Origin of the sequence: Paraburkholderia denitrificans, assembly GCF_042655705.1 — a bacterium.
GTDB classification, from domain to species: Bacteria; Pseudomonadota; Gammaproteobacteria; order Burkholderiales; family Burkholderiaceae; genus Paraburkholderia; species Paraburkholderia denitrificans.
The window spans coordinates 225,281-282,951 of the sequence record NZ_JBHSMP010000016.1; the positions used below are offsets into that span (position 1 = coordinate 225,281).

The 57,671-nt window shown below is 65.7% G+C and carries 41 protein-coding genes (2 of these 41 running past the window's edge); 23 read left to right on the forward strand and 18 right to left on the reverse strand.

Going from position 1 to position 57,671, the window contains the following annotated elements; all coding sequences use genetic code 11:
• On the reverse strand, window positions 1–994 hold the 5' portion of the coding sequence (gene senA, locus ACFPTO_RS13960) for a selenoneine synthase SenA (RefSeq protein WP_377711925.1). 248 nt of this gene lie to the left of the window's left edge; 994 of the gene's 1,242 nt are visible here — the first part of the coding sequence; it begins with the start codon at window positions 992–994; its stop codon lies beyond the left edge, outside the window.
• On the opposite strand from senA, the gene senB reads away from it, so the two are divergent.
• The 3 genes from senB (at window position 993) to ACFPTO_RS13975 (ending at window position 5,681) form a co-directional block, all read left to right on the forward strand.
• Window positions 993–2,015, forward strand: a complete 1,023-nt coding sequence (gene senB, locus ACFPTO_RS13965; protein WP_377711926.1) for a selenoneine biosynthesis selenosugar synthase SenB — start codon at window positions 993–995, stop codon at window positions 2,013–2,015. The two genes, senA and senB, sit on opposite strands and share 2 nt — an antisense overlap.
• Before the next feature lie 297 nt (window positions 2,016–2,312).
• Window positions 2,313–3,911 carry a S53 family peptidase gene (locus tag ACFPTO_RS13970; RefSeq protein WP_377711927.1) on the forward strand — a complete coding sequence of 533 codons (1,599 nt, stop codon included), beginning with the start codon at window positions 2,313–2,315 and terminating at the stop codon, window positions 3,909–3,911.
• A 105-nt stretch (window positions 3,912–4,016) separates the two neighbouring features.
• The gene (locus tag ACFPTO_RS13975; protein WP_377711928.1) at window positions 4,017–5,681 is read left to right on the forward strand and encodes a S10 family peptidase; all 1,665 of its coding nucleotides are present in this window, start codon (window positions 4,017–4,019) and stop codon (window positions 5,679–5,681) included.
• Window positions 5,682–5,691: 10 nt separating this feature from the next.
• Here the strand turns inward: ACFPTO_RS13975 and ACFPTO_RS13980 are convergent, their stop codons facing one another.
• Window positions 5,692–6,252: a nucleoside 2-deoxyribosyltransferase gene (locus ACFPTO_RS13980; protein WP_377711929.1), complete on the reverse strand. Its 561-nt coding sequence runs from the start codon at window positions 6,250–6,252 to the stop codon at window positions 5,692–5,694.
• A gap of 597 nt (window positions 6,253–6,849) precedes the next feature.
• Between ACFPTO_RS13980 and ACFPTO_RS13985 the strand changes: the two genes are divergently transcribed.
• The 6 genes from ACFPTO_RS13985 to recD all read left to right on the forward strand — a co-directional run bounded on the left by ACFPTO_RS13985 (window position 6,850) and on the right by recD (window position 20,643).
• Complete coding sequence (locus tag ACFPTO_RS13985) at window positions 6,850–7,758, forward strand: glutamate/aspartate ABC transporter substrate-binding protein (protein WP_377711930.1); 909 nt, start codon at window positions 6,850–6,852, stop codon at window positions 7,756–7,758.
• A gap of 177 nt (window positions 7,759–7,935) precedes the next feature.
• Window positions 7,936–9,174, forward strand: coding sequence for an NAD(P)/FAD-dependent oxidoreductase (locus ACFPTO_RS13990; protein WP_377711931.1), 1,239 nt, complete (start codon window positions 7,936–7,938; stop codon window positions 9,172–9,174).
• 211 nt (window positions 9,175–9,385) lie between these two features.
• Window positions 9,386–10,648, forward strand: coding sequence for an autotransporter strand-loop-strand O-heptosyltransferase (locus ACFPTO_RS13995; RefSeq protein ID WP_377711932.1), 1,263 nt, complete (start codon window positions 9,386–9,388; stop codon window positions 10,646–10,648).
• A 310-nt stretch (window positions 10,649–10,958) separates the two neighbouring features.
• Entirely contained in the window at window positions 10,959–14,594 is a 3,636-nt protein-coding gene (recC, locus tag ACFPTO_RS14000; RefSeq protein ID WP_377712108.1) for an exodeoxyribonuclease V subunit gamma, read from the forward strand.
• Window positions 14,591–18,421 (forward strand): exodeoxyribonuclease V subunit beta, encoded by a 3,831-nt coding sequence (gene recB, locus ACFPTO_RS14005; RefSeq protein ID WP_377711933.1) that lies wholly within the window; start codon window positions 14,591–14,593, stop codon window positions 18,419–18,421. Before recC ends, recB begins: the two co-directional genes overlap by 4 nt.
• Complete coding sequence (gene recD, locus ACFPTO_RS14010; RefSeq protein ID WP_377711934.1) at window positions 18,418–20,643, forward strand: exodeoxyribonuclease V subunit alpha; 2,226 nt, start codon at window positions 18,418–18,420, stop codon at window positions 20,641–20,643. Before recB ends, recD begins: the two co-directional genes overlap by 4 nt.
• A gap of 164 nt (window positions 20,644–20,807) precedes the next feature.
• On the opposite strand, the gene ACFPTO_RS14015 is transcribed toward recD, so the two are convergent.
• Together ACFPTO_RS14015 and ACFPTO_RS14020 are read right to left on the reverse strand one after the other, a co-directional pair.
• A complete protein-coding gene (locus ACFPTO_RS14015; RefSeq protein WP_377711935.1) occupies window positions 20,808–21,443 on the reverse strand; it encodes a LysE family translocator in 636 nt (211 codons plus the stop codon).
• Between the two features lie 68 nt (window positions 21,444–21,511).
• Window positions 21,512–22,225 carry a CerR family C-terminal domain-containing protein gene (locus ACFPTO_RS14020; RefSeq protein ID WP_377711936.1) on the reverse strand — a complete coding sequence of 238 codons (714 nt, stop codon included), beginning with the start codon at window positions 22,223–22,225 and terminating at the stop codon, window positions 21,512–21,514.
• 94 nt (window positions 22,226–22,319) lie between these two features.
• Here ACFPTO_RS14020 and ACFPTO_RS14025 point away from each other — a divergent pair, with 94 nt between their 5' ends.
• From ACFPTO_RS14025 to ACFPTO_RS14035, 3 genes are read left to right on the forward strand one after another with little or no spacing between them, the layout of a single operon-like run.
• Complete coding sequence (locus ACFPTO_RS14025; RefSeq protein ID WP_377711937.1) at window positions 22,320–23,456, forward strand: HlyD family secretion protein; 1,137 nt, start codon at window positions 22,320–22,322, stop codon at window positions 23,454–23,456.
• 22 nt (window positions 23,457–23,478) lie between these two features.
• A complete protein-coding gene (locus tag ACFPTO_RS14030; protein WP_377712109.1) occupies window positions 23,479–25,047 on the forward strand; it encodes an MDR family MFS transporter in 1,569 nt (522 codons plus the stop codon).
• 18 nt (window positions 25,048–25,065) lie between these two features.
• Complete coding sequence (locus tag ACFPTO_RS14035; RefSeq protein WP_377711938.1) at window positions 25,066–26,610, forward strand: efflux transporter outer membrane subunit; 1,545 nt, start codon at window positions 25,066–25,068, stop codon at window positions 26,608–26,610.
• Window positions 26,611–26,685: 75 nt separating this feature from the next.
• Here ACFPTO_RS14035 and ACFPTO_RS14040 read toward each other — a convergent pair whose 3' ends face one another.
• Entirely contained in the window at window positions 26,686–28,128 is a 1,443-nt protein-coding gene (locus tag ACFPTO_RS14040) for an NAD-dependent succinate-semialdehyde dehydrogenase (RefSeq protein ID WP_377711939.1), read from the reverse strand.
• A 273-nt stretch (window positions 28,129–28,401) separates the two neighbouring features.
• Between ACFPTO_RS14040 and ACFPTO_RS14045 the strand changes: the two genes are divergently transcribed.
• Window positions 28,402–28,857, forward strand: coding sequence for an RbsD/FucU family protein (locus ACFPTO_RS14045; RefSeq protein ID WP_377711940.1), 456 nt, complete (start codon window positions 28,402–28,404; stop codon window positions 28,855–28,857).
• Window positions 28,858–28,983: 126 nt separating this feature from the next.
• Window positions 28,984–29,202, forward strand: a complete 219-nt coding sequence (locus ACFPTO_RS14050) for a hypothetical protein (protein WP_377711941.1) — start codon at window positions 28,984–28,986, stop codon at window positions 29,200–29,202.
• Between the two features lie 14 nt (window positions 29,203–29,216).
• Here ACFPTO_RS14050 and ACFPTO_RS14055 read toward each other — a convergent pair whose 3' ends face one another.
• The 8 genes from ACFPTO_RS14055 to ACFPTO_RS14090 all read right to left on the reverse strand — a co-directional run bounded on the left by ACFPTO_RS14055 (window position 29,217) and on the right by ACFPTO_RS14090 (window position 39,150).
• Complete coding sequence (locus ACFPTO_RS14055; RefSeq protein WP_377711942.1) at window positions 29,217–30,512, reverse strand: MFS transporter; 1,296 nt, start codon at window positions 30,510–30,512, stop codon at window positions 29,217–29,219.
• 420 nt (window positions 30,513–30,932) lie between these two features.
• Window positions 30,933–31,373, reverse strand: coding sequence for a nuclear transport factor 2 family protein (locus tag ACFPTO_RS14060; RefSeq protein ID WP_377711943.1), 441 nt, complete (start codon window positions 31,371–31,373; stop codon window positions 30,933–30,935).
• A 193-nt stretch (window positions 31,374–31,566) separates the two neighbouring features.
• A complete protein-coding gene (locus ACFPTO_RS14065) occupies window positions 31,567–32,625 on the reverse strand; it encodes an alcohol dehydrogenase (RefSeq protein WP_377712111.1) in 1,059 nt (352 codons plus the stop codon).
• Window positions 32,626–32,816: 191 nt separating this feature from the next.
• Window positions 32,817–33,425 carry a DUF2894 domain-containing protein gene (locus tag ACFPTO_RS14070; RefSeq protein WP_377711944.1) on the reverse strand — a complete coding sequence of 203 codons (609 nt, stop codon included), beginning with the start codon at window positions 33,423–33,425 and terminating at the stop codon, window positions 32,817–32,819.
• Window positions 33,418–34,077 (reverse strand): OmpA family protein, encoded by a 660-nt coding sequence (locus tag ACFPTO_RS14075; RefSeq protein ID WP_377711945.1) that lies wholly within the window; start codon window positions 34,075–34,077, stop codon window positions 33,418–33,420. The genes ACFPTO_RS14070 and ACFPTO_RS14075 overlap by 8 nt, the downstream gene beginning before the upstream one ends.
• A complete protein-coding gene (locus ACFPTO_RS14080) occupies window positions 34,074–36,170 on the reverse strand; it encodes a DUF802 domain-containing protein (protein WP_377711946.1) in 2,097 nt (698 codons plus the stop codon). The genes ACFPTO_RS14075 and ACFPTO_RS14080 overlap by 4 nt, the downstream gene beginning before the upstream one ends.
• A gap of 12 nt (window positions 36,171–36,182) precedes the next feature.
• A complete protein-coding gene (locus tag ACFPTO_RS14085) occupies window positions 36,183–36,935 on the reverse strand; it encodes a DUF3348 domain-containing protein (RefSeq protein ID WP_377711947.1) in 753 nt (250 codons plus the stop codon).
• A gap of 220 nt (window positions 36,936–37,155) precedes the next feature.
• Window positions 37,156–39,150, reverse strand: a complete 1,995-nt coding sequence (locus tag ACFPTO_RS14090; protein WP_377711948.1) for an acetoacetate--CoA ligase — start codon at window positions 39,148–39,150, stop codon at window positions 37,156–37,158.
• Between the two features lie 262 nt (window positions 39,151–39,412).
• Here ACFPTO_RS14090 and ACFPTO_RS14095 point away from each other — a divergent pair, with 262 nt between their 5' ends.
• Together ACFPTO_RS14095 and ACFPTO_RS14100 are read left to right on the forward strand one after the other, a co-directional pair.
• Window positions 39,413–39,829: a MarR family winged helix-turn-helix transcriptional regulator gene (locus ACFPTO_RS14095; protein WP_296655038.1), complete on the forward strand. Its 417-nt coding sequence runs from the start codon at window positions 39,413–39,415 to the stop codon at window positions 39,827–39,829.
• 69 nt (window positions 39,830–39,898) lie between these two features.
• Window positions 39,899–41,218 (forward strand): hypothetical protein, encoded by a 1,320-nt coding sequence (locus ACFPTO_RS14100; protein ID WP_377711949.1) that lies wholly within the window; start codon window positions 39,899–39,901, stop codon window positions 41,216–41,218.
• Between the two features lie 74 nt (window positions 41,219–41,292).
• On the opposite strand, the gene zwf is transcribed toward ACFPTO_RS14100, so the two are convergent.
• Together zwf and ACFPTO_RS14110 are read right to left on the reverse strand one after the other, a co-directional pair.
• Window positions 41,293–42,768: a glucose-6-phosphate dehydrogenase gene (gene zwf / locus ACFPTO_RS14105; RefSeq protein WP_377711950.1), complete on the reverse strand. Its 1,476-nt coding sequence runs from the start codon at window positions 42,766–42,768 to the stop codon at window positions 41,293–41,295.
• Between the two features lie 163 nt (window positions 42,769–42,931).
• Entirely contained in the window at window positions 42,932–44,248 is a 1,317-nt protein-coding gene (locus ACFPTO_RS14110; RefSeq protein WP_377711951.1) for an Nramp family divalent metal transporter, read from the reverse strand.
• 194 nt (window positions 44,249–44,442) lie between these two features.
• Here ACFPTO_RS14110 and ACFPTO_RS14115 point away from each other — a divergent pair, with 194 nt between their 5' ends.
• The 3 genes from ACFPTO_RS14115 (at window position 44,443) to ACFPTO_RS14125 (ending at window position 47,904) form a co-directional block, all read left to right on the forward strand.
• Window positions 44,443–45,513 (forward strand): YncE family protein, encoded by a 1,071-nt coding sequence (locus tag ACFPTO_RS14115; RefSeq protein WP_377711952.1) that lies wholly within the window; start codon window positions 44,443–44,445, stop codon window positions 45,511–45,513.
• Window positions 45,514–45,558: 45 nt separating this feature from the next.
• The gene (locus ACFPTO_RS14120) at window positions 45,559–46,563 is read left to right on the forward strand and encodes a sterol desaturase family protein (protein WP_377711953.1); all 1,005 of its coding nucleotides are present in this window, start codon (window positions 45,559–45,561) and stop codon (window positions 46,561–46,563) included.
• Window positions 46,564–46,785: 222 nt separating this feature from the next.
• Complete coding sequence (locus tag ACFPTO_RS14125; protein WP_377711954.1) at window positions 46,786–47,904, forward strand: 3-deoxy-7-phosphoheptulonate synthase; 1,119 nt, start codon at window positions 46,786–46,788, stop codon at window positions 47,902–47,904.
• 63 nt (window positions 47,905–47,967) lie between these two features.
• On the opposite strand, the gene ACFPTO_RS14130 is transcribed toward ACFPTO_RS14125, so the two are convergent.
• The gene (locus ACFPTO_RS14130; protein ID WP_377711955.1) at window positions 47,968–49,515 is read right to left on the reverse strand and encodes a DHA2 family efflux MFS transporter permease subunit; all 1,548 of its coding nucleotides are present in this window, start codon (window positions 49,513–49,515) and stop codon (window positions 47,968–47,970) included.
• A gap of 242 nt (window positions 49,516–49,757) precedes the next feature.
• On the opposite strand from ACFPTO_RS14130, the gene ACFPTO_RS14135 reads away from it, so the two are divergent.
• The 4 genes from ACFPTO_RS14135 (at window position 49,758) to ACFPTO_RS14150 (ending at window position 55,374) form a co-directional block, all read left to right on the forward strand.
• Window positions 49,758–50,411 (forward strand): alpha/beta hydrolase, encoded by a 654-nt coding sequence (locus ACFPTO_RS14135; RefSeq protein ID WP_377712113.1) that lies wholly within the window; start codon window positions 49,758–49,760, stop codon window positions 50,409–50,411.
• A 276-nt stretch (window positions 50,412–50,687) separates the two neighbouring features.
• Window positions 50,688–51,764: a rod shape-determining protein gene (mreB, locus tag ACFPTO_RS14140; RefSeq protein WP_377711956.1), complete on the forward strand. Its 1,077-nt coding sequence runs from the start codon at window positions 50,688–50,690 to the stop codon at window positions 51,762–51,764.
• Between the two features lie 199 nt (window positions 51,765–51,963).
• Window positions 51,964–52,746 carry an alpha/beta fold hydrolase gene (locus tag ACFPTO_RS14145; RefSeq protein WP_377711957.1) on the forward strand — a complete coding sequence of 261 codons (783 nt, stop codon included), beginning with the start codon at window positions 51,964–51,966 and terminating at the stop codon, window positions 52,744–52,746.
• 357 nt (window positions 52,747–53,103) lie between these two features.
• The gene (locus ACFPTO_RS14150; protein WP_377711958.1) at window positions 53,104–55,374 is read left to right on the forward strand and encodes an amylo-alpha-1,6-glucosidase; all 2,271 of its coding nucleotides are present in this window, start codon (window positions 53,104–53,106) and stop codon (window positions 55,372–55,374) included.
• A gap of 68 nt (window positions 55,375–55,442) precedes the next feature.
• On the opposite strand, the gene ACFPTO_RS14155 is transcribed toward ACFPTO_RS14150, so the two are convergent.
• Both ACFPTO_RS14155 and acnB read right to left on the reverse strand, forming a co-directional pair.
• The gene (locus ACFPTO_RS14155; protein ID WP_377711959.1) at window positions 55,443–56,534 is read right to left on the reverse strand and encodes an asparaginase; all 1,092 of its coding nucleotides are present in this window, start codon (window positions 56,532–56,534) and stop codon (window positions 55,443–55,445) included.
• A gap of 228 nt (window positions 56,535–56,762) precedes the next feature.
• Window positions 56,763–57,671 carry the end of a bifunctional aconitate hydratase 2/2-methylisocitrate dehydratase gene (acnB, locus tag ACFPTO_RS14160; RefSeq protein ID WP_377711960.1) on the reverse strand. 1,677 nt of this gene lie beyond the right edge of the window, so only the last 909 of its 2,586 coding nucleotides appear in the window; the start codon falls outside the window, past its right edge — the gene reads right to left on this strand; it ends in the stop codon at window positions 56,763–56,765.

A 57,671-nucleotide genomic window follows, 5' to 3' on the forward strand; every position in this document is an offset into this window, starting at 1 on the left:
ATTCCCACTCGGCTTCGGTCGGCAGACGCCGGCCCTTCCAGCGGCAAAAAGCTTCCGCTTCGTACGCATTGACGTGGCAAACGGGCAGCGCCAGCGCGAGCGGCTCCCATCGTCCGAACCAGCGCTGCTCCCAGCGCTGTTGCCAGGTTTCCGCGCCGCCGCGCGCCGGTTCGTGTTCCGATGTGTGTTCCGCTTTGCGCCACCGACGCGGCGCAGCAAGCCCGCTGCGCTTGAGCCACGCAATCCCGTCACTCGACCACCAGCGCTCATCCCGGTAGCCGTCTGCCGCGACGAATTCGGCATAGTCGCCGTTGCTCACGCATTGGCGGTCCATCTGCACCGGGCCGACCGTTACCGCGTGCTGCCATTTTTCGTTGTCGAAGACGAATCCTGCGTCGTGCGCGCCGCCCATCATGAATGTTTCGCGGCCCACTGCAACGTCGCGCGCGCCGGCCAGGCGTTCGAGCGGCGCCATCGCGAGCGGCGCGTGCAGGGCATAGTCGAGCGTCTGCCGCATATAGGTCAGCGCTTCGGCGTGCATCTCCTCGTGGTACAGGGCGAGGCGGAAGTAATAGAGGTCATCGTCCGAGTCCGAAACCGTGGCAAGCTTCGCGCGCACCTGCGCCAGCACGGTCTCCACGTAGGCCATAATCTGCGCTTGCGGCGGGAGGTCCAGATGCCAGCGGTCGTCGTGGGCCACGCGCGCCGAGTCGAACCAGCGGTCCGCGTTCGCCAGGAGCGATGGCCGGGTCGCGACGAAGCGGCCCTGCGGACCCACTTGCGGATCGCGCAGTATCCAGTGCTCGGTAAACCAGGCAATATGCCCGTACTCCCACAGTGGCGGATTGATGCCGGGATCGCACGGGACCTGCCATTGGGCGGGTGTCAGGTTTTCGAGAATCGACCATGTTTGCCGATGAGCCTCGGCGAACGCTGCATCGAGCTGTGATTTATCGAGTCTGCGCGTTGCCGCTCCGTCAATCCGTAACACCATGCGACCTCCTATGGCCAGAATTCATATCGCCAGCCCGGCATTGCGCAGCGCCAACAACGGCAACTGGCAGACTGCCCACCGCTGGTTCCAATTCCTGCAGACCGCCTGCGACGTGACGCTCAGCGCCGAATGGCCGCCGGAAGATCATCGGCACGCGCCGCCCGACTGTCTGATTGCACTGCACGCGCGACGCTCGGCGCCGTCTATCGCGCGGTTCGCGGATGCCTGTCAAGATCGCCCGCTCGTGGTCGTGCTGACGGGCACCGATCTGTATCGCGATATTCGTGTCGACGCATCCGCGCGACGCTCGCTCGATCTTGCCACGCATCTGGTCGTGCTGCAGGAGGAAGGGCTCGCGGAAATGACGGCTGCGCATCGCGCGAAATGCCGTGTGATTTACCAGTCTGCTCCCGCGCACAAGCACGATGTCGCCGCCACGCGCAAAAGGCGAACGTTCGACGTCGTGCTGGTCGGCCATATGCGCGAGGAGAAGGACCCGCAAACACCCATGCGCGCGCTCGACTGGCTGCCCGACGATTCGCCGGTCCGGCTGATCCATATCGGCAAGGCGCTTGCGGACGAGTATCGGCTCGCGGCGCAGGCCTTGCAAGCGCGGGCATGGCCGACGGTGGCGCGCTACGTCTGGTACGAGGGACTGCCGCACGCAGCCACGCTACGGCATATTGCCGGCGCGCAGGCGATGATCATTTCGAGCGTCATGGAAGGCGGCGCCAACGTAATCATCGAAGCGGTGAATGCGGGCGTGCCGGTGCTGGCGAGCCATATACCCGGCAACATCGGCATGCTGGGCCGCGACTACGAGGGCTATTTCCCGGCTGGCGACGACCGTGCGCTGGCCCGGCTGCTCGAACGGGTGAGTAGCGATGGCGATTTTCTGGCGAAGTTGCAGCTGCAGTGCGCGCGACGTGCACCGTTGTTTGCACCCGAGCGGGAGCAAGCGAACGTCCTCGCGCTGGTCGAGGATGCGCTAGCCTCGCGACCTGCTGTCGATCCGAGGTAGCGGCCGGGGTCGCTGCTGGGTTAGCGGCGTTCGAGCGCGTTGAATGGCGATAGCGCACGCCGGAGCGTCGCATCGGTCTTTAACTGCGCGCCGACTCTGGGAATACTGCTTGCTCGCTGCCGATTCCCGCCGATTCCCGCCGATTCCCGCCAATTCCCGCCGATTCCCGCCGTTTCCCGTCGTTTCGATTTGGGCGCTTGCACGGTGCCTGGTTGCCAGCGAGTGTGCAATCCTGAAATCCGGCAAACTGTTGCGTATCCAACGCCCAAAAGGCGCGCGCTAGCGAGGAGAAAGGCCATGATGAGGCGTCCTCTGGCAGGCAGCAACCATCCGGCACCGGCTGGCATCAAGTGCGTGGGGGCGTGCGATCCCACGGAACGTTTCGAAATCGTCGTGATCCTGCGGCGCCAGGACGGCGCCGCGTTTCGCGATCTGGTCCAGCGGATCGAGGCGGGCGATGCGTCGGCTGAGCCGGTCTCGCGCGAGGCGTACGAGCAGCGCTTCGGCGCCTCGGCCGATGACGTGCGGCGCGTCGAACGTTTTGCGGCATCCAATGGGCTAACGATCGTGCGCACCGATCTGGCGGCACGCCGCGTCGTGCTCTCGGGTACGGTGCAGCAGTACAACGCCGCCTTCGGTATCGATCTGCAGCGCTTCGAGCACCAGGTGGGCCAGTCCACGCATCACTTCCATCAGCCGGACGGCCCGGTGCATCTGCCCGAGGACGTGCACGAAGTCGTTACCGCCGTGCTCGGCTTCGACAACCGCGCGAAAGCGCGTCCGCACTTTCGTCTGAACCCCACGCCTCATCCAACGTTCAGCCCGCCGATTCGCGCCGCACGCGCCGTGAGCGCATCGTTCACGCCGCCGCAGCTCGCGCAGCTCTACGGCTTCCCGCCCGGCGACGGCAGCGGCCAATGCATAGCGCTGATCGAGATGGGCGGCGGCTATCGCGATACGGATCTGCAAGCGTATTTCAGCGGACTCGGCGTGGCTTCGCCGAAGGTGGAATCCGTCTCCGTCGATCAGGCCGAGAACGCGCCGACCGGCGACCCGAACGGCGCCGATGGCGAAGTCGAACTCGACGTCGAGATCGCGGGTGCGCTCGCGCCCGGCGCGCTGATCGCCGTGTACTTCGCGCCGAACAGCGAGGCGGGTTTCGTCGACGCCGTGAGCGCCGCGCTGCACGACAGCGTGCGCAAGCCCTCGGTCATTTCGATCAGTTGGGGCGCACCCGAATCGGCGTGGTCGCAGCAGACGCTCGCCGCGCTCGACGATGCGCTGCAATCGGCCGTGGCGCTCGGCGTGACCGTGTGCGCGGCGTCGGGCGACAGCGGCTCGTCGGACGGCGTGGGCGACGGCGCCGATCACGTGGACTTTCCCGCGTCGAGCCCGTACGCGCTCGGCTGCGGCGGCACGAGCATGACGGCGTCGAATGGGCGGATCGTGCGCGAAACGGTGTGGGACAGCGGCACCGAGGGCGCGTCGGGCGGCGGCGTAAGTGTGACATTTGCGCTGCCCGCGTGGCAGAAGGGACTCTCGGTCGTGAACACCCATGGCGGCGCGAGCGCGCTTGCGCGGCGCGGCGTGCCCGATGTGTCCGCGGATGCCGATCCGGCCACGGGCTATGTCGTGCACATCGACGGCACGGATACCGTGGTGGGCGGCACCAGTGCGGTCGCGCCGCTCTGGGCGGCGCTGATCGCGCGCATCAACGGCACGCGCGGCAAGCCCGTGGGCTTCGTGAATGCGCTGCTCTACGCGCAGCACGGCGCGTTCAACGACATCACGAGCGGCAACAACGGCGACTATGCGGCGGCGCCCGGCTGGGACGCCTGCTCGGGGCTCGGTACGCCGGTGGGCGCGAAAGTGGCAGCGGTGCTTGCGCCGGCGTAGCACGAGGCGGCATCGTGCGCGTTAAGCGTGGAAAAAGCGCGTGGATAGCGCGGACAGTGGAAGGATTCGAAGACGTCACACTCGCATCACAAGCCAGGAGATGACATGAACGAACCGGTTCGATCCACGCACGGCAACGGCAAGAGTCGCGCCTCGGGCGGCAACGGCAAGCATCGCAGCGCGGCGGATCAGCCGTGCTTCGATCCCACCGCATACGGCAACGGCCCGGACGACTTCGTCACCGACATGACCGAAAACGCCGCGATCACGCATCACGCGATGCAGATCGGCAGCGAGGCGATTGCATACACGGCGACGGCCGGGCATCTCGTGACCGTCGATCCGGTCAGCTCGCAACCGAACGCGAAGATCTTCTACGTGGCGTTCACGAGGGACGGTGCGCAGGCGCAGGAGCGGCCCGTCACGTTCTTCTACAACGGCGGGCCGGGTTCGTCGGCGGTGTTCGTGCTCCTCGGCTCGTACGCGCCGAAGCGCATCAGGACGTCGATGCCGGGTTTCACGCCGCCCGCGCCCTATACGCTCGAAGACAACCCGGACAGCCTGCTCGACAGGAGCGACCTCGTGTTCGTCAATCCGGTGGGCACGGGGTATTCGTCGGCGATTGCGCCGCATCACAACCGCGACTTCTGGGGCGTCGATCAGGATGCGGATTCGCTCAAGCAATTCATCAAGCGCTATCTCACGGCAAACGACCGCTGGAATTCGCCGAAGTTTCTCTACGGCGAGTCGTACGGCACGGCGCGCAGTTGCGTGCTGGCCTACCGGCTGCATGAGAACGGTGTGGACCTGAACGGCATCACGCTTCAGTCGTCGATCCTCGACTACACGCAAAGCGGCAACCCGATGGGCGCGCTGCCCACGGCCGCCGCCGATGCGTGGTATCACGACCGCGTGGGTGTGACGCCGAAGCCGAAGGATCTTCAGGCGTTCGTAGCGCAGGTGGCGCAGTTTTCTCGCACGGATTACCGCGCGGCACTCGCGACGTTTCCCGATGCGAAGGACCCGGCCATCGAGGCGACGCTCAAGACGCTCTCGCAGTACACGGGCATCGACACGCTCACGCTCGCGTCCTGGAGCCTCGATATCGCAGCCTACGACAGCCGCGGCAATTCGCTCTTTCTCACGACGCTGCTCAAGGACAAGGGCATGGCGCTCGGCGCCTACGATGGCCGCGTGACGGCTATCGACACCGGCATCGCGGGCAAGATCGATCCGAATTCCGGCGGCAACGATCCGACCATGACCGCCGTGACCGGCGTCTATACGGCGATGTGGAACAGCTACTTGAACGAGCAACTAAAATTCCGTTCGAATTCGTCGTTCACGGACCTCAACGATCAGGCCTTCCGGAACTGGAATTTCAGTCATGTCGATCCGACCGGCGCGCAAAAGGGCATCGACGCGCAAGGCAACATCGTGCTCTACACGGCGGGCGATCTTGCGGCCGTGATGGCGCTGAACCCGGATTTGCGCGTGCTTTCGGCGAACGGCTACTACGACTTCGTGACGCCGTTCTATCAGACCGTCATCGATCTGCAGAAGATGCCGCTCGCCGACCAGAAGGTGCGCAACAATCTCAGCGCGCGTTTTTACCCGTCGGGGCACATGGTGTATCTCGACAATGCGTCACGCACCGCGCTCAAGGGCGATCTCGCGAAGCTGTATCAGAGCGCGGTGGCGGACACGCACGCGGTCGCGCGCATTCGCACCCTGCAGCGCATGAGCACGATGAGCGCCATGCATCATTAGGGCCTGTTGTTCATGTGAGCAGGCCCGGGCGCTCGCTCGCCGCCTCGGCGCATTTGCGCTCCTGCGCCATGGCGGCGAGGCACGCCCGCGCGTCGCCGTTCACGATGCGTGCGGCGCACGCGATCATCAGATTTTTCTGGAGTCCGAAATCCTCGACGAGAAACCCGCGCGCGCATTCGCGCCCTTGCGCGCCGGGCTGCGATGGAACGCGCTCGGTGAGCGTGCCCACATCGGTCGTATAGGCCCAGACTTCCTTGCCGAGTGCGGCCGCAAAGCCGATTTCGAATGCCGTGCCGGAATCGGGCTCGCCCGGACCGCGAAAATCATCGACATTGGCCATGACGATGTCGGCTGAGCGGATCGCGTCGATGTTGGACCGATAGATCCAGGCGGCCTTGCGCGGGCCTTCGAGGCAGGCCGGCGCTTCGGCGTCGAGCGGATAGACGCCTTCGAAGCCGTATTCGGCACAGGCGGCGCGCAGGCGCTCGCCGAATGCGCGCGCGTCGCGGCGGAACACGTCGAAGCCCGCGAGATAGACGCGCGGCGGGCGGGGCGAAAGGCTGTGAGTCATGGCGGTGTCCTCGAATTTCATGGCACGGCAGGCGCCGACGCGGCGATTCTAGCCCGCCCGTCGCCCACTCGCGCTTCGTGTGAATCGGCATACGAATGGATGTCAACGAATGTCGTAAGTCGCTACTGTCGTTCACCCCCAAATGCATCGGCGTGGGCAAAGCAGAGGTGACGTTGCGATTTGCGTGCCCGGACTCGAGGAAGCGCTGCGGGCTGCGCGTATCCGAAGCATGCGGAGAAAAATGCGCACCTTTGCAAACGGTTAATCGAACGCCGATTTGCAAAATCGGGATCTTTTTCCAGGTGCGGTTTTCGGCGTGCGTAATCTTTCGATTCACCTTCTGCGCGAGGCCGCTTCGTTCTATGCTGTCGTTTAGCTTTACTCGCAGCTGGTCGTCATTGTGCGCTCAGTACGTTGTTTGACTGGTGCTTCGTACACTGTGCCGCTCGATTGCAGGCTGACGAATGACGCGTCGATTCGCGTTCAAGCCGCGTTCAAGCAAGTGTTGTCGAATACTGAAGCAGGAAAGCTCCGCACTGCGCCCGCTGTGTTGTCCGCCAGGGCCAGTCCGGTATCACGAGAAGGAGGCACGAGGCAATGAAACGACTAAGGTTGCTGGCGCTCGCCTGCTCGATTGCCATGCCGGGTCTTTCGCTGACCCAGTCCGCCGACGCGCAGGTTGCGCAGCCGACGCTGGAAAAAATTCAGTCGGCGAATCTCATTGCGATCGGCTATCGCGAGACATCGGTGCCGTTTTCGTACATGAACACGGACGGCACGGTGATCGGTTTTTCGCAGGATATCTGCAACAAGGTGATCGACGCCGTGAAGGCGAAGACGAATCGCCCGAACCTGAAGGTGCGATTCATACCGGTCACCTCGCAGAACCGCATTCCGCTCGTGCAGAACGGCACCGTCGATCTGGAATGCGGCGTTACGACGAACCTCAAGGAGCGTCAGACCCAGGTGGCGTTTTCCGTGACGTTCTTCATTGCGACCACACGTCTGCTCACGCGCAAGGACTCGGGCATCCGCGACTTCAAGGATCTCGCGGGCAAGACCGTGCTGACCAATCAGGGTACGACGTCCGAGCGCATCTTGCGCCGCATGAACGAGGAAAAGCAGATGAACATGCGGATCATCAGCGCGAAGGATTACGGCGAGGGGCGCGTGGCGCTCGAATCGGGGCGCGCGGTGGCTTACATGATGGACGACGTGCTGCTGGCGGGCACGCGCTCGCTCACGGCTAACCCGTCCGACTGGGTGATCGTGGGCACGCCGCAGTCGTCGGAGGCCTACGGCTTCATGATGCGCAACGGCGACCCCGCGTTCCGGCAACTCGTGAACGACACGATGACCTCGATCATGAAGAGCGGTGAAATCGATGCGATGTACACGCGCTGGTTCGAGAAGCCGGTTCCGCCCAAAGGCATTAATTTCGCATTCCCGATGAGTACGCAATTGCGTGCGCTCTTTGCCGCGCCGAACGATCAGCCGTTCGACTGAATTCGCGGCCCCAGTCCCTGAAGCATGAGATGATCGCTCGCCCGGCTTTGCGCGGCGTTTGCCACATTCGCCGCACAGAGCCGGGCGGCGAGCGTTGCGGCGCGTTCATGAATGGCCGCGACTAATGCGTGCAGCGAATAACACTCGGGGGCGGGCATGGAAGGATCGGACAGCACGGTGGCGATAGTCGGTGCGGGGCATGCGGGCGGCAATGCCGCCGCGCTCTTGCGGCAATACGGTTTCGAAGGGCGGATCGTGCTGATCGGCGCCGAGCCGGTGCTGCCGTATCAGCGTCCGCCGCTCAGCAAGGCTTATTTGAAGGGTGAGACCGGTCTCGAACGGTTGTGGCTCAAGCCGCGTGCGTTCTACGACGAGCACCGCATCGAACTGAAGCTTGGCGCACCCGCCGAGTCGCTCGAACGCGCGTCGAAGACGCTCGTACTCGCCGACGGCAGCCGTGTGCACTACGACAAGCTGATTCTCGCCACCGGCTCGACCGCGCGCGTGCTCGCTATCCCGGGGCACGAGCTGCAAGGCGTGGTGGAACTGCGCTCGCTCGCCGACGCCGACATGCTGCGCGAGCGCGTGCAGCCCGGCGAAAGGCTCGTCGTCATCGGCGCGGGTTATATCGGCCTCGAAGCGGCTGCATCGGCGCGCCAGCTCGGCCGCGCGGTGACCGTGCTCGAAGCGGCGCCGCGCGTGCTCGGGCGCGTGACGGGCGTTGCCGTGTCGGCGTTCTATGCCGACGAGCATCGCGCGAAGGGCGTCGACCTGCGCCTCGGCGCAAAGATCGAATCGTTTGTCGCCGAGGGCGCTCCGGGATCGCACGGGGACAGACTGGGCGGCGTGAAGCTGGCATCGGGCGAGGTCGTACCGGCGACGGTGGCCCTCGTCGGCATCGGCGTGATGCCGAACGTGGCGCTCGCCCAGGCGGCCGGTATCGTCTGCACGAACGGCGTGCAGGTCGATGCCGATGCCCGCACATCGGACCCCGATATCTTCGCGATCGGCGACTGCGCGAACCGGCCGCTGGCCCACTACGGCCGGATGGGGCGCCTCGAAAGCGTGCACAACGCGGTGGAACTGGCGAAGCTCGCGGCGGCGGCTATCGCGGGCAAGCCGCGCCCCGCCTGCGATGCGCCGTGGTTCTGGTCCGACCAGTACGATCTCAAGCTCCAGACCGCGGGCCTGCTGGAGGGCTATGACGAGGCTGTCGTGCGCGGCGATCCGGCCGCGCGGCGCTTCGCCGTGTGGTACCTGAAGGACCAGACCCTGCTTGCCGTCGATGCGGTCAATTCGATGCCCGACTTCCTCTGCGCAAAGAAGCTCGTTGGCAGCGGCGCGAAACTCGATATCGACGCCTTGCGCGATCCGGCGACCGATCTCGGCGCGTTCGCGGCGACGGCGCTGGCCTGAGCGGGCAAGGGATCCGGGCCGTTTTTTTATCGGGCGCTATTTGACAAATTGTTGACGTGCGTAGCAGTACGGTTTTGCGCGGCGGACTATCATCGCAGGCGGCGCCGCTGCATGTTCGCGTTTTGTACGCGTTCGTGTCCGCGTTCGCGGCGCCATGCCGGTGCGGCAGGGTCGCATCGGCCAGTCCTCCGCCGATGACGAGTCCCGCACGATGAATACGCCCGCCCAGATACTGATCGATTCACCGGCAGCGATGCCCCCAACCGCGCGCGCGAGCGCGCAGCCTGGCGGCTACGCGGCTTCGCTCACGCGTTCCGATATCCCGGCGTTGATGGGCCGGGAGGGCGTGCGCTACGACTTCAACCACGGCTGCCGCGTGCAGGTGCCCGTGGCGGGATGGCGCGTGCGCATGCGCGATCTCGACACGAACAGCATTGTCCACGATGAAACGCTCGGTGCGGGCGAGGTTGCGGCCAGTCGCCGCAAGTACTTCGTGCGCTTCCAGTTCGACGTGTTCGACGGCGCGCGCCTCGTCTTCTCCCACGCCTACGACGCGACATGGCGGCATGTGTTGATCGAGATCGGCTCGGGTGCGCTCGGCGACGCGATTGCCTGGATGCCCTCGGTCGAGGCTTTCCGGCAGCAGCACGAATGCACGGTGAGCGTGCGGCTCAAGCCGGGGCTGCGCGCGCTGTTCGAGGAAGGCTATCCGGCGCTGCAGTTCGTGGACAGCGCGGCGGGCGACGCCGAACTCGAAGGCGAGAACTTCTATGCGTCGTACCGGCTCAACTGCTTCCTGCCTTATGCGGACCGCGATCTTCAGCCAACCGACGTGCGCGTGAGCAGCCGCCAGGACTTCGCGTCGTACATGCTCGGCGTCCCCGCGATCGAGCGGCGCCCGAACGTCGTGGTCGCGAGCAGCGAGCGCACGATCCGCGAACGCTACGTGTGCATCGCCGCGCAGGCTTCGGCGCAATGCCAGTACTGGAACAATCCGCGCGGCTGGACCGCGCTCGTCGCGCATCTGCGCGCGTGCGGCTACCGCGTGCTGTGCATCGACCGCGATCGCGAGTACGGCGTGCCCGGCGCGCTGAACAAGATGCCCGCGGGCGCCGAGGACTTCACCGGCGAGCGCCCGTTGCAGGAGCGCGCGAGCCTGCTCTCTCACGCCGACTTCTTCATCGGGCTCGGCAGCGGTCTTTCCTGGCTTGCGTGGGCGGTCAGAACGCCGGTCGTGCTGATCAGCGGCTATGCGCACCCGAAGAGCGAATTCACCACGCCGTGGCGCGTCATCAATTTCAACGCGTGCAATAGCTGCTACAACGACACGACGGTCGAATTCGACCGGGCCGACTTCAACTGGTGCCCGCGCCATGCCGATGAAGCGTCGGGACGCTACCAGTGCACCTCGGCGATCACGCCCGAGCACGTCATGCGTGTGATCGATCCGCTCGTCGTGACCGGCCTGCGCTAGCGATACAAAAAGCTTCTTCCTGCTCGAAACGGCGGACAACGGGCCGTAACTGCCGCCGTTCCCGATGTTGCCGCTGTCGCTGCGGCAGCAATAACGTCGTCGTGCGTCTGCCGCACGACAAGCGCCTGGCACGCGCTTGCCGCGACGCAGGGTCATGCGCGCCTCCGATGTCGTAAACTGTCGCGACGGGCCGGATTGCCGGCCCGCTTCGCATTCGCACCGGATTACGACCTCGCGACATGGCCGCATATTTCACCGTTTCCCTTCCCGCATCGCGCGCAATGACGCCGCGAAGGAGCCTCGCTTGAGCGTGCGCGAACTGCCCACGGGGCTCATGCTCGTTCACGGCAATCAGCCCGAACGGCTGCGCGACCTGATCGTCCAATGGATCAGCCAGAATCCGGTTGCTCCGCTCGAAAAAGAAGTGATGCTCGTGCAGAGCAACGGCATCGCGCAGTGGCTCAAGCTCGCATTCGCGGCGGACCCGGAGGAAGGCGGCTGCGGCGTGGCGGCTGCGTTCGAGATGTCGCTGCCTTCGCGTTTTCTCTGGCAGGTCTATCGCGCGGTGCTGGGCCTGGAGGCAGTGCCCGCCGTTTCGCCGTTCGACAAATCGCGGCTCACGTGGCGCCTGATGCGCATGCTGCCCGCATTGCTCGACACGCCCGGCTACGAGCCGCTCAAGCGTTTCATGGCGCAGGACGACGACCGGCGCAAGCGTTTCCAGCTTGCGCAGCGCGTGGCCGATCTGTTCGACCAGTACCAGGTGTATCGCGCGGACTGGCTCGCCGCATGGGCCGCGCACGACGATGTGGTGATCGACGCCCGCAACCAGCGCGCGCCGCTGCCCGCCGACGCACGCTGGCAGGCCGCGCTCTGGCGCGCGCTGCTCGATGACGTGGGCGACGACGATGCACAGCACGGCGTCGATCTGCGGGAGACGGGCCGCGCGGCGGTCCATGCGGCGTTCATGCGTTGCGCGGAACGCTGGCGCGAGGGTGACGACGACGGCAACGGCGGCAGCACAAGGCCGAAGGCGCTGCCGCGCCGCATCGTCGTGTTCGGTGTATCGAGCTTGCCGCGCCAGTCGGTGGAGGTGCTCGCGGCACTCGCGCGCTGGACCCAGGTGCTCCTGTGCGTTCACAACCCGTGCATGCATTACTGGGCCGATATCGTCGCCGACCAGGATCTTCTGCGCGCGCGGCACGCGCGGCAGCGCCGCCGCGCAGGCGCGCCCGCCGTGCTCGACGATTCGCTGCTGCACCTTCATGCGCAACCGCTGCTGGCGGCGTGGGGCAAGCAGGGGCGCGACTTCATCGGCCTGCTCGACGAATACGACAGCGACGAAGCGCGCGCGAGCTACGCGCCGCATTTCACGCGCATCGGCCAGCGCATCGATCTGTTCGACGGCGCCGAGGCGCACACGCTGCTGCAACAGCTTCAAGACGATATCCGCGAGTTGCGCCCGTTGCACGAGACGCGCGAGCAATGGCCCGCGGTCGATCCGCACGCGGACGAATCGATCCGCTTTCATGTCGCCCACAGCGCGCAGCGCGAGGTGGAGATCCTGCACGACCGGCTGCTGGCGGCGTTTGCCGCCGATCCCGCCTTGCGGCCGCGCGACGTGATCGTGATGGTGCCGGACATCGAGGTCTACACGCCGCACATCCAGGCCGTGTTCGGCCTGCTCGACGCGGACGATCCACGCTACATCCCGTTCAGCGTCGCGGATCGCACACAGCGCACGTTCGATCCGCTCGTCGGCGCGCTCGAAATGCTGCTCGCGTTACCGCAGTCGCGTGTGAGCGTGAGCGACGTGCTCGACCTGCTGGAAGTGCCCGCCGTGCGCGCGCGCTTTGGCATCGACGCCGAGGACGTGCCCACGCTGCGCAACTGGATCGACGGTGCGAATATCCGCTGGGGCCTGCACGCCACGCAACGGGCGAGCCTCGGCTTGCCGCAGGCCGACGAGATGAACGCGCCGAACAGTTGGGCCTTCGGGCTGCGGCGCATGTTGCTCGGCTATGCGGCGGGCGACAGCGCGAGCGCGTGGCGCGGGATCGAGCCGTACGCCGATATCGGCGGCCTCAATGCCGCGCTGCTCGGCCCGCTCACGCGCCTCGTGGATGCGCTCGATTCGACGTGGCAAACGCTGCGCGAACCGGCGACGGTCGAAGTCTGGTGCGAGCGGCTGCGCGCGCTGAAAGCGACGTTCTTCGCCACCGACGACCCCGAAGATGCCTACACGCTCGAACGCCTCGACGGCGCGCTCGAAACGTGGCGCGAAGCCTGCGCCGAAGCGCGGCTCACGGACAAGCTGCCGCTTGCGATCGTCGCTGAAAACTGGCTTGACGAACTGGCGGGCGGCGGTTTGCAGCAACGCTTTTTCGCGGGCGCGGTGACGTTCGCGACGCTGATGCCGATGCGCGCGATACCGTTCCGGCGCGTGTGCCTGCTCGGTATGAACGACGGCGACTACCCGCGCAATCGCGTGCCGCTCGACTTCGACCTGATGCGCCGCGATTACCGGCCCGGCGACCGCTCGCGGCGCGAGGACGACCGCTATCTGTTTCTCGAAGCGCTGCTCTCCGCGCGCGATCATCTGCACATTTCGTGGATCGGCCGCAGCGTGACCGACAACACGCCGAGGCCGCCTTCCGTGCTCGTGGGGCAGTTGCGCGATCACCTAAAAACGGGCTGGCGGCTCGAAGGCGATGAGGATGCGCCGGAAGCGCCGGATGCATTGCCTGATTCACTACTCGATGCACTGACCATCGAGCATCGCCTGCAACCCTTTAGCGCCGACTACTTTCCGTCGCAGCCGGACGCTTCGCCGCTCTATACCTACGCGCACGAATGGAGCCGTCCCGCTCCGGTGGCGGACGCCGCAGCGCACGCGGCGGCGCTGCCGCCGCCCGAACGCGACGAGCCGCTCTCGATTGACGAACTCGCCGGGTTCCTGCGCGACCCGGTGCGCAGCTTTTTCCAGCAGCGCCTGCGCGTCGCGTTCCAGGCCGAAGATGCGGCAAGCGAGAATCAGGAGCCGTTCGAAGTGGACACGCTGCAGGCGTGGCAACTCCAGAGCGAGCTGATTCGTGCGCAAGCGGCTGCGATGGAGCGCGGCGACGACGACCTCGAACCCGTGGCGCTCGAGCGGCTCGAACGGATGCACCGCAGCGGGGATCTGGCGGCGGGCGGCTTTGGCGAAGTAATCGGCCAGGAACTGCTCGCGCCGATGGGCGACCTCTTCGCCGCGTATCGCAAGGCGCTCGCGCGCTGGCCGGAACCGCTCGAACATCAATATGAAATTCGTCTTGATGCGTCCGTCGATGGGCGCACGCTGACGATCGACGACTGGATCGACGATCTGCGCGCAGGCCCGGACGAAACGCGTGGCCGCGTGATTCTCGATGCGGGCACGCTCGTCAAGGCGAACAAATATCGCGGCGAACGGCTGGCGGCCTACTGGGTCGCGCACGTTGCGGCACAACTGGCGGCGGGTGAGGTGACAACGGTGATCGTCAGCAAGGCGGGCGTGGCGGAGTTTTCGCCCGTGGCGCCGGAGGTCGCGCGCGACTATCTGACTGCGCTGCTCGGCGCGTGGGATGCGGGCTTGCGCCGGCCGCTGCCGCTTGCGGTGAAAACGGCGTTCGCGTGGCTGCGCCGCCTGCCGGATGCGTTCGACGGCAGCCGGGCAAGCGTGCCCGCCGAGGCGTGGGAGGATGCGCGCGCAGCTTTCGAGGGTAACGTGCGTGCCCTCGGCGAGTGCGAGACGAACCCCTGGCTGCGCCGCGCGTTCGCCGATTTCGATGCGCTGGTCGTTGACGACGCATTCATCACGCTTTCAACGCGGCTGCTGCTGCCCGTGCAGCGCGCGCCGCTGGCCGCATCGCGAGCGCCGCGCGATACCGCTGTTACTACTTCCGCTGCTGCTGGAGACACCGCATGACCCAGGCGCACGACGTCACGGCCCACGTGCTGGAGCCGCTGCGCTTTCCGCTCTACGGCAGCCGCCTGATCGAGGCGAGCGCGGGCACGGGCAAAACCTTCACCATCGCAATGCTCTATGTGCGGCTCGTGCTGGGCCACGGCGCGGCAAACGAGCTTTATGAGCCGGTCGAGGAGATCGAGCAGGGTGAATGCGCGCGGCCGCTTACGCCGCCGGAGATTCTCGTCGTCACGTTCACGGACGCCGCAACCAAGGAGCTGCGCGAGCGTATCCGCGCGCGGCTGATCGAAGCGGCTGAGGCGTTCCGTGCCGATCCCGACGACGTGTTCGCCGGCGAAGCGGACGGCGATCTGCTGCACGCATTGCGTGCGGACTACGATCCCGCAGCGTGGCCCGCCTGCGCGCGGCGGCTGCAACTCGCAGCCGAGTGGATGGACGAGGCCGCGGTCTCGACGATCCACGGCTGGTGCAATCGCATGCTCAGCGAGCATGCCTTCGACAGCGACAGCCTTTTTTCGCAGACGCTCGTCACCGACCAGACGGAACTGCGCGCGGAAGTCGTGCGCGATTACTGGCGCACCTACATGGCGCCGCTCGACGCGCAATCGGCCCAGGAAGTGCGCGCCTGGTTCCGCCATCCCGACGAACTGCACAAGGCCATCCGTGGCCTGCTCGCGCATGCGGACCTGCTGCCCGACGCAAGCGAGCCGGCTGCCTCGCTGCTTGCTGCGCGCACGCAGGCGCGCGAGGAACTCGAAGAGTTGAAGGCGCCGTGGCGCGGCTGGATCGACGAAGTAAAGGCGCTGCTCGACACCGCGCGCGCAAAGAAGCTGTTCGATGCCAGGAAGCTCAACACGCGCAACTGCGATACGTGGATCGACAAGCTGCGTGCGTGGGCGAACGACCCCGAGCTCGTGCAGCCCGCCTTCGACGAGAAGGCTGCGGTCTGGACGCGTCTTACGCCCGCCGGGCTCAAGGAGATCTGGCAGCCCGGCAGCGAGCCGCCCGAGCATCCGGCGTTCGTGGCGATGGAGACGCTGCGCGACGCGCTCGCGGCGCAGCCTGACGCACGCCAGCCGCTGCTGTGCCACGCGGCGCGCTGGGTCGCGCGGCGCTTCGAAGACGAGGAGGCGCGCCGCTCGCAGATGGGTTTCGACGACCTTCTCACGCGCCTGCTCGCGGCATTGAAGAAGGAAAACGGCGAGCGTCTTGCGGCGATCATCCGCAAGCAGTATCCGGTGGCCCTGATCGACGAGTTTCAGGACACGGACCCGGTTCAGTACCAGATTTTCGACCGGATCTACCGTATTGCCGAGAACGTCGCCGATACGGCAATCGTCTTGATCGGCGATCCGAAGCAGGCCATCTATGCGTTTCGCGGCGCGGATATCTACACGTATCTGCGTGCCCGGCAGGCGTGCGAAGGGCGGCTTTATACGCTGAAGACGAACTATCGCTCGACGCGCGCGATGGTGGCGGCCGTCAACCGCTGCTTTGACGCCGCGGAATCGCGTGCCGAAGGCAACGGCGCGTTCCTGTTCCGCAGCAACGACGGCGAGGCGAATGCGCTTCCGTTCGTCCCCGCCGAAGCGCATGGCCGAGCCGAAAAACTCGTGGCGCAAGGCGCAGCGGTGCCTGCGCTCAACGTCTGGTGGCTGCCGCCAGGCGTTGACGGCAAGCCGCCTTCCAGCAAGGCGGCGTACCTCGTGAGCATGGCCGCAAGCTGCGCGACCGAGATGGTCCGGCTCATGAACCTCGGCGAGTCGCAGGCGGCAGGCTTCGAAAGCGAGGACGGCCTGCGTGCATTGAAGCCATCCGATATGGCCGTGCTCGTGAACAATCGCGACGAGGCGAGCGCGATCCGCCAGGCGCTGCGCGCACGCGGCGTGCGCAGCGTCTACCTGTCCGATCGCGATTCCGTTTACCTCACGCCGCAGGCCGAGGAACTGCGCTACTGGCTCGCCGCCTGCGCGGAACCCGACGATGGACGGCGCGTGCGCACGGCGCTCGCGACGTCGACGCTCGGACTCGGCTGGAGCGAACTCGACGCCCTGGGTCACGACGAACTCGCATGGGAAGCGCGCGTGCTGCAGTTCCGCGGCTATCGCGATTGCTGGCGCAAGAAGGGCGTGTTGCCGATGCTGCGGCGCCTGCTCAACGACTTTCACGTGCCGCAGCGGCTGCTCGGCGAGACGGCGGGCGCCAGCGTCAACGGCGAACGCGCGCTCACGAACCTGCTGCATCTGGCCGAACTGCTGCAACAGGCCAGTACGCAGCTAGACGGCGAGCATGCGCTGATCCGTTACCTCGACGAACAACGCGAGGACGAGAGCGCGGGCGGTGGCGGCGACGCGCGACAACTGCGCCTCGAAAGCGACGCGGCGCTCGTGCAGGTCGTCACGATCCACAAGTCGAAGGGACTTGAATATCCGCTCGTGTTCCTGCCGTTTGCCTGCGCGTATCGCGCGGTCAAACCCGACGAAGTGCCGCTCAAATGGCACGACGCGCAGGGCGAATTGCAGATCACGCTCGAAGCGAGCGGCAGCGAGCTTCAGCAGGCGGACCGCGAACGGCTCGGCGAAGACCTGCGCAAGCTCTACGTCGCGCTCACGCGCGCGCGCTACGCGACGTGGGTGGGCTATGCGCCGCTGCAGGGCGTCGAGTCGAGCGCGTTCGGCTACCTCATGAGCGGCGGCGAGCCGCTGCCCGCAGACCAGTCCGAAGCGTGCCTCGAAGCGCTGCGCGGCGGCTCTGCCGACATCAACGTTGCGCCCGCACCCGAACCCGGCCGCGAGTTATTTGCGATGCGCGGGCCGCGTGCCGCGCGAGGCCATGCGCGCACGATGGCGTATCGCGAGCGCGAGCGCTGGTGGGTCGCGAGTTATTCGAGTCTGAAGACGGTCGAGGCTGCGCCGGGCGGCATCGCCACGCCCGATCCGGATGGCGCGCGCGCGGCGCCGGATACGCGCGGCGAGGACGTGTTCCTCGAACTGCTCGACGCGACCACGCCGCCGCAAGAAGAAGCGGACGAAGCGGACGGCGTTCAGGCCGTCGCGCTGGCGGGCGACACGATGCACGGCTTCGAGCGCGGCGCGGACGCGGGCACCTTCCTGCACGACCTGATGGAATGGACGGCCAATGAGGGCTTCGACAAAATCGCACAGGATGCCGAAAGCGTGCGCGATATGGTGGCGCGGCGCTGCAACGTGCGCGGCTGGTCGCGCTGGGTCGAGCCGCTCACCGAATGGCTGTTGCATCTCGTGAAAACGCCGTTGAGGCTGCCGCCTGTGGAGGGCGAAGCGGTGTCGCCGGTCGTGTTCGCCAAGCTGGCCTCGTATATGGCGGAAATGGAGTTCTGGGTGACGGCGCACGCGGTCGACACGCTCGAACTCGATGCGCTCGTCACGTCGATGACGCTCGACGGCGAGGCGCGTCCCGCGCTCGACGCCACACGCCTGAACGGCATGCTCAAGGGCTTCATGGATCTCGTGTTCGAACATGAAGGCCGCTACTACGTCGCCGACTACAAGTCGAACTGGCTCGGGCCCGACGATGCTTCATACACGGCCGCGAAAATGCGCGCGCAGATCCTGCATTCCCGCTACGAACTGCAGTACGTGCTGTATCTGTTCGCGCTGCATCGGCTGCTCAAGGCGCGCTTGCCGGACTATGACTACGACCTTCACGTGGGCGGCGCCGTTTATATCTTCCTGCGCGGCGGACGTGCGCCGGGCCAGGGGCTGCATATCGAGCGACCGCCACGCGAACTGATCGAACGAATCGATGCGCTGTTCGCGCGTCACGAAGCGGCAAAGGGCATGGCATGACGAAGCGACGCACGCAGGACATGATCGGCGTGACCGGCGATCTGTTCGCGCAACAGGAGCTCGAAGCGGCGGCGCAAGACACGCCGCCGCAGGATGCGGGCAGGGCGCCGCGCGCGCGCGAATCGGCACAGCAGATGCTCGCCGTGCTCGACCGCTGGGTCGAGCGTGGCTGGCTGCGCACGCTCGATGCCGCGTTCGCGCGCTTTCTCTGGACCGAAACGCCGCAGGCCGCGCCGCTCTTGCTGCTCGCCGCCGCGCTGGCGAGCCATCAGCTCGGGCGCGGTCATGTCTGCCTCGATCTTCGGGCCACGCTCGACGATCCCGCTTTCGCGCTCTCGTTGCCGCCCGATGGCCCGCAACTGCCCGCTGCCGAACCGGTTCAGCCGCCTGCCGAAGTGCTCGCGGGCGTGACGCTCGCGCAGTGGCGCGCGGCACTCGACGCACCTGAGATGGTGGGCATCGAGGTCGGTAATACGCCGCTCGTGCTCGCGGGTACGCGGCTTTATCTGCGGCGCTACTGGCAATACGAACAGGACGTGCGCGCGGGCATCGAGCGGCGGCTTGCGCGCCGCGCGCAAATCGAGGCCGCACTGCCCGCTGACGCGGCACGCCGCGCGCTCGACGCACTGTTTCCTGCGCGCGCAATCGACGCGGGCCAGCCGCCGCGTGCGGACTGGCAAAAACTCGCCTGTGCGCTGGCGGCGCGCAGTGCGTTCAGCATCGTCACGGGCGGACCCGGCACCGGCAAGACGACGACTGTCGTCAAGCTGCTGGCGCTCTTGCAGACGCTTGCGCTCGGACAAGCGGGCACGCGCGGCGCGCGGCCACTGCGTATCCGTCTCGCGGCACCGACCGGCAAGGCGGCGGCGCGGCTCAACGAATCGATTGCGGGCGCGGTGAAGCGCTTGCCGTTCGACGCGTTGCCGAACGGCGAAGCGCTGCGCGCCACGATTCCCACGGTCGTGACGACGCTGCATCGCGTGCTGGGCACGCGGCCCGGCAGCCGGCGCTTTCGCCATGACGCGGCGAATCCGCTGCCCGTCGACGTACTCGTGATCGACGAGGCGTCGATGGTCGATCTGGAGATGATGGCCGCGGTGCTCGATGCGCTGCCGTCCACGGCGCGCCTCATCCTGCTCGGCGACAAGGACCAGCTTGCTTCGGTGGAGGCGGGCGCGGTGCTCGGCGAACTGTGCGAGCGTGCGCGCGAAGGCCACTACACGGAGGCTACGCGCGCGTGGCTCGAAGCGGCGACGGGCGAGCGCATCGACGCCGTGATGCTCGACGCTCACGGCACGCCGCTCGATCAGGCGGTCGCGATGCTGCGTGAGAGCCATCGCTTTGCCGCCGATAGCGGCATCGGCGCGCTTGCCGAACTGGTCAATACGGGTAACGCGGCAGGCGTCGCAAAGATCTGGGCACGCGGTTTTGCCGATCTCGCGCGCGTTGCTTGTTCGACGGCGGACGACGTGCCGCTGCGTGCGCTGATTGTCGAGGGCCGCGCAGGCAATACGGGTGAGACAAACGTTGTGCGCGCAAACGAGAGCGCGGCTGTGAGCCGTTACGGCTATCGGCACTATCTGGAGACGATGCGTGCGCTGCGGCCCGAGTCTGGCGCATCACCCGAAGCGCTCGCGCAATGGGCGGCGGCGGTGCTGAAGGCGCATGGCGAGTTTCAGCTGCTTTGCGCGTTGCGGCGGGGTCCGTGGGGCGTCGAAGGATTGAATCAGCGCGTGGCGCGGCTGCTGCACGAAAGCGCGCTGATCGATCCGCGCGGCGACTGGTATGCGGGGCGGCCCGTGCTCGTCACGCACAACGACCATGAACTCGGGTTGATGAACGGCGACATCGGTATCGCGCTGGCATTGCCCGTGCGCGACGGCGAACCGCCCGTGCTGCGCGTGGCGTTCCCGGCCATGGATGGATCGCGCGGTGTGAAGTGGGTGTCGCCGAGCCGCCTGCAAAGCGTCGAGACCGTGTTCGCGCTCACCGTGCACAAGTCGCAGGGTTCCGAATTCACCCACGCCGCGCTCGTATTGCCGGACACCTATAGCCCCGTTCTCACGCGTGAACTCGTCTACACGGGCATCACGCGTGCGCGAGAGTTTTTGACGCTTGCGGTGCCGGAGGGAAGGCCGGTGCTCGACCGCGCGGTGGTCTCCCGGGTGCAGCGCGCGAGCGGCCTGATGGCGGGCCTCGCCGACGATGCGGATGCGGCCTGACGCGCGGTGATGTGGCGTTGGGCTGCGCGCGATAAAAAGGGCGAGCCGCTGGTGCGGCCCGCCCTTTTTTCTGGATCGGCGAATTCGACGAGTGCGCCGAACAGACGTTTAAACGATCGTGAGCGGGTGTAGAGCACGTTTTCGAAACAAGCGACTGTCGCGATTCAGAGTCCGCGTTGACCTGCGGTGAGAATCAGGCGCAGACCGAGCGCGCCGATGGCGAAGGCCGCGGTGCGGTCGATCCAGCGTCGCGCGCGCAGATAAAGTTCGCGCGGCCGCTGGCTCGAAAAGCAGAGCGCAACCACCGTGTACCACCCGGTTTCGATGATGAAAACGAACGGCGGCAGCGCGAAGTAGCACCACATCGGCGGATGCTGCGGCAGGAGCGCCACGAAGATGCTGCCGTAGGCGATGGCCGTTTTCGGATTGCTCAACTGCGTGGTGAGGCCCACCCAGAACGATTTGCCTGGGCGGCTGGCGGCGGCTTTGGCGCTGCCCACCGTGAACGGTTGACTCGCACCGCGCCAGATCCGCGAGGCGATATAGAGCAGATACGCACCGCCCGCGAGCTTGAGCCCCATGTAGAGCCATTCGACGGTAGAAAGCACGGTATAGAGCCCGGCGAGCGCGACGCCCGCGAAGCAGATCGCTCCGGCGCCCATGCCGAGCGCGGTGGCGACGCCATCGCGGCGCGACAGGGCGATCGAACTGCGGGCGACGAGCACGAAGCTCGGGCCGGGGCTCATGGCGCCCAGCAGAATGGCGGCGAGGATGCTTACGATAGCGGCGAACGGAGTCATGGCAGGGCCTTCGGGAGGGAGGAATTGGCTACGGTAGCACGACAAATATGAGCAAAAGTAGCGCTGGATCAAGACGTTCGCGGACGTTCGCGGCTCCAGTGCGCGAGCAGTACGCGCGTCTGCTCGCGGATGTTCGTCTTCACGAACGCGGCTTTTTCGGCGTCGATATCGTCCCACTGCAGCAGCGCGAGCGTCGAGCGCCGCGCAATGTGGAACAGCAGAAATTGCCCGTACAGGCTGAACATGCGCACGACGGTGAGCGGATCGTCGGCAGGCACACCGGTAATGCGCGCAAGGAGCGCGACATTGACCGCGTTGAGCGGTTCGCGCACGCGCTCGCGCAGTACCTGTGAGCCGATCTCGGGCTCGCCGCCGCCCTGTTCGCGCGCGAAGAAGAGCCGCGCGTCGGGTTCGCGGTGCTTCACGAACGTGCGGTCCGCCACGGCCATCTGAATGCCGATGAACGCCTCGATGAGCGCATCGGGGTCAGCGTTGCTTGCCAGCACTTCGTGGCCGCGCATCACGGCGGGCTCGAAAGCCTCCCACGATTCGTCCGCGAGCGACTCGGCGCACGCGCGGTAGAGCCCTTCCTTGTTCTCGAAGTAGTACTGCAGCGCGGGCGCATTGACGCCCGCATGCGCGGCGATCTCGCGCGTGGACGCGCCTTCGAAGCCGTGCTGGCCGAACAGGATGATTGCGGCCTCAATGATCTTGCGCCGGGTTTCGTCGCCGCGTGGATAGCCTCCGGCCGTCGGGCGGCGCAGTCGTTTGCTTTCGCTCATGGGTCTCCTTGCCTGGCTGCCCGGAAATATATCACTTGACACAATTTTTCCAGTTGGAATAATTTTGCCAACCGGAAAGATTGAGACAAAAGACATGTCAACGACAGCAGGCGTGCCCGCGCGCGATGCAGCGGACGCGGGCAACGCGTCGGCACGACGCGGCACGAAACGGAATTTTCTGATCGGAACCTTGCTGGCCGTGGTGGTGGCCGGGGCGGTCTGGGGCGGGCACTGGTGGAGGGTGGGCCGCTTCATCGAATCGACCGACGACGCTTATCTGCAAGCCGATAGCGTGACGGTTGCGCCGAAGGTGAGCGGCTACGTGAGCGACGTATATGTCGCCGACAACCAGGCGGTCAAGGCGGGCGATCCGCTCGTGAAGCTCGATGCGCGCCAGTATCAGGTGGCGCTCGATCAAGCCCGCGCGACTATCGACGCGCGCGTCGCCGACATCGAGCATGCGCAGGCTCAGCTCGCCCAGCAGCGCGCGAACATCGCGCAGACGCAGGCGCAGCAGGAAGTCGCACGCGTGAGCCTGCGCCATGCGCGCGACGAGGTTGCGCGCTACGCACCGCTCGCCGCAACCGGCGCGGAAACCACCGAACGCCTGGACGGACTCACGAGCACGCGCGACGAGGCCGCGGCCACGCTGGCCGCCGATTCGGCAGCCGTCGAAGCCGCGCGCGCGCAGATTACCGCGCTCAGCGCGCAGCTCGCCCAGGCCCGCGCGCAACTCGAAGCCGCGCGCGCGAACGCGGCGCAGGCACAACTCGATCTGGACAACACGGTGGTCAAAAGCGCGCTCGCGGGACGCGTGGGCGATCGCACGGTGCGCGTTGGCCAGTTCGTGCAGCCCGGCACGCGCATGTTGACCGTCGTGCCCGTGCAAAGCACTTATCTCGAAGCGAACTTCAAGGAAACGCAGATTGGTCGCATGCGCGTGGGCCAGCCCGTCGAGCTTTCGGTCGACGCGCTGCCGGGTCATACGCTGCATGGCGTCGTCGACAGCTTCTCCCCGGGCACGGGCGCGCAGTTCGCGCTGCTGCCGCCCGAGAACGCCACGGGCAACTTCACGAAGATCGTGCAGCGCGTGCCGGTGCGCATCCGTCTCGATACCGGCCCGCAAACACGCAGCGTGCTGCTGCCGGGCATGTCGGTGACCGTCGACGTGGATACACGCTCGGCTCGCGACGACGAGCGCCGCATCGAAGCCGAGAATCACCGTGGCTGACGCGGCCGTTCGTGACGCGGCCATTAGCGAACCGGCGCCCGCACCGCGCGCGAGCACGGCGGACTGGATTGCCGTTGCGGCCGGTGCGCTCGGCGCGCTGATGGCCACGCTCGATATCTCGATCACGAACTCGGCATTGCCGCAGATCCAGGGCGAGATCGGTGCGACCGGCACCGAAGGCACGTGGATTTCGACGGGCTACCTGATGTCCGAAATCGTGATGATCCCGCTCGCGGCCTGGCTCACGCGCGTGTTCGGACTGCGCAATTTTCTGCTGACGAATTCGGCGCTCTTCATCGGTTTTTCGATGATGTGCGGCTGGTCGCACACGCTGCCCGTGATGATCGCCGGGCGTATCGGACAGGGCTTTACCGGCGGCGCGATGATCCCGACCGGGCAGACCATCATCCGCACCCGCTTGCCGCTGTCGCAATTGCCGGTCGGCATGACGGTATTCGGCCTGATCGTGCTGCTCGGGCCGTTGCTCGGACCGGTCGTGGGCGGCTGGCTTGCGGAGAACATCAGCTGGAGCTGGTGCTTCTTCATCAACCTGCCGGTGTGTCTTGCGCTGATCACGCTGCTCGTAGTGGGCCTTGAGCCCGACCGCCCGCATTGGGAGGCGTTTTTCAAGGCCGACTGGCTCGGGATCGCGGGCCTTGCTGCCGGCCTCAGTTCGCTGACTGTCGTGCTCGAAGAGGGGCAGCGCGAACGGTGGTTCGAGTCGAGCATGATCGTTACGCTCACATGGGTCTCGCTCGCGGGCATGGCGTTGATCGCGCTCTCGCAGGTCACGGCGAAGAAGCCGATTCTGCGCCTGTCGCTCATGCGCAATCCGCGCTATGCGAGCGTGATCGTTATCGTGTTCGCGGTGGGCGCGGGGCTGTATGGCATTTCGTATCTGCTGCCGCAGTTCCTGAGCCTCGTCGCGGGCTATAACGCGCAGCAGTCGGGCTCGATCATGCTGCTTTCCGGCTTGCCCGCGTTTCTGATGATGCCGATCTTGCCGCGCGTGCTCGGCAAGATGGATTTTCGCGTGCTCGTGGTGAGCGGGCTGCTGCTGTTCACGCTTAGCTGCATGCTCGATATTTCGCTGACTGCGCAGAGCGTCGGCCATGATTTCGTCTGGTCGCAGCTCGTTCGCGGCACCGCCCAGGTGCTGGCGATGATGCCGCTCAATCAGGCATCGATGGCAGCCGTCGCGCGCGAGGAATCCGGCGATGCCGCGGGTCTTTACAACATGGCGCGCAATCTCGGCGGATCGGTGGGGCTCGCGATCATCGGCACGCTGATCGACCGCCGCGAGACGTTCCATATCGCGATGCTGCGCGAATCGATCAGCGCGAATTCGCTGATCGGGCAGGAGCGTGTCGCCTCCGGTGCTTCGTATTGGCTCTCGCAGACCGGCGACATGGCGTATTCGCAACTGCGCTCGCTCGGCCAGATCGCCGCGCAGATTCAGCAGCAATCGATGGTTATCACGTATTCCGAAACGTTCTGGGTGCTCGGCATCGCGCTCGCCGCCTGCGTGCCCCTCGCGCTTTTGCTCAAGAAACCGCAGCCCGGCGCGAAAGTGTCGTCTGCAGGTCATTGAGATTCAACTCTTTTGCTCATGACGGCCTTTCGCTCTTTTCGTTTCCAATTTGCGTCGCTGACCTTGGTCGCAGCCGCGTGCGCGCTCGCCGCCTGTACGGTCGGTCCGGATTTTCGCGGGGTGCCTGCAGTCGCCAGCGAATCCGTGGGTGCCGCCGCATTCGTGCGCACGCCCGCGATTGGCATGGCTAGCGCGCCCGCACCGAACGACTGGTGGCTCGTGCTGAACGATGCGCAACTGAACGCGCTGATTGCCGCCGCGCTCGCGCACAACCCCGATCTGCGGGTGGCCGAGGCACGCTTGCGCGAGTCGCGTGCGCAACTGCAGCAGCAGCGCGCAGCGGAGTTGCCGAAGGTCTCTGCATCCGCTGCGGCCGTACGCATGCGCGAGCCGAATCTGAGCGCGTTTTCTTCGTCGCAGCCGCAGGGCGGATCGGGCGGCCAACGTGCTTCAAGCGGGGGCGGTCCGCTGCAGTTCTACACGGCGAATTTCGACGCGTCGTGGGAGATCGATCTGTTCGGCGGCACGCGGCGCGCGGTGGAAGCCGCAAGCGACGAAGCGGACGCGGTCAATGCCGATCTCGCCGATGCGCAGGTGTCGCTCGCGGCCGAGGTTGCGCAGGCGTATATCGACCTGCGCGACGAACAGCAGCGGTTGGCGATTGCGCAGCACACGGCGGATTTGCAGCAGCAGATGCTGACCTTGACCGAGGAGCGCCGCGCGGGCGGCACGGCGGCGGAAGTCGACGTCGAGCGGCTGACGACGCAGGTGGAGAGCACGCGTTCGACGCTCACGCCGCTCGCGGCTCAGGTGGAGATTTCGCTCGACCAGCTTGCAGTGCTGACCGGCAAGGCGCCTGGCGCGCTCGATGCGGAACTTGCCGCGCCGCAGACGTTGCCCGCGCTGCCCGCGTCCGTGCCCGTCGGCGATCCGGCGGCACTGATCGCGCGGCGGCCCGACATTCGCGCGGTGGAGCGCCGCCTCGCATCGAGCAATGCGCAAATCGGCGAGCACATCGCCGACTTCCTGCCGAAGCTCACGCTCTTCGGCGATCTCGGGTTCACGGCGGCCAATCCCGGTCATCTGGTGCGTAAAAGCAATTTCAGCTGGGTGGGCGTGCCTTATCTGCAATGGAACGTGCTCGATTTTGGCCGGACGCTTGGCGCGGTGCACGGCGCCGAAGCCGCGCGCGACGAAGCCGGAGCGCGCTACGAAAAGGCCGTGCTGGGTGCGCTGCAGGATGCGAATGGCGCGCTCTCGCGCTATGGTTATCAGCGCGAGCATCTGGTGACGCTGCAAAAAGTGCAGGCCTCGGCGCAGCGTTCGGCGACATTGATGCGCGAGCGCTATCGCGCGGGCGCCTCTAGCCTTGTCGATCTGCTCGATACGCAGCGCGCCGAATTTGCTGCACAGCAGAACGTGATTTCGGGGCAGGCGGAACTGCTCAAGGATTTCGTTTCGTTGCAGAAGAGTTTGGGGCTCGGCTGGAAACCGATGACGCAAAGATGGGTACAACCCGCGGATGGACTTGCGCAATATCCGCGTGCGTATCCCGAGGTTTGACGCCAGGCTGCAGGTAGCCGCGCTGCTCCGTGCGTATGCACACCCGGAGTAGCGCATTGCGCGATCAACCCGCGATCAACGATGCTCGGTGACGAACTTCGTGACCAGATACGCATCCATCGCTTCGGTGCCGCCTTCCGAACCGTAGCCGGAATCCTTCACGCCGCCGAACGGCGTTTCGGGCACCGCGAGGCCGTGGTGGTTGATCGACAGCATGCCCGCCTCGATGTCCTCGGAAAGGGCGGCGGACGTCGCGCTCGAACGCGTATACGCATACGAAGCGAGGCCCCACGGCAGCCGGTTGGCCTCGGTCAAGGCGTCTTCATAGCGCGAGAATCGCGAAACCGGCGCGAGCGGGCCGAACGGTTCTTCGTTCATGATGCTGGCCGAAAGCGGCACATCGGTCAGCACGGTCGGCGCGAAGAAATAGCCTTCGCGGCCGATGCGTTCGCCGCCGGTCAGCACCTTCGCTCCATGGTCGAGTGCATCCGCAACGAAACGTTCCATCGCCGCAAGGCGGCGGTCGTTGGCGAGCGGACCCATCTGCACGCCTTCTTCGAGGCCGTTGCCCACCTTGACCGAGCGGAGCGTGGCGACGAAATGCTCGACGAACTCGTCGTATGCCGCGTCCTGCACCATGAAGCGCGTGGGCGAAATGCAGACCTGGCCCGCGTTGCGGATCTTCGCGAGTGCGAGCAGCTTTGCCGCACGCGGCACGTCGGCGTCCGCGAACACGATGGCGGGCGCGTGACCGCCCAGTTCCATCGTGACGCGCTTCATATGTTCGCCGGCTTTCGCCGCGAGCAGCTTGCCCACCGGTGTCGAACCCGTGAACGAGATCTTGCGGATCGCCGGATGCGCGATCAGATACGACGAAACCTCGGCAGGTACGCCGTATACGAGATTCAGCGCGCCAGCGGGCAGCCCCGCATCGATGAACACCTGCACGAGGGCGGCGCAACTCGCGGGCGTTTCTTCCGGTCCCTTCAGCACGACGGTACAGCCCGAAGCGAGTGCCGCCGACACCTTGCGCACTGCCTGATTGAGCGGGAAATTCCACGGCGTGAAAGCCGCAACCGGGCCAACCGGCTCGCGCGTGACAATCTGGCGAACCGCATCGGCGCGCGACGGAATCACGCGGCCATAAGCGCGGCGGCCTTCTTCGGCGAACCAGTCGATGACGTCGGCGCCCGCGAGCGTTTCGGCTTTCGCTTCAGCGAGCGGCTTGCCTTGCTCGCGCGTCATGACCGCGGCGACATCGTCGGCGCGCTCGCGCAGCAACTGCGCCGCGCGGCGCATGAGCTTGCTGCGTTCGAGCGGCGAAACCTTGCGCCAGTCGCGAAACGCGCGTGCGGCAGCTTCGGCGGCATCGGAGAGGTCTTGCTCGCTCGCGAGGCTCAGGCGGCCGATCTGCGCTTCGGTGGCGGGGTCGATCACCGCAATCGTGCGGTCGCCGCCGCGCCATGCGCCGTCGACATAAATCTGGGTATCCGGATAGGGCTTCACGCTGGACGTCATGGTGGGGCAATCCTCTTCGACAGTGGTTGTGGCGGACGCTCGCGCGCACACGATTGCGTGTGCGCGCGTCGCTGGAAGATGCAGACCGGACATTGTGCCACCGCATTGCGCTTCGCGTGCGACGCACCGCTCGGCATGCAGTGCGGTGCATCGCAGACGCGGCGGACGGCACAAGGCGCCACGACCGCCGCTTGTGACGACCGCGCCGCCCGGCTACGATGTGTTCGGCGCGCACGCGCTGCGTCGTCAATCGAACCTGAAGGAGGAGGCGCCGTGCTGAAGAATCTGGATCCGTTGCTTAATGCCGACGTGTTGCACGCATTGGCTTCGATGGGGCACGGCGACGAAGTCGTGATCTGCGACGCGAATTTTCCCGCCGACGCGCTCGCGCGCGAAAGCGTGCTTGGCCGGCTGCTGCGGCTCGACGGCGTGGACGCGCCGCGCGCGGTGCTTTCGGTGTTGCCGCTCGATACTTTCGTCGATCATCCGGCGCTGCGCATGGAAGTGGTGGGCGATGCGGGCACGATTCCCGCCGTGCAGCGCGAGGCGCAAAACGAAGTCAATGCGGGCGAGGGACGGGAGGTGCCGTTCGCTTCGCTCGAACGTTTTGCTTTCTACGAGCGTGCGCGCCGCGCGTACTGCGTGATCGCCACCGGCGAGCAGCGCGGCTACGGCTGCTTCGTCTTCAAGAAGGGCGTGCTGCTGGCTGCGGACGAGCCACGTCAGTAAACGTGCAGTAAGCGTGCGCGGAACCGGGCTGGAGGCGGTGCGCCGTTACGCATCACCCGTGACGGGCGGAGTAAAATATGCGCCATTGAATGCCCGGATCAAGACGTTTTTCCTATTGCCTCCAAGATGAATCCCGTCCCGAAGAACGAACCCAGGCGCAAGCAGCCGCCCCCCTGGGTGCTGAATACCCTTACGGCGCTCGTGGGCCTGATTACGCTCGGCCTGGGCGTCGGCTGGCTGGTTTATAGCTGGATCGTCGATCTGGAGATTCCGTATTTCGCGATTCCGCTGGTGCTGTGCGTGCCCGTGATCGTCGCCGTGGCGTTTCGTAACTTCTGGGATTAGCTTTCAGCGAAAGCCTAGGCAGCTTCTGCCGTCCGCCTGGATCGCGACAGAAATTCACCTTCATACCATTGCTCCGCGTGCTCCGGCGGCAGGTTCAGGAATTCTCTGAAGCGAGGAATGGCGCTGTAGGCTACGGCTGCGAGCAAGATAAAGGCGGACACCCCAATGTTCACGGTAACCAGTTGAAGATGTTCCAACGCGAAGCCGCACAGCGATGAGCCAATCGAGCCGGCGATCATGGCGAGCGTCATTCCCGACGAGGTGAGCCGTGCGCGAAAGTTCTTCGGAATGGCGAGTATCCTCTGGGCGCTGAGCACCAGACCGGATGTGGTGCCGCAGAACCCAACGAAGAAATAGGCGGCCGCGAAGATCAGCGGCATTGTCGTGACGCTTGCCACAAGAAGAAATACACCCTGGCTGATGCATCCGCACATGAACAGGCCGAACCGGCTCAGTTTGCTGATCGTTTGAGTGATTCGCGCCAATCCGGCAAGTAATGCCCCAGCGCTAATGCATGCCTCCGTTATTCCAAACACTTGCGTACCCCATCCTTCGGATTGAATTCGGAGCGGGACCAACATCGTGATTGCCGGAAGGGACGCGATGAGAGATGCCATCGAAAGCAGGCTGAGGTATCGCTCGATAGGGATTTGAAGGCGAATGCGCCAACTATCCAGAATGTCGTTGCACCACGTGGCGATCCGACGCCCCTGTTTCGCTTTCGACATGGCGGATTCCACGCGCGGCATGAATAGATTCAGAATGCAGACGATGACCATCATGGCGGCGTGGGCCGCTAAACAGGCCGCTGGAGAAAACTCGATCAACGCCAGACCAGCGCAAGCGGGACCAAGCGTTCGACTGACCGAAGCGATCGAGTGCTGAATGCCTAATGCCGGTTGCAATTCATTAGCGGGGACCAGCTCTGGCAGGAATGCCGCACGAGCAGGAACGATGATGGACATTGCAATCGCATTGATTGCCTGAAGCGCAATGATGGTTGCGAGTGAGACATTCGGGAAAGCTGCGGCGCCTGCGAGCAAGATCGAGCGAAAGGCGATCAGCCAGGACGTGGACTGGATCAGTTTCAGCTTGTTGTATCTGTCGCCGATAGGTGAGAGCAGAACATACGACAGGCAGGAGACTGCTGCCTGTACTGCGTAAAACTGAGCAATACCCGCCGCGCCGAATTTTTGCACGATGAACCAGGACAGTACCGATAAACCGAAAAGCCCCGAGAACAACGCCACGAATTGCCCGGCGAGAAAAGGTACAACGCCGGGCGTTTTGAAGGATTGGATATTAAACATCACTCGACCCAATGACGCGGCTGAAGTCAGGCGGTTTCAGGTGCATCGCACGAATATATTCGACCTGCCGCTTTAATAGCGTGGACGCAATATTTCTGACTTCACCAGGAATGGCCGGAGGCGTTTGAAAGTAGGCGCCTCTCTCTGCGTCGAGGCCATGCTTGTTCCTTGAAAAACTGTGGAGTACGGAGCATCTCGGCAATCCCACGACATCTCGTCTGGTGAGTATTTTGCCGAAGGTCCCAAGTTATCGACGGAACATTACAACCGGTTTACACGCGGGTAATCCGGCGCAACCGAAGACATTCGCGAATTGGAAGTCTCACGAACTCTGCGCTACCGGAGGCGTGACGGCGCGCTCGTCGCCGGAGTTGATTCAATTGGCGGACGAGCGCAGCTATACCGCGGCGCGCCTATCACTCAACCCGCAATCTTGTAAGCGGGCAGCTTGTCGGCAAGACGAGCGCCCATTTCCGCGCCGAGGGCCTGGAGCCCGCTCAGCGGGCGCACCATGACTTCGAACTCCACGATCTTGCCGCGCTCGTCGAATGTGATCAGATCGATGCCCTTGAGTTGACGGTCGCCGACGCGCGCGCCGAATTCGAGCACAACGCTCAGTCCGTCGTTACTAACCAGTTGACGGTAGTACGTGAAGTCTTCGAATACGTTGATCACGGTGTTCAGTGCCAGCGACAATGCTGCCGACGAACCGTAAGGCGTTGCCGCCATCGGCGAACGAAACACGGCGTTGGGATCGACAATCGATTCGAGTTCGCCGAGGTCACGCTTGGCCACCATCTCGTGCCAGAGCTTCAGCGATGATGCGACTGCCGGAGGGATGTGCTGCGCCAGTTCAATCATGTCGTCTCCTGTTTATGCCGCTTCAAGCGGCTTGTCTTTATGGAAAGGCGAGGCATCGAATGGATGCGGCGAGCGTCGTGGCTTGAAGAATCGCCCGCGCTGATAACTGCGACCGGCAAGTTGCGTTCGAAAACCCGCTTCGCAGCGCTGTCTCACGGAGCATGACAGCGCTGCGAACGACCTTTGACGCCGCTCAGGGAATCAGCACTTGCCGTCCCACCACACGGCCTTGCTGCAGCGCACGAAGCGCATCGTTGACTTCGTCGAGCGGCCGGGTCGTCACCGGCGCGGGCCGGATCTTGCCGTCGCGCATCAGCGCAACGAGTTCGCGCAACTCGGCCAGCGTGCCGACGTAGCTGCCTTCGATACGCAGCGGACGCATCGGGATAATCGGCGAGGCCAGCGTAATGTCGCCGCCCATCAGGCCCACGATCACCACATGGCCGCCGCGCGCGCATGAATCGAGCGCAAGCGAGACGGTCGACGTCGAGCCGACCAGATCAAGCACGGCGCGCGCGCCGCAGGCTCCGCCCACGGCTTCGACAATCTGCGTCGCGGCGTCGGGCGCGCGGGCGTCGATGGCAGCGAGCGCGCCTTCCTTCAACGCGGCTTCGCGTTTGTCCGCATCGATATCGACGACAATCGCGCCCTTGCCGCCAAGCGCCTTGATGACTTCGATGGCCATGAGCCCGAGACCGCCCGCGCCGATCACGACGACCGGCGTTTCATGAATGCGGTCGCCGAACTTCTTGATAGCGGAATACGTGGTGACGCCCGCGCAGGCAAGCGGTGCGGCTTTGACAGGGTCGAGCCCGCCGAGATCGACCAGATAGCGCGGGTGCGGCACGATCACATACTCGGCGAAGCCGCCCGCCCGCATGACGCCGAGCGATTGCGGCCTCACGCAGATATTCTCTTCGCCGCGCAGACAGGCCGGGCATGCGCCGCAACCGATCCAGGGATGCACGACGGCGATCATGCCGGTTTGCACGGGGCCCGCATCGGGGCCCGCTGAGACGACCTCGCCGGAGATTTCATGGCTGGGCGTGAGCGGCAGTTTGATGCCGCGGTCGGCGAGCGAGAGTTTCTTGCCGCCGCCGAGGTCGTAGTAACCCTCCCAGATATGCAGATCCGAGTGGCACAGTCCCGCCGCCTTCACGCGGACGAGGACTTCGGTGCCCTGGGGTTGCGGGATGTCCTGGTGAATCAGTTCGAGCGGCTGGCCGTGGCCAGTGACGCAAAAGCAGCGCATCTGCATCGATATCTCCGTGAATGAAAGTAGGACGGTTCAGCGATGAGGAAAGCGATGACGAATCATCCGCATCATAGCGGATCGCTCGTGCGCGGGGGCAGGGTGGTTTGATTCGGGTCGTGAAGCCGTGATGTGAACTCGTTTAGCGAATTCGTGTTGTGAACATCAGATCGCCCTGAAGGGCACGCGGACTAGCGAGCCTTGCTGCGCGTGCTCTTCCTGCCGCTGGCCGTGCGCGTCGGTTCTTTACTTGCCGCCGCGTCGGCGATGCCTGGCTGCTCCATCCAGGACAGCGCGTCCACGTAGGAAAGAAAGTGCTGGAGATATCCTGGCGAAAGCTCGCGCATCAACGAAAGCGCCCGATGCACGAGGCTGCTGGAATTGAGCGGTCCGGCGTTTTGCGGAACCTGCACGAGCGACTGGCGCAACTGGCTTTCCGTGCGCACGGTGGCCCAGGTTCGGCGGAAGTAGTCGAGCATTTCGGGCGCGGAGGGCCGCGCGCGGCCGTTCGCCGGTTCGGTCATCAGGTTGGCCAGTTCGCGCAACGGGCCAGTAGCGGGTGCGCGGTCGATCGGCGTTACTGCAGATACGGCAGATTCGGCGTTGCCAAAGGACGCCGAACTTTGCGCAATCAATTCGGATAACGTGGCATTCAGCAATTCGCGTGCTTTACCGCTCTGACTTGCCGCACGCCGCTCCAGCGCCTCAATGAAGCGGGCGCGCACAGGATCGAGCCGGTCCGCGCCGCGCTGCGCGTCGGTCGGCATCGCTTCGTTAGCGTCCCTGGCGTCGTTATTCACCGCGCTCACCACCGGAAGCCGTCGATCGCGGGACCGGCGCGATTTCCACGCGCCGGTTCTTCGCGCGGCCAACGGCGTCCGCGTTCGAACTCACCGGCTGCTCGGAGCCGAACGCCGCCGCAAACACGGACGATGCAGGCACGCCTTCGTCGATAAGCGCGCGCGTCACCGTCAACGCGCGCTGCGCCGACAGTTCCCAGTTATCGGCGAAGCGGTGGTTGCCCGCGTGCACCTGCTGGTCGTCGGCGAAGCCGCTCACCATCAGGGTCTCGTCGCGCGCTTTCAGGTAAGCCGCAAGCGGCCCGGCCAGGCTCTTGAGCAGTACGCGGCCCTCGGGCTGCAACTGGTCGGAGTTCAGCGCGAACAGCACGCTGCCGCTAATGCCGATGCGCCCGTTGACGAGCGTGACCCGGCCCGACGCGAGCGGCCCCGCGAGCGCCTGTTCCAGCGTCTTGCGCCGCTGCGTTTCGAGCTGACGCTGCTTGATTTCGTGGTCGAGCTGGGTCGAGAGTTCGAGCTGCACGCCGATCACCGCCACGAGGATCAGCACGAACGCGCCCAGCAGCGCCGACATCAGGTCGCTGAAGGCGGTCCAGATGGGCGTTGCGGGTTCGAAGCCACCGTCGATGCCACCGTCGATGTCCTCGCTCATGCGGCTTCGGCTCCCGCCGCTGCGCGCCGTGCGGAAAGCTGCTGGAGACCTTCCATGATCTGCTTTTGCGACAGCATGCTGAGATCGACAACTTCACGCGCCTGCGCAACGTAGTACGCAAGCTGTTCGTCGCTGCGCGCGAGCGACTTGTCGAGCGCGCCTTCGATGCGCTGCAGTTGCGCGACGAGTTGTGTGTTCGATTCGCCGAACGCATGCACCGATGCGCCGAACGCGTCGCCGAGGCTCGCCACTTCGACGGCGCCGTGTGTGATCTGCGCGGCGATGCCGTCGAGCTTGTTCGTTTCGGATGCCACGCGATCCGTGAATTGCGCGCCGACGCGCTCGAAGAGTTCCGCCGACGTGCTGACGAGCGCATCGATTGCGCCGCGCTGTTGCGTGGATGCGTGATTCACGGCGTTGAGCAGGGTTTCGAGCGTGGCGAGCAGGCGGCTGCGTTCTTCGAGCATCGCGGTATCGCGCACCATGCTCTCCGAGAGCTTCTGGCGCAGTTCGGCGATCACTTCAGCAGCGGCGCGCGGTGCTTCCGAGGCGGCTTCGACGATCCGCGCGATCTCGGCGACGGTGTCGCGCGCCTGGGCCTGTGTTTGCGCGGCGATGGCGCTCGCGGTGCGCTCCAGCGTGTCGCAGATGGCCTGCTGCCTGGTAGTGTTCTGCACGGCCGCGTCGTCCCAGCGTGCGTAGAGCGTCGCGCTCATCGAAGCGACGCTTTCGCGCCACGCGTCGAGCCGCGCCGCGTCTTGCGACACGAGCCCCGCCTGCAACTGCGCGTGCGATGCATTCACGTCGTGCAGCAGCGCTGCCGCGTGCTGCCCGAATGTTGCGGCTGCAACGGACAGGGCCTGCTGATGGTCCGCGGCGAGTTGTTCGTTCGCGCGCATCTGCTGGGAAAGCGCGGTGTTCCAGTTCTCTGCTGCCGTGCCCGCCGTACGGTCGAGGCGTGCGGCGATGCCGTCGACCAGATCCGCGCAACGCGTTTCGAAGGTGGCCGCATAGCGCTCGAACGATGCGCGCAGATCGGTCGACAACGTTTCACTCGACCGGCGATGATCGGCGAGGGCCTCGCGCCACAGCGTCGAAACGGTGGCTGCGGTCGTTTCGTGGCTGGTCGAGAGTCCGGTCATCTGCCGCTCGACGGCTTGCGTGACGGCAGCGTTCAGCGCGGCCGTTTCGGCCTTGACGCCTTGCACCATGCTTTCCACCGCCGGGCGGATCGCCGCGCCCGCGGCACGCGCGCTTTCGGCGGCGCCATCCTTGAGCGAGCGCGCGACGGATGCGGCGAGTTCCGCGTAGCTGGCTTCGACTTTGCCGAAGAACTGCTGCTGGCTGGCGATCTGCCGCTCGTTCAGTGCGAGGCTTTGCTGCTCGATGGCCTGCATCATCGCCTGAAGACGATCCACGAGCACGGGCATGGCCTCGGCCTGGCGCTGCAGCAACTGGAAGCTTGCTTCGCGTTGATGCGCATGCGAGAAAACGCGCAAGGTCGTCGCGATTCGCGTGTCGAGTTGCTGGGCCGCGTCGCTGCGCTGGCGGCGCACGAGCGCCGAGAGCAGCCCGAGCATGGCAGAGGTGGCGACGCCCGCAATCGACGTCCCGAAGGCAAAGCCCAGCCCCTTGACCGGCGCGGCGAGCGAAGCGCGGATCGCGAGCGGATCGGTGGCGCTTTCGAGCGCCGCGCCCGTGCCCTTGAGCGTGGCGACCATGCCGAGCAGCGTGCCGAGCATCCCGAGCAGGACGAGGAGGCCCACCAGATACGGCGTCAGCGCGGGGCCGGGCAGGGCCGCGCGCGCGCCTTCCACGCGCAGGCGCACCGGGCCGCGCAGGCCGGGATCGATCCGTTCGAGCCATGCGCCGAGCGTGGCGGGCGGCTCGGCAAGCGCGGTCACGGCGTGTTCGAGCGTGGCGGTCGCCTGCCGATAGCGCCACAGTTCGAGTGCACCCGCGAAATAGCAGGCGCCGATCAGCAGCGTGACGGCGAGCGCCAGCGGATTCGTGCCGAGATAGCCGAAGGCGATCCAGCAGAGCGCCGCACAACCGGCGAGAAATACAACGAGGTCGAAACGAAATCGGGACATAAAACTATGGGGTTAGCGGGCGCGAAGGGCTGCGAGCAGTCCTTCCACCGGTTGAAACCGAACTTCGAGTTCGGCGAGCAATACGCTCTGCCTGTCCTTGCAGAACCTGTCGAGCCACACGCCACGCGCGACGGCTTCCGGCTCGCCCGCGGCCTGTGCCGCGCGCAGCCGTTCGAAGTGCGCGCCGAGTAAGGCGGGCACCGAAGCCAGCAAACTGCGCTCGCGCGTACCTAGCGAGCGCTCCATGATCGCGTCCACCGCCGCAAGGCGCGCGAGCGCTGGCGTAGTTGCTGCCAGCATCGCGCGCAGGCGGCCGCGCAACTGGCCGATCTCGGTTTCCAGGGTCTGCTGGATCGCGAGATGGCGCTGGCGATATTCGCGGTAGTCGACCTGGTTGGCCTGGTCGGCAGATTCGTCTACCGGCGCAACGTGAGCCGCGGCACGCACACCGCGCTGGGCGGGAGCGGGCGCGTGCTCGCGGGCGATCACCTTCGTCAGCGCGCTGCGCACGCTCGTGCAGAGGTTTTTCGCCTCGTCGCCGCCGGACGCGCGTGCGCCTGCCATGCCCGCCGTGCCTGTCGCGACGGTTGGCGGCTGTCCGCTCAGCGCCGTGGACAGCGCGATGGCGTCAGTCCAGACGAGCCACTGGCTCAGGCGGTCCGAGAGCGACTGCGGCGGTTCGGCGAAGTCGGCGTCGGCCAGTTGCGCGAGCAGGCGTACGAGCGTTGGTCCGCTCAGCGCCGGTCGCCGGGGGGCTTGCACCATGCTGCGAGAGGCAAAAAAGGCAGCAGTTTACACGCTGGCGCGGTTCGGGCCGTGAGAGCCTTGTCGGCGGAGTGGGTTGACGGGGCATTTTGGCGGTGCGGGCAGCGTGTTTTGAGCGCGAGATACAGTGATCAAAGCAGCGTTAAAAACCGCGCAAAATGCAGCGCTCAAAACGCGCCGTGACGGGCGCGATGCACGGCGTCGCAAGGGCCGCGCCGCCTCACCCCTTCGACCGCCGCTGTTCCATCGCGCGTGCGAAAGCATCGAACCAGGCGAGCGTCTCGGGGTTGGCCATCGTCCCCGGATTGGCGACCTTGTCGAGCGGCTGTCCGAGCAGCAGCTTCTTGATGGGCAGCTCCATCTTCTTGCCGGAGAGCGTGCGGGGCACGCCCGGCACCTGAAACACTTCGTCGGGGACATGCCGTGCGGAGAGCGCGACCTTGATGCGCTCGCGGATCGCCGCCGTCAATTCCGGTGTCAGCACATGATCGGGCCGGAGCACGACGAAGAGCGGCATATACGACTCGCGGCCCAGGTATTCGAGGTCCACGACGAGGCTGTCGAGCACCTCGGGAAGATCTTCCACGGCGCGATAAAGCTCGCTCGTCCCCATGCGGATGCCGTGGCGATTGATGGTCGCGTCAGAGCGGCCGTAGATGACCGCGCCGCCGTGCGCCGTGATACGCACCCAGTCGCCGTGACGCCACACGCCCGGCCAGACATCGAAATAGCTGTCGCGATAGCGCGTGTCGTTCGCGTCGTTCCAGAAGCGCAGCGGCATCGACGGCATCGGCGCCGTGCAGACCAGTTCGCCGACCTCGTCGATGAGCGGCTTGCCCGCGTCGTCGAACGCCTCGACGCGCGCGCCGAGGCAGCGGCACTGCATTTCGCCGAGCCGCACCGGCAGCGTCGGCACGCCCGCCAGGAAGCATCCGGCGAAATCGGTGCCGCCGGAAATCGCGTCGATCCACACGTCGCCGACATGATCGAGAATCCACCGGTACGCTTCGGGCGGCAGCGGCGAGCCGGTCGCGCCGACCGCGCGCAGGCGGGACAGGTCGGTTAGCTGGCGCGGCTCGATGCCTGCCTTCAGGCACGATTGATAGAACGCGGAGCCCGCGCCGAAGAAGTCGACCCGCGCGTCGCCGATGAAACGCCACAAGGCGCCGGGATCGGGATAGCCGGGGCTGCCGTCGTAGAGGCACAAGGTTGCGCCCGCAAGCAGGCCGCCCACCTGGCAGTTCCACATGATCCAGCCGGTGCTGGAATACCAGTTGTAGCGGTCGCCGGGGCGCAAGTCGAAATGCAGCGCCGCGATCTTCACCTGCTCCAGCACGATGCCGCCGTGCGAGTGGACGATCGGCTTGGGCAACCCGGTCGTGCCCGACGAATAGACGATCCACAGCGGGTGATCGAACGGCAGCGATTCGGTTTCGAGTGTCGCGTCGCCCGCAATGGCCTCGGCCCATGCCACGCCGTGCGGGAATTCAGCGGCATTCGCCTGCGCGTCGAGATTCGGCACGAGCACGACGTGGTGTACGCTCGGCAGCTCGTCGAGGAGTTCGTGCAGCAGCGCGCGGCGGTCGTACGGCTTGCCCGCATAGCGGTAGCCGTCGACGGCGATCATCACCGCGGGCTCGATCTGGCGGAAGCGGTCGAGCACCGCGAGGCGGCCCATGTCGGGCGAGCACACCGACCAGATTGCGCCCACGCTCGCGGTGGCCAGGAACGCGACGACGGTCTGCGCGATGTTGGGCATGAATGCCGCCACGCGGTCGCCGCGCTGCACGCCCATGCCGCGCAGCGTCGCCGCGAGCGCGGCCACCTGGCGCTCCAGTTCGGCCCAGCTTATTTCGCCGTCCTCACCCGCCTCGTTGCGGTGAACGATGGCGGGGCGCGCGGACGTCGCGTAACGGAACGCCTGCGCGACGTAGTTCAGCTGCACGCCGGGAAACCAGCGCGCGCCGGGCATCGCGGCATCGGCGAGCGCCTGGCCGCGCGGCGTATCCGAGGCAATGCCGGCCCAGTCCCAGATCGCCGACCAGAAAGCGTCGAGATCGTCGACGGACCAGCGCCAGAGCGCGTCGTAATCGTCGAAGGCGAGGCCGCACTCGCGCGCGAGCCAGTGCATGAATTCGGTGATGCGCGCATTCGCGACGGTTTCGGGCGACGGCGCCCAGGCGATCGGTGCGTTTGCTTCGGTGGACGGACTCACGTTTTCGGTTTCCTTGCGTTGCGAATGGGGCGGCGTTCAGTCACGGGCGCGCTCAATGGCATTGGGTACCATTTTTTGCGCCAGGCCCGCCACCCGGTTAAACGCCGAGATCGCTCGTGCCGCGCGGTTTGTCGTGCTCAGTTGCGTAATTGTTTGCGTGCGTGGTCACGGGCTTCATCGCTGATTTTTTTCCGCTTTTTGCCGCTTTTTACCGTTTATTGGGGCGGGGACGTGGTGCGCGAAATGGGGCTATGCTTGGCAAATGTTCGATCAGTGTCTCTACTTCAATACTGCGGCGCTGGCGCGGCGGCTGGAACGCGAGTGGTCCGGTGCGTTCGAGCCCTTCGACCTCACACCGCCGCAGGCTTTCATGCTGCGCGCCGTGCTGGATCGTCCGCACGTGCTTCAGCATGAACTCGCGGACCTGCTTGCAATCGCACGGCCCACGGCGACGCGGGTGCTCGACGGCCTCGAAGCGCGCGGCTACGTGGAGCGCCAACGTACCGAAGGCGACGGCCGTGAAGTGGCGATCGTGCCGACGGCCAAGGCGCTCGCGATTCGCGAAGCACTCAATGGCGCGAGCGCGGCCGTGACCGGCCGGATCAAGCGCACGCTCGGTGGCGAGGCGTTTGTTGCGACGGTCGCGCGTTTGCGCACGGCGCGCGCGACGCTGGGCTGATTTTGCAAGGCTGTTGCGTGTGCCGTTAGACTTCACGCTTCGCCCACAGCCGGCCCGCAGGACACGGGCATGCCGATGACCGACGCTCTGCTTCCCGTCATGACCGATACGCCCGCGCAACTTCGCGAGGCCGCGCAACACGCGCGCGCCGCGGGCGATGAACTGGCCGCGCTCGCGCATCTGATTGCCGCAGAGGCGCTCGACGCGCGTGCGGCGGGTACCGGATCGGACGGCGCGGCGCGTGTCTGCATGGTGGCCACGGGCTACTTCATGAAGGGCGATCACGCGCTCGCGCAACGCTGGTACGAACTCGCGCTCGATCTCGATGTGGCTCAGGCCGCAGCCTGGCAGAATCTCGCGGCCATTCACGCGCAGGCGGGACGCGCCGATGCCGCGCAACGTTGCCGCGACCGCGCCTATGCGCTGCAACGCGTCTACGTGGAAGCGTCGGGCGAGCCGGTGCGCCGGGTGTTGCTGTTGTGCGCGGGGCGCTCGGCGGGCAACGTGCCGTTCGATCTGCTTGTGCCGACGCCGCGCAACGCGCGCATCAAATACGCCCTCGATTACGCGCAGCCGCAAGAAGACGCGAGCCTGCCGCCAGCCGATCTTGCATTCAACGCAATCGGAGATCCGGATATCGCCGAGCCGCTGCATGCGCGCGTGACGCAATTCGCTCACGCGTTCGCGCATCCGTTCCTGAACATGCCCGAACGTGTGGCGGCCACGCGGCGCGACCGGCTTCCCGCGTTGCTGCATGGTCTGCAAGACGTGCACACCGCCGCTTGCATCCGCATCGAAGCGATGGATAAGGCGTGCGCGTGCATCGATGCTGCCGGGCTGGCGTTGCCGCTGCTCGTGCGCCCTGTCGCCACGCACGGCGGCGAGGGCCTGCTGCGCTGCGACACACGCGCCGAACTCGACGCGGCGCTGGCCGCGCAATCGGGCCCGTTCTACGTCAGCGCGTTTCACGACACGCGCGACGCGGATGGCGCATGCCGCAAGTACCGCATGGCTTTCGTCGACCGCAGGCCGTATCCGTACCATCTCGCGATTTCGCCGCACTGGATGGTGCATTACTTTTCGGCGGGCATGGAGGGCGTGCGCTGGAAGCTCGATGAAGAAGCGCGCTTCCTCGCCGACCCCGCCGCGGCGCTTGGTGCGCGCGGCGCGGCTGCAATCGCCGCCATCGGACAGCGGCTCGATCTCGACTACGCGGGGGTGGATTTCACGCTGCGGCCTGACGGCAGCGTGTTCGTGTTCGAAGCGAACGCGACGATGCTCGTGCATCGCGAGCGCCATGACGGCGAACTCGCGCATAAGAACGTTTACGTACAGCGCATTCCAGACGCGTTCGAGGCGATGATGGCCGTGCGCGTGCGCGTGGCCTGAAGTGGGTGGATCGTGCGTGAAGAGTGCGCGGATTGCGCGCGAGTCGTGCTTGATCCACAAGCGATCCAGCCGGATCAGACTTCCTCGGGCCAGGACATGCCTTCGCGCGCGAGCAGCGCCGACGAAGCAGCCGGTCCGTACGTGCCTGCCGTGTAGGTGCGCGGCCGGTCGCCGAGCTGCTCCCAGCCGTTGAGAATCGGCTCGACCCACGTCCATGCCGCTTCGAGTTCGTCGCGGCGCATGAAGTGCGTGAGGCGGCCGCGGACCACGTCGATCAGCAGACGCTCATAAGCTTCGGCGCGGCGCTCGGGGATCGCCTGCTTCAGATCGAGGTTCAGGTTCACGGGCAGGATGTTCATGCCACTGCCCGGTTCCTTTGCGAGCATCTGCAACTGGATCGACTCTTCGGGCTGAAGCAGGATCACGAGGCGGTTGCCGTAATTGCGCGGGCCGCTCGGAAAGATCGAGAACGGCAGATCCGCGAATTCGATGACGATCTCCGACTGGCGTTTTTGCATGCGCTTGCCCGTGCGCAGGAAGAACGGCACGTTGGCCCAGCGCCAGTTATTGATGTGCGCGCGCAGCGCAACGAAGGTCTCCGCGCGGCTGCCGGGCGGCACGTTGTCCTCTTCGAGATAGCCAATCACCGGCTGGCCGTCCACGGCGCCCGCCGCGTATTGGCCGCGCACGGTGTCGCGTGCGATATCGGCGACCGACATCGGGCGCAGCGAGCGCAGCACCTTAAGCTTTTCGTCGCGCACGGCGTCCGGGTCGAGCGAGACCGGCGGCTCCATGGCAACGATGCAGAGCAGTTGCAGCAGGTGGTTCTGCACCATGTCGCGCAGCGCGCCGGTGTGGTCGTAAAAACCGGCGCGGCTGCCCACGCCGACGGTCTCCGCCACCGTGATCTGCACGCTGCGGATGTACGGCGCCTGCCACAGCGGCCCGAAAATCGGATTGCCGAAGCGCAGCACCATCAGGTTCTGCACCGTCTCTTTTCCCAGATAGTGGTCGATGCGGTAGATCTGCGACTCCGCGAAATGGCGGCCCACCGATTCGTTGATCTCTTTCGCCGAAGCGAGATCGTGACCCAGCGGTTTTTCGAGCACGACGCGCGAGCGTTCGTCCACGAGCGACGCCGACGAGAGGTTGTCGCAGATCGTCGTGAAGAGTTCGGGCGAGGTCGAGAGATAGAACACGCGCAGCGCGTCGGCGCGCGAGGCATCACGCAGATGCGCATAGTCCGCGGGCGCGTTCACGTCGATGATCACGTACTTGAACAGGCCGAGGAAGCGGTCCCATGCCTCCTGGTTGAACGCCTTGGCGTCGACGAACGGGCGCGACTGCTCGTCCATGAACGCGCGGTATTCCTCGATCGTCCAGTTCTTGCGGCCCACCGCGACGATGCACGTGTCGCGGGGCAGATTGTCGTGCAGGTGCGCCATATAGAGCGCGGGCAGCAGCTTGCGCGCGGCAAGATCCCCTCCGCCGCCGAAGATGATCATGTCGAGGGGCAGGTTGGGCACGGCGTGGACAGGCTGTTTCGTCATGGCGGATTGAATGTGACGCATGGTGGCGCGCAGGCGGCGCACCGGTTTCGAAAAAGCCGCGTCGGACGGGCCGCCGGACGGGCGATATGGAGCGGCGAAAAGAACTAATACTGCATGGTTTCCGGGGATTTTGCACGCGGACGGCATTCATGGCGCGCCGCCACTAGCCGAGCCCCGGCACCGTCACGCCAAAGGTATCGAGCAGCAAGACCACGTTGAGCGCGAGCACGGCCATGGCGCCCGCCACGGCGAACCCGGCCGTGAGCGGGCGATTGCGATACGAACCCATCACGTCGGCGCGGCTCGTGAACCAGACGAGCGCGGCCATCGGCACGGGCAGCGCAAGGCTCAGCACGACCTGGCTCACAACGAGCGCCTCGGTAGCGTTCATGCCGAAGCCCACCACCACGAAGCTCGGCACCATCGTCACGGCGCGGCGCAGCCACACCGGAATCTGGAAGCCGATGAAGCCCTGCATGATCATCTGCCCCGCCATCGTGCCGACGACCGAACTCGAGATGCCCGAGGCGATCAGCGAGACCAGAAAGATGCCCGCCGCGCTGGCGCCGAGCAGCGGCACGAGCGTGCGATAGGCCGACTCGATTTCCGCCACGTCAGGGAAGCCCTGGTGAAACGCGCCCGACGCCGTGATGACCATCGCCATGTTGATGAGTCCGGCGATGGAGAGCGCGATCACGACCTCGATATTGGAGAAACGTAATAGCCGCGTGCGCTCGATCTCGTTGCGCGGCGCGACGCGCGCCTGGGTCAGGCCGGAATGCAGGAAGAGGGCGTGCGGCATGACCGTCGCGCCGATGATGCCGACGGCGATCATCACGGCCGGTGCGTCGGGCAGGCTCGGGGTGAAGGTATGGCGCAGGACGCTCGGCCATTCGATGGGCGCGATGAAGAGTTCGAGCAGATAACAGAACCCGATGATGCCGACGAGCGCGCCGATCACGAGTTCGAGCGGCCGAAAGCCCGTGCGCTCGAACAGCAGCAGGCCGTAGGTCACGACGGCGGTAATGGCCATGCCTGCCATGAGCGGGATATGAAAGAGCAGCGAGAACCCGATCGCGCCGCCGAGGAATTCGGCCAGATCGGTCGCCATGGCCGCGATTTCGCTCACGACCCACATCGCCCAGACGACCGGCGCGGGGAAGTGTTCGCGGCACAGTTCAGCGAGATTGCGGCCCGTGACGATGCCGAGCCTGGCCGAGAGCGACTGGAACAGCATCGCCACGATGTTGGCGAGCAGCACCACCCAGAGGAGCGCGTAGCCATAGCGCGCGCCCGCCTGAATATTGGTGGCGAAGTTGCCCGGATCCATGTACGCCACCGACACCACGACGGCCGGACCGGCAAGCGGCAGCAGCAGCGCGGTGCCGCGGCGGCGTCCTTCGAGCGCCTCGCGCACGGCGGTAATGGTGCGCTTCGTCAGGCCGTCGTGCACGGGTTCGTCGCGGGTGCGATGGTGCATGCACGGCTCCTCGGAAATTTGGGGGGCGGAACGGCGGGCGCCATCGCGCGGCAACGCGAATCATGCAAAAACGCGTCATCGGATTGCGGCCCTCGCACGTTAAGGGGGAAATCCATGCACGAGCCGCCGATGGATTCCGCTATCACAGCACAAACCGGTGGTTCGCGCCTGTCTCGATTTGTTTGTCCGACGAAATGCCCGTACTCCCGATCATCGCCGTAAACAAGGCCCGTCTCGCCTTCGCTGTGCTCATGGGCGCGCTCGCTTGCAGCACGCTCGCCCATGCCGACGACAGGCGCAACAGCGCTGCCAACAACGCCGCCAACAGCGTGGCCAACAGCGCGGGCAACCGGGTCATCGTGCTCGATTCCGGCGAGGCGGCGCTCTCGCTCATCGACGAGGCGAGCCGCACGGTCGTCGGCACCGAGCCGACCGGCAAGCAGCCGCACCACCTGATGGTCACGCCCGACGGCCAGTCGCTGATCGTCGCGGATTCGGTCTCGAACGACCTGATGTTCCTCGACCCGGTCACCGGCAAGGTTCAGCGGCGCGTGGAGGGCATCGAGGATCCGTATCAGCTCGCCTTTTCGCCCGACCGCAAGTGGTTCCTGACGACCGGGCTGCGCCTCGACCGCATGGACATCTACGGCTACAACAACCACGAGTTCACGCTCGTGAAACGCATCGAACTCGGGAAGACGCCGAGCCACATGACGTTCACCTCGGACAGCAAGACCGTGTTCGTGACGCTGCAGGACACGGGCGAGATCGCCGCAATCGACCTGGCCACGCAGACGGTGCTCTGGAAACTGCCGGTCGGCGATACGCCAGCGGGCCTGTGGATGACGCCCGGCGACAAGTACCTGCTCGCCGGCATGACCGGCGAGGACGACGTGGCCGTGATCGACTGGCGCAACCGCACGGTCGTGAAACGGATCCAGACCGGGCGCGGCGCGCACAACTTCCGCAATCTCGACGATGGCAGCCATGTGGCCGTGTCGAACCGCGTCGAGAGCACGATCAGCATCCTCGACTACCGGAAGCTCGAGAAGGTCGCCGACATCACGGGTCTTTTGCCCGGCCCCGACGACATGGAGCTCGCCGCGGACAAACGCTATCTGTGGGTGACGTTTCGCTTCGCGAAGCAGGTCGGGATCATCGACCTCGCGACGCGCCAGCTGATCGACACGATCCCCGTGGGCCGCTCGCCGCACGGCATCTATTTCGCCAATCGCGCGCCGGTTTATGCACCGAACCCGGACTGAGCGGACTCGTTCCGCACGAATCAAAGGACTCATTCGAGGCACTCGATGATCGACACCCTCGTCTCGCAACTCGATAACGCCGTATCGTGGCTGCAAACGCTCGTCTACGTGGACGTGGTGCAGCCGTTTTTCTACAAATTCGGCTTCATGAGCTACGACGAGGACACCTACGACGCGCTCTACTGGGTGATCGTCGGTGTCCTCGAAGTCGTGGTCACGTATCTGGTCCTGCGTCCGCTCGAAGCGCTGCGGCCTGCCGAGGCGTGGGCCGACCGCAAGGCGCTGCGCGCGGACGTCTGGTACACGTGGATCTCGAAACTCGGCGTGCTGAATCTCGCGTTCTTCTTTATGCTCCAGCCGGTGTTCAACCACTGGCAGAGCCTGATGGCGATGTACAACGTGCCGAACATCGACGTGGACAGCCTGTGGCCCGGCGTCACCGACAAGCCCTTCGTCTCGTTCCTGATCTACCTCGTCGTGCTCGATTTTGCGGGCTACTGGTATCACCGCTGGCAGCATCGCATCGGCATCTGGTGGGAACTGCACGCGGTGCATCACAGCCAGCGGCAGATGTCGCTCTGGTGCGACGACCGCAATCACTTCCTCGACGACATCATCAACGCGGCGTTTCTCGCAGGCATTTCGCTCTTCATCGGGGTCGAGCCCGCGCAATTCGTCGTGCTCGTTGCCATCGGCAACTTCATGCAGAGCGTGCAGCACGCCAACATGCGTCTGCCGTTCGGCCCGGTGCTGGAGCGCCTGATCGTGAGCCCGGCGTTTCACCGCCGCCATCACGCAGTCGATTACGGCCACGCAGGCATGCATTACGGCTGCAACTTCGGCGTGCTGTTTCCGTGGTGGGACATGCTGCTGCGCACCGCGTCGTGGAATGCCGAAGTGGTGCCGACCGGCATTCGCGACCAGTTGCCCGCGCCGCTCGGCCACGGGCGCGACTACGGCGAAAGCGTGATCGCGCAGCAATGGCATGCGCTCGTGCGCATTGCGCGGCGCCTGCGCGGCACGCGTTATCGGGAGCAAGCCGCGTCCTGAGGCGCGGCAAGCGCAGGCCGCATGCTTCGCGGCCCGCGCACCCGGGGGCGGTGCAATGCCGCCTTGAAGTCCTCCTTGAAGTCCGGCTTGTAGTGCGCCTGGAACCCCGCCTGGAACCCCGCCAGGGTGCTCGCCGACGCCGTGCGCCGCCGGATGCGATAATCGCGCATTCATCCGTTCCGGACCGCACGACCCGCGCCACGCGCGAGGCAGGAGAGCATCTTGATCCGCATCGACAACCCGCAGCACGACCACGAAGTCGGCGTCGCCGACGCCACCGTTGACTCCACCCGCATCGACGACGTGCGCATCGGCGCCGTGCGCCCGCTGATCTCGCCCGCGCTCCTGCTCGACGAACTGCCGGTGCCGGAGCAAACGCAGACGCTCGTCGAAACGAGCCGCGCGCAGATCGCCGACGCGGTCAAAGGGCGCGACGACCGCCTCGTCGTCGTGGTGGGACCGTGCTCGATCCACGACCACGGCCAGGCCATCGAGTACGCGAAACGGCTCAAGGAAAAAGCCGACGCGCTCAAAGACGACCTGCTCATCGTGATGCGCGTGTACTTTGAAAAGCCGCGCACGACCGTCGGCTGGAAGGGCTATATCAACGACCCGCGTCTCGACGGCAGCTTCCGCATCAACGAAGGCCTGCGCGCTGCGCGGCAACTGCTGCTCGACATCAACGCGCTCGGTTTGCCCACGGCGACGGAATTCCTCGATCTGCTGAGCCCGCAATATATTGCCGACCTCGTCGCATGGGGCGCGATCGGCGCGCGCACGACGGAGAGCCAGAGCCACCGGCAACTGGCGTCGGGACTGTCGTGCCCGATCGGCTTCAAGAACGGCACCGATGGCGGCGTGCAGGTAGCCGCCGACGCCATCGTCGCCGCGCGTGCGAGCCACGCATTCATGGGCATGACGAAGATGGGCATGGCCGCGATCTTCGAAACGCGCGGCAACGACGACTGCCACGTGATCCTGCGCGGCGGCAAGAGCGGCCCGAATTACGACCACGCTTCGGTGGCGGCCTGCTGCGAAGCGCTCGTCAAGGCGGGCTTGCGCGAGTCGGTCATGATCGACTGCTCGCATGCGAATTCGAACAAGGCGCATCAGCGCCAGATCGAAGTGGCCGGGGATATCGCCGTGCAACTCGCCGACGGCGACAAGCGGATTACCGGCGTCATGATCGAAAGTCACCTCGATGAAGGGCGCCAGGATCTGAAGCCGGGCGTGCCGCTCAAGTACGGCGTGTCGATTACCGATGCCTGCATCAGCTGGGCGCAGACCGAACCTGTGCTGGATACGCTCGCGCAGGCGGTGCGCGCGCGCAGAAAGGTGTAAGGCGCGTGCGGGCGGCAAGCGCGTATGCGCTTGCCGCCCGGCTCGTTTTGCCTTGTTCAGGCCTCAGTGCGCGCCCGCCGCGCCGCCGCCGCCCGAGCCCGTCGTCGATTTCGTGATCCAGATGAGCGGGATGATGGCTATGAAGATAATCGCGGAAATATAGAAGATATCGTTCAGGCCCATCATCGCGGCCTGCGCGTTCAACTGGAAATCGAACAGCGCGCGCGCAGTGGGCTCGCTCACATGCAGGAGCGTCTGCACGTTCTCGATTGAATCGCGGAATACGGGGTTCCCGGCGAAAGCCTGCTCCGTGAGCCGCGCGTGATGCAGTACCGTGCGGTTGTTCCAGGTGTTCGTCGCAATCGAGGTGCCCACCGCGCCGCAGAACACGCGCACGAAATTCGAAAGCCCCGCGGCGGCAGGCACGCGGGCCGGCGGCTGGCCCGCAAGAATGATCGCGGTGAGCGGCACGAAAAAGAGCGCCATCGGAATGCCCTGGAGCAGGGTCGGCAGCACGAGATGGAACGTGTCGATTTCGATCACGTACTGCGAGCGCATGAAAAACACCACCGCGAACATCACGAACGCGATCGTCGCGATCACGCGCGCGTCCGAGCGCGGCAGGATGCGGCCGACCACCGGCGAGAGAATCAGGGCGAAGATGCCGAGCGGCGCGGTCACGAGGCCCGCGTCCACCGACCGGTAATTCAGGTACTCCTGCATCCACTGCGGCAGCAGCACGAGGTTGCCGAAGAACACCGCGTACGCGACCGAAATCGCAATCGTGCCGCCAAGAAAATTGCGTTGCTTGAAGAGGCGCAGATCGACGATCGGGTGTTCCTCGGTCAATTCCCAGACGAGAAAGAACGAGAAGCTGATGAGCGCCGTGACGCCGAGCGCGACGATCACGGGCGAATTGAACCAGTCGAGATCCTTGCCCTTGTCGAGCAGGATCTGCAGCGACGCGACCCACGCGATGAGCAGACCGAGGCCCACGACGTCGATGGGCGGCTTGCGTGTTTCGGATTCGCGGTGGCGGTAAATGGACCACGTCACGAAGCTCGCGACCAGGCCCACCGGAATGTTGATGTAGAAGATCCACGACCAGTTGTAGCTGTCCGTGATCCATCCGCCGAGCGCGGGGCCCGCGATCGGGCCGACCGTCGTCGTCATGGCCCAGAAGGCGAGCGCCGTGGCCGATTTTTCCTTCGGCCAGGAACCGAGCAGAATGGCCTGCGAGAGCGGAATCAGCGGCCCGGCGACCGCGCCCTGGATTACGCGCGCGACGAGCAGGAACGGCAGGCTCGGCGCGATGCCGCACAGCCATGAGGCCACGACGAACGACAGGATCGACGCGACGAAGAGCCGGACCTGGCCGAAGCGCTGCGTGAGCCAGCCGGTAAGCGGAATCGAGACGGCATTGGCCGCGGCGAACACGGTGATGACCCACGTGCCTTCGTCGACGGAAACGCCGAGATTGCCCGAAATGGTCGGGATCGCGACGTTGGCGATCGACGTGTCGAGCACGTTCATGAACGTCGCGAGCGCGACCGCGATGGTCGCGAGGATCAGGCGGCCGCCTTCGAGGGGCGGCGGGGTGGGCTTGCTCAAGCGTGTTCTCCGCGGATTCGTTGGCGGCAGAATGCTGCGTGCACGGCGCGGCGCCGGTTTGGGGCAAGCATAACCGCAATCGGTTGGCCTCCGCCCATGCCGACACCAACCCGTTTGCGCTCGGCGTATGCTTGCGGCTGTCATGCGGACACGATGGGCGCAATGGGCGGGTGGCGACCGCCGCTGGCGCGGCGCTCATGCCGCGCTCATACAGCCAGCAGGCCAACAAGGGAGATTTTCCAATGGGCTGGGAATCGTTCGATGGGGGCTGGCGGCTTGCGCCAGCGGGGGGCGCTGCGCGGGCGGTGGTCGTGCTGCTGCACGGCGTCGGTAGCAACGCGCAGGACTTGATGCCGCTTGCCGAGACGTGGCGCGACGCCTTGCCTGGTGTCGCGTTCGTTTCGCTCGACGGCAGCGAGCCGTTCGATGGCGGGTTCGGCGGGCGTCAGTGGTTCAGCCTGCGCGATATCAACGAGGGCAACCGCGAAGAGCGCGTCGTCGCGGCGGCTGCGGTGCAGCGCAAGAGGCTCGACGCCGAACTGGCCCACTGGGGGCTCGCGTACGACGCGCTCGGGCTGGTCGGATTTTCGCAAGGCTCGATCATGTCGCTTTATCACGTCGCGACGCAGCCCGAGGGGGCCGCCGTGGTGGTCGCCTTTGCGGGGCGGCTCGTGACGCCTGTTGCCGTGAAGAGCCGCACGGCGCTCACGCTCGTGCACGGCGAGGACGACGAGGTGATCCCGGCGCAGGAACTGGAGCGCGCGGCCATCGCGTTCAGCGACGCGGGTTATGCCGTGGCCGCGTACGTCCTGCCGGGTGTGGGCCATACGATTACGCCGCAGGGCGTGCTGCTCGGCCGCGAAGCGCTCGTGCGCGCGCTCGAAGCGTGCGAATAAACGCGCCAATGAATGTGCAATAAGCGCGCAAATAAGGCTGCAAATAAAGGGGCGGAGGGGCAAATAAGCGATTTATTTGTTCGAAACGGGGTGGTCCGGCTGCACAGTTAATTTTGGCGCAGCTAAAGTCCGCGGCTGCCGTGGCCGTTAAGCAGGCCAATGGGCCGAACAAGGCCCGATCCGCCCGGGCGTGAGACCAGAGACAGACGCGCATCGGGATCGACGTCCGGGGTGTCCCGACGGCAGGGCGCCGCTTTTCATATAAGAAAGACAGACATGGCCCAAGCCACGCCGCATTCCTCGTTTCTGAAAAGGCTGTCCCGCCACGACGTGGCGGTCGATATCGGCACCGCGAACACGTTGATCTATACGGCAGACCGGGGCGTCGTCCTGAATCAGCCGTCGGTGGTCTGCTTCGAGCGCCGTGCGGGGGCCGGTGAGGCGACGGTCGCCGCCGTCGGACGCGAGGCGAAGGAATTGCTCGGGCGCGCACCGTCGAATCTGGAACCCGTACGGCCGCTGTGCAACGGCGTGATCGCCGATTTCTCCGCTGCGGGACACATGATGCGCCGCTTCGTGGCGATGGCGCGCACGCACCGCCCGCTTGGCCGCCGCGCTTCATTCACGGTCTGTGTGCCGGCAACGGCCAACCAGGTGGAGCTCCGCGCGATCCGCGAAACCGCGCTTGCGGCGGGCGCGGCAAGCGCGAATCTCATCGGCGAATCGCTTGCCTCGGCGATCGGGGCCGGGTTGCCCGTCGCGTCGGCGACCGGATCGATGGTCGTCAATATCGGCGGCGGCACGACCGAGGTCGGCGTGATCGCGCTTGGCGGCCTGGCCTGCTGCGGCTCGGTGCGCGTGGGCGGCGATGAGTTCGACCGCGCCATCATCAATTACGTGCGGGGTCTGCATGGCGTCTTGCTCGGCGACCAGACGGTCGAGCACGTGAAAAAGACCATCGGCAGCGCGCTGCATGGCCAGCCGGTCGAAACCATGCGCGCCACCGGCCGCAGCCTCGACGACGGCCTGCCGCGCACCATCGAGCTGACGAGCCACGACATCGCGGATGCGCTCGCCGTGCCGCTGCGTCAGGTGATCGGCGCGGTGCGGCAGGTGTTCGAGACCGCGCCGCCCGAACTCGTGACCGACATCGCCGATACCGGCATCCTGCTGACCGGCGGCGGCGCGCTGCTCGGGCAGCTCGACGCGTGCCTCGCGGCCGAGCTCGGCGTGGCGGTGCGCGTGGCCGACGAGCCGCTCACCTGCGCCGTGCGCGGCGCGGGCCTCGCAGCGGCGTGCCTCGACGCGCATGCATTTGCGCGTGCATTCGACCAGGCGGCATTGATCCGATGAATGGCGCGTCGCACGCGGCGCGCGCCATCGTGGGACAATAGCCCCTTTTTTCGCGGACGGACACACGCGGCGCTATTGTCGTTCCGCCGTTTCGCTGTGCCGCTCTGCTCCATTTATTCCGCTTTTATTCCTTCGTGCCGTGAGTCAAGCCGTTTTTCCCGCATCCGGATCGTTCATCGAATTGTCCGGGGGCGTGCCCATGCCATTTGTCGCGCGCGGCGAGGGGCCGTTGCTGTTGTTCGTGCACGGCTCGCTGTGCGACTACCGCTACTGGCAGCCGCAGCTTGCGGGGCTCTCGAAGCAATACCGCTGTGTTTCCGTGAGCCTCTCGCACTATTGGCCCGCTGCCGATGCGGTGCACGATCGGCCTTTTAGCTGGAGCCGCCACGCGGACGAAATCGCCGAATTTATCGACGCATTCGGTGCCGGACCGGCTCACGTGATCGGGCATTCTCGCGGCGGCAGCGTGTCGTTCGAGTTCGCGCGGCGCCATCCGGAACGCGTGCGTACGCTCACGCTGGCGGACCCGGGCGGGCCCGTGCAGTTGCCGGGACAGGCGCACGTGCAATTGCCGGAAACCGTCAATACGCTGCGCGCGCGTGCCGTGCAATTGATCGACTCCGGCGAGGTCGATGCGGGGCTCGAATTGTTCGTGGATTCGGTCAGCCAGCCGGGCTTCTGGGCGCGCAGCACGCGCGCGTTTCGCAAGATGGCAACGGATAACGCGCACACGCTCGGGCCGCAATTCCGCGATCCGCTGCCTGTGTACACGCGCGAAAAAGCCGCTGAAATCGCGTGCCCGGTATTGCTCATCGACGGCGAGCTGAGTCCGCTGGTCTTTCATCGCACGGTGGAGGCGCTCGACGAATGGCTCGGGGATGCACGGCGCGCCACTGTGATGGGTGCGTCGCACGGCATGAATCTCGCGCTTCCGGCGGCGTTTAATGCAATCGTCGACCGGTTTGTGCGCGAGCGCGGTTGAGTTTTTTCTTTCGCGTCGGGTGGACCGGTTTTTTTATTTTTAAATCGTGGCAGTCCTCAATGGTTTTTTAAACCAGTGTGTTGAGTCGAAGGTCGACGCTCTGCGTCAGTTGTTCTTCGCCAACTCGCCGCACGCCGCGTCACGCAGTTTTCGTGCCGACAAGAGGCGCTCGCGCGCATGTACGTGCCAACACGGAAGCCTCTACAATCAGGAAAAGCGACGCGTACGGCAACACCGCGCTACGCATTCAGAGTAAGCGCTAAAGTACCCACTCTGATCGACTTGCTTTGCATGGGACCGGAGTAAGCGCTGAAGCGCCAACTCCGGTCGACACCCGATCGAAACAGGAGCTACGCGATGCAGGATCCCGAGGAACTCGGCGGCGTCACCCGCGCAGGCGGTGTGGATCATCCCGACCACGACACGGACGGCGCATTCATCGCACCCGAAACACCCGACGTCGCAAGTGCGGACCAGCATGTGCTGAAGTCGGGCGATACATTTATCGTCAACGATCCGCTCGGCGATATCACGGGCATCGACGACGGTCTGTTCGTCAACGACACGCGCGTCCTGTCCTCGCTGCGCCTCACCTTCGGCGGGCGCGCGCCATCGCTGCTCTCCGGCAGCGTCAGCAGCGACAACACCGCGTTCGCTGCGCATCTCACCAATCGTCCGCTACCGCCGCTCGGCGGCAAGACCACGCCCGAAGGCGTGATCCACGTACAGCGCTCGCGCGTGCTCTCGGGCACGATGATGACCGAGGCCATCGAACTCACGAATTACGGCACGACCGATGCCACGGTGCCGCTCTCGATCTCGTTTGCGAGCGACTTTCGCGACATGTTCGAAGTGCGCGGCCTGAAGCGCGAAGCGCGCGGCACGCTCGTGCCGCCGCGCGTGGAAGACGGTGAGGTGCGGCTCGAATACATCGGTCGCGACAAGGTCGCGCGGCGCGTGCGCATCGAGTTTTCGCCGCCGCCCAACAAGCTCTTCGCGGACCGCGCGGACTATTCCGTCGAGTTGCCCGCTCAGGCCTGCGTGTCGCGCTACCTGACGGTGACGATCGAGGTCGAGCCCCTGCCGGGCGCCGCGCCCGACACGCCGAGCGCGGGCATCGTCAAGCCCGCGCATTGTCTCGCCGACGACAAGGAGCTGCGCGTGGGGCGCGCAGCCGTGCGCGCGGCGCTCGTGGATTCGCATATCGTCATGCGCGAGCGCCGCCGCGTGACGGCGCGCGTGCGTTCGAGCAATCCGCTCTTCAACGCGTGGATCAACCGCTCGATTGCCGACCTCGGCTTGCTGACCACCGACTTGCCGACCGGTCCCTATCCGTACGCGGGCATTCCGTGGTTCTCCACGCCGTTCGGGCGCGACGCGATCTTCACCTCGCTGCAGACGCTGTGGCTCACACCGGCGCTTGCGCGCGGCGTGCTGCGCTTTCTCGCGGCGCACCAGGCGCGCGAGACTTCGGCGTTTCGCGATGCCGCGCCGGGCAAGATCATGCACGAGATGCGCAAGAGCGAAATGGCGGCGACGGGCGAAGTGCCCTTTGCGCTCTACTACGGCGGCGTGGACTCCACGCCGCTCTTCGTCGTGCTCGCGGGCGCCTATGCGGAGCGCACCGGCGACACCGCGCTGATCGACGAACTGTGGCCCGCGCTCGAACGCGCGGCAGCGTGGGTGGCGGGTGTATGCGACCGCAATCCGCACGGGTTGCTCGACTACCGGCGCGAGTCGGAGGGCGGGCTGGCGAACCAGGGCTGGAAGGACAGCCACGATTCGGTGTTCCACGCGGATGGACACTTCCCCGATGGTCCGATTGCGCTTGTCGAAGTGCAGGCCTACGCGAGTTCGGCGTTCGATACGATGGCGCGCTTCGCCACGCAGCGCGGGCTCGCCGAAGACGCGGCCCGCTACGCCGCGCGGGCTGCGAAGATCCGCCAGTGCGTCGAAGAAAAATACTGGATGGAGGAAGCGGATTTCTACGGCATCGCGCTCGACGGCCACGGCGAGCTGTGCCGCGTGCTGGCGTCGAACGCGGGGCATCTGCTTGCGTTCGGCCTGCCCGAATACGAGCGCGGACGCAGCGTCGCGGGCGTGCTCGAATCGGCGCTGTTCCATACCGGATGGGGCGTGCGCACGCTGGCGGCGGGGCAGGCGCGCTTCAATCCGATGGCCTATCACAACGGCTCGGTCTGGCCGCACGATAACGCGATCTGCGCGCGCGGGCTCGCGCGATATGGCCGCAAGGAAGCAGCCGTGCGTCTGTTGCAGGCGCTCTTCGAAGCGGCCGTCACGTTCGATATGCGCTTGCCCGAACTCTTCTGCGGTTTCCCTCGACGGCGCGGCGAGCCGCCGACCGCCTATCCGGTTGCGTGCCTGCCGCAGGCGTGGGCCGCGGGCTCGCCGTTCATGATGCTCGAAGCGTGCCTCGGCGTATCGATCGATGCGGCGCGCAACGAAGTTCGCGTCGAGCAGCCGATACTGCCCGAAGGTATCGACTGGATCGAGATCCGCGATCTGCGTGTGGGCAAGGCCGCGGTCACGCTGACGTTCCGCCGCGTGGACGGCAAAGTGGTTGCGTCGGCGGATCGCAGCGACGTGAAGGTCGTCGCGCTGCTGTAGCGCTGGCGCGCGTTGCGGCGAGCGCGAACGACGCCGGGGCTTCACGCGGGTGATGACCCCGGCTGCGCCTATCGAGTCGGCTGGTTATCCGCGCAGGGCCGTAGTGAGAAGTTCGCCGCCACGCCGCCTGTCTCCACGTTCTTCGTATTGCGGATTTGCGGCGCGTGGAAGCGTTCGAGCGCGGCGCGCTGCGCAGCCGTGCCGACGCCCAGTTGCGCCAGTACTTCCATGACGGTCGCGTAGAGCGCCGTCGCGTTGCCGTCTTCCATCTTCACCGCAATACCGATTGCGCGGCCCCTACCTTGCGGCACGGCGTGGCCGGACGCACGCACGCCGATCGCGTAGCTGCCATCGGCGCCCACCTTGCCGACGAGCGCGCCCTCGAACGCTTCCATGAGCACCGTGCAGAAGCGGCCTTCGCCCGCAACCATCGCCGGATAAGAAGTCATCGCGCGGTAGATGCGTGCGAGCGCTTGCGTGCGCAACGAACCCGCAGCGCCGCCAGGGACGAGCGCATCGGCCGCATCTGCGAGCCTGGCATAGAGGCGGGCGAGCCGGTCGAGCGGGAACGCGGGCGTCGGCAGATTGCAGCCGTCGATGGCCCATTGCACGCCGTCGTCGGGCAGGTCGCACACGTCGGCGACGGTGTGCTTCACGCGTGCCTGCAACGGATGCTCGGGCAGGTGGTAGTCGGCTATCGGCGCTTCGATGGCGCGCGCGCCCGCGAGCATGCCCACATGCTTGCCCGCGCAATTGCTGCAGACCGGGCCGGGCGTGAAGTCGCGTTTGATCCACGCGCGGTAGACGGCATCCGATAACGGCACGTGAGCGCCGCAACGCATGTCCGATTCCTGCGCGGCTACCTTGGCGAGCATCTGGCGGACGCGTTCGATGTGGCGATCCTCGCTGCTGTTCGAGCCGCACATGAGGGCGAGGTCGGTGTCGTCGAAGCCGAAGCGCTCGAGCGCACCCGTTTCGGCGACGGCCAGCGCCTGCGCCGGTTTGGCCGCCGAGCGCACGAGCGTGACGCGGTGCGGGTTGCCGAACGCGTAGCACAGCCGGCCATCGGCATCGACGACCGCGATGTGGGCTGCGTGAGTCGTCTCGACGAGCCCGCCGCGATAGACCGTGACGGCGGGTTCGAAAGCGTGCGTTGCCATGATGGATCGACCTTGTCGGGTGTTCGGGATGGGGGAGATGGTACAACGCGTGCGCTAATGGCGGCGAGGTAGTCACGCTTTCGCGCAGCACAAAAAAATAGCGCCGCAGGCTGAAAGCCTGCGGCGCTATTGCGTGATGCTTCAACAAAAACTGCGTAAAAAACTACGGCGATAACAACAAGGAGAACAACTGCGACGAGGACCTCGCGCCGTAGCCCAACAACGCGTTTACATCGCTACCTTGTCGGCAACCTGCTTGAAATCTTCGATCTGGTCGAAGTTCATGTATTGATAGATCTTGTCGCCATCGGCGTTGATCACGCCCATGTCGGCCATGTACTCGTCCTTGGTCGGGATCTTGCCGAGACGCGAGCAGATTGCCGCCAGTTCCGCCGAGCCGAGGTACACGTTCGTGTTCTTGCCGAGGCGGTTCGGGAAGTTGCGGGTCGACGTCGACATGACCGTCGCGCCTTCGCGCACCTGTGCCTGGTTGCCCATGCACAGCGAGCAGCCCGGCATTTCGGTGCGGGCACCGGCCGTGCCGAACACGCCGTAGTGGCCTTCCGCGGTCAGCTGCTTCTGGTCCATCTTGGTCGGCGGGGCCACCCACAGCTTGACCGGGATGTCGCGCTTGCCTTCCAGCAGCTTCGATGCGGCGCGGAAGTGACCGATGTTGGTCATGCACGAACCGATGAACACTTCGTCGATCTTGACACCGGCGACATCGGAGAGCGTCTTCACATCGTCCGGATCGTTCGGGCACGCGACGATCGGCTCATGGACGTCGTCGAGGTCGATCTCGATGACGGCTGCGTACTCGGCGTCGGCATCCGGCGACAGCAGTTGCGGGTTGGCCAGCCACTGCTCCATCGCCTTGATGCGGCGCTGCAGGGTGCGCGCGTCCTGGTAGCCGTCGGCGATCATGCACTTCAGCAGCGTGATGTTGCTGTTGAGGTACTCGATGATCGGTTCCTTGTTCAGGCGCACCGAGCAACCGGCGGCCGAACGCTCCGCGGACGCATCCGACAATTCGAACGCTTGCTCGACCTTCAGATCGGGCAGGCCTTCGATTTCGAGAATGCGGCCCGAGAAGATGTTCTTCTTGCCTTGCTTGGCAACGGTCAGCATGCCTTGCTT

What these genes read in the sequence shown, in the direction of transcription:
- ACFPTO_RS14060 (WP_377711943.1), bottom strand. Translation starts at nt 31,373, where the DNA reads ATGATTGAACTGGCGCAGCACATCCCTCCGGCAGTCGCATCATCGCTG.
- ACFPTO_RS13975 (WP_377711928.1), top strand. Translation starts at nt 4,017, where the DNA reads ATGAACGAACCGGTTCGATCCACGCACGGCAACGGCAAGAGTCGCGCC.
- ACFPTO_RS14055 (WP_377711942.1), bottom strand. Translation starts at nt 30,512, where the DNA reads ATGTTTAATATCCAATCCTTCAAAACGCCCGGCGTTGTACCTTTTCTC.
- ACFPTO_RS14115 (WP_377711952.1), top strand. Translation starts at nt 44,443, where the DNA reads ATGCCCGTACTCCCGATCATCGCCGTAAACAAGGCCCGTCTCGCCTTC.
- ACFPTO_RS14135 (WP_377712113.1), top strand. Translation starts at nt 49,758, where the DNA reads ATGGGCTGGGAATCGTTCGATGGGGGCTGGCGGCTTGCGCCAGCGGGG.
- ACFPTO_RS14150 (WP_377711958.1), top strand. Translation starts at nt 53,104, where the DNA reads ATGCAGGATCCCGAGGAACTCGGCGGCGTCACCCGCGCAGGCGGTGTG.
- ACFPTO_RS14015 (WP_377711935.1), bottom strand. Translation starts at nt 21,443, where the DNA reads ATGACTCCGTTCGCCGCTATCGTAAGCATCCTCGCCGCCATTCTGCTG.
- recB (WP_377711933.1), top strand. Translation starts at nt 14,591, where the DNA reads ATGACCCAGGCGCACGACGTCACGGCCCACGTGCTGGAGCCGCTGCGC.
- ACFPTO_RS14080 (WP_377711946.1), bottom strand. Translation starts at nt 36,170, where the DNA reads ATGTCCCGATTTCGTTTCGACCTCGTTGTATTTCTCGCCGGTTGTGCG.
- mreB (WP_377711956.1), top strand. Translation starts at nt 50,688, where the DNA reads ATGGCCCAAGCCACGCCGCATTCCTCGTTTCTGAAAAGGCTGTCCCGC.
- ACFPTO_RS14035 (WP_377711938.1), top strand. Translation starts at nt 25,066, where the DNA reads ATGACGGCCTTTCGCTCTTTTCGTTTCCAATTTGCGTCGCTGACCTTG.
- ACFPTO_RS14100 (WP_377711949.1), top strand. Translation starts at nt 39,899, where the DNA reads ATGCCGATGACCGACGCTCTGCTTCCCGTCATGACCGATACGCCCGCG.
- ACFPTO_RS14120 (WP_377711953.1), top strand. Translation starts at nt 45,559, where the DNA reads ATGATCGACACCCTCGTCTCGCAACTCGATAACGCCGTATCGTGGCTG.
- zwf (WP_377711950.1), bottom strand. Translation starts at nt 42,768, where the DNA reads ATGACGAAACAGCCTGTCCACGCCGTGCCCAACCTGCCCCTCGACATG.
- ACFPTO_RS14065 (WP_377712111.1), bottom strand. Translation starts at nt 32,625, where the DNA reads ATGCGCTGCTTTTGCGTCACTGGCCACGGCCAGCCGCTCGAACTGATT.
- ACFPTO_RS14110 (WP_377711951.1), bottom strand. Translation starts at nt 44,248, where the DNA reads ATGCACCATCGCACCCGCGACGAACCCGTGCACGACGGCCTGACGAAG.
- senB (WP_377711926.1), top strand. Translation starts at nt 993, where the DNA reads ATGCGACCTCCTATGGCCAGAATTCATATCGCCAGCCCGGCATTGCGC.
- ACFPTO_RS13980 (WP_377711929.1), bottom strand. Translation starts at nt 6,252, where the DNA reads ATGACTCACAGCCTTTCGCCCCGCCCGCCGCGCGTCTATCTCGCGGGC.
- ACFPTO_RS14095 (WP_296655038.1), top strand. Translation starts at nt 39,413, where the DNA reads ATGTTCGATCAGTGTCTCTACTTCAATACTGCGGCGCTGGCGCGGCGG.
- ACFPTO_RS14075 (WP_377711945.1), bottom strand. Translation starts at nt 34,077, where the DNA reads ATGAGCGAGGACATCGACGGTGGCATCGACGGTGGCTTCGAACCCGCA.
- ACFPTO_RS13995 (WP_377711932.1), top strand. Translation starts at nt 9,386, where the DNA reads ATGAATACGCCCGCCCAGATACTGATCGATTCACCGGCAGCGATGCCC.
- ACFPTO_RS14025 (WP_377711937.1), top strand. Translation starts at nt 22,320, where the DNA reads ATGTCAACGACAGCAGGCGTGCCCGCGCGCGATGCAGCGGACGCGGGC.
- ACFPTO_RS14085 (WP_377711947.1), bottom strand. Translation starts at nt 36,935, where the DNA reads ATGGTGCAAGCCCCCCGGCGACCGGCGCTGAGCGGACCAACGCTCGTA.
- ACFPTO_RS14155 (WP_377711959.1), bottom strand. Translation starts at nt 56,534, where the DNA reads ATGGCAACGCACGCTTTCGAACCCGCCGTCACGGTCTATCGCGGCGGG.
- ACFPTO_RS13970 (WP_377711927.1), top strand. Translation starts at nt 2,313, where the DNA reads ATGATGAGGCGTCCTCTGGCAGGCAGCAACCATCCGGCACCGGCTGGC.
- ACFPTO_RS14050 (WP_377711941.1), top strand. Translation starts at nt 28,984, where the DNA reads ATGAATCCCGTCCCGAAGAACGAACCCAGGCGCAAGCAGCCGCCCCCC.
- ACFPTO_RS14020 (WP_377711936.1), bottom strand. Translation starts at nt 22,225, where the DNA reads ATGAGCGAAAGCAAACGACTGCGCCGCCCGACGGCCGGAGGCTATCCA.
- ACFPTO_RS13985 (WP_377711930.1), top strand. Translation starts at nt 6,850, where the DNA reads ATGAAACGACTAAGGTTGCTGGCGCTCGCCTGCTCGATTGCCATGCCG.
- ACFPTO_RS14040 (WP_377711939.1), bottom strand. Translation starts at nt 28,128, where the DNA reads ATGACGTCCAGCGTGAAGCCCTATCCGGATACCCAGATTTATGTCGAC.
- ACFPTO_RS14145 (WP_377711957.1), top strand. Translation starts at nt 51,964, where the DNA reads ATGCCATTTGTCGCGCGCGGCGAGGGGCCGTTGCTGTTGTTCGTGCAC.
- recD (WP_377711934.1), top strand. Translation starts at nt 18,418, where the DNA reads ATGACGAAGCGACGCACGCAGGACATGATCGGCGTGACCGGCGATCTG.